At 70.1% G+C, this 42,447-nt stretch carries 35 protein-coding genes and 1 pseudogene (1 of these 36 running past the window's edge); 22 read left to right on the top strand and 14 right to left on the bottom strand.

Features of this window, described 5'->3' with window-relative positions; all coding sequences use genetic code 11:
* From ACFUPX_RS20590 to ACFUPX_RS20575, 4 genes and pseudogenes are all read left to right on the top strand, one after another.
* Positions 1 to 259 (top strand): annotated as a pseudogene (locus ACFUPX_RS20590) (DNA recombination/repair protein RecA); the annotation flags it as partial.
* 3 nt (positions 260 to 262) lie between these two features.
* Complete coding sequence (recX, locus tag ACFUPX_RS20585) at positions 263 to 1,012, top strand: recombination regulator RecX (protein WP_383324198.1); 750 nt, start codon at positions 263 to 265, stop codon at positions 1,010 to 1,012.
* A gap of 192 nt (positions 1,013 to 1,204) precedes the next feature.
* A complete protein-coding gene (locus ACFUPX_RS20580) occupies positions 1,205 to 1,882 on the top strand; it encodes an ArsR/SmtB family transcription factor (RefSeq protein WP_383324195.1) in 678 nt (225 codons plus the stop codon).
* Positions 1,879 to 4,419, top strand: coding sequence for an FtsX-like permease family protein (locus ACFUPX_RS20575; RefSeq protein WP_383324192.1), 2,541 nt, complete (start codon positions 1,879 to 1,881; stop codon positions 4,417 to 4,419). Before ACFUPX_RS20580 ends, ACFUPX_RS20575 begins: the two co-directional genes overlap by 4 nt.
* Before the next feature lie 72 nt (positions 4,420 to 4,491).
* Here the strand turns inward: ACFUPX_RS20575 and ACFUPX_RS20570 are convergent, their stop codons facing one another.
* The 8 genes from ACFUPX_RS20570 to ACFUPX_RS20535 all read right to left on the bottom strand — a co-directional run bounded on the left by ACFUPX_RS20570 (position 4,492) and on the right by ACFUPX_RS20535 (position 11,054).
* Positions 4,492 to 4,896 carry a rhodanese-like domain-containing protein gene (locus tag ACFUPX_RS20570; protein WP_383324189.1) on the bottom strand — a complete coding sequence of 135 codons (405 nt, stop codon included), beginning with the start codon at positions 4,894 to 4,896 and terminating at the stop codon, positions 4,492 to 4,494.
* The gene (locus ACFUPX_RS20565) at positions 4,893 to 5,447 is read right to left on the bottom strand and encodes a cysteine dioxygenase (RefSeq protein ID WP_383324186.1); all 555 of its coding nucleotides are present in this window, start codon (positions 5,445 to 5,447) and stop codon (positions 4,893 to 4,895) included. The genes ACFUPX_RS20570 and ACFUPX_RS20565 overlap by 4 nt, the downstream gene beginning before the upstream one ends.
* Positions 5,448 to 5,512: 65 nt before the next feature.
* A complete protein-coding gene (locus ACFUPX_RS20560; RefSeq protein ID WP_352018865.1) occupies positions 5,513 to 5,560 on the bottom strand; it encodes a hypothetical protein in 48 nt (15 codons plus the stop codon).
* An 82-nt stretch (positions 5,561 to 5,642) separates the two neighbouring features.
* Entirely contained in the window at positions 5,643 to 7,286 is a 1,644-nt protein-coding gene (locus ACFUPX_RS20555; RefSeq protein WP_383324183.1) for an FAD-dependent monooxygenase, read from the bottom strand.
* Between the two features lie 261 nt (positions 7,287 to 7,547).
* Positions 7,548 to 8,495 carry an amino acid ABC transporter permease gene (locus ACFUPX_RS20550; protein ID WP_383324180.1) on the bottom strand — a complete coding sequence of 316 codons (948 nt, stop codon included), beginning with the start codon at positions 8,493 to 8,495 and terminating at the stop codon, positions 7,548 to 7,550.
* Positions 8,492 to 9,139, bottom strand: a complete 648-nt coding sequence (locus ACFUPX_RS20545; RefSeq protein ID WP_383324177.1) for an amino acid ABC transporter permease — start codon at positions 9,137 to 9,139, stop codon at positions 8,492 to 8,494. Before ACFUPX_RS20545 ends, ACFUPX_RS20550 begins: the two co-directional genes overlap by 4 nt.
* A gap of 168 nt (positions 9,140 to 9,307) precedes the next feature.
* Positions 9,308 to 10,228, bottom strand: a complete 921-nt coding sequence (locus ACFUPX_RS20540; protein ID WP_383324174.1) for a glutamate ABC transporter substrate-binding protein — start codon at positions 10,226 to 10,228, stop codon at positions 9,308 to 9,310.
* Positions 10,229 to 10,274: 46 nt separating this feature from the next.
* Positions 10,275 to 11,054 (bottom strand): amino acid ABC transporter ATP-binding protein, encoded by a 780-nt coding sequence (locus ACFUPX_RS20535; protein WP_383324171.1) that lies wholly within the window; start codon positions 11,052 to 11,054, stop codon positions 10,275 to 10,277.
* A gap of 287 nt (positions 11,055 to 11,341) precedes the next feature.
* On the opposite strand from ACFUPX_RS20535, the gene ACFUPX_RS20530 reads away from it, so the two are divergent.
* Positions 11,342 to 12,031 carry a response regulator transcription factor gene (locus ACFUPX_RS20530; RefSeq protein ID WP_383324167.1) on the top strand — a complete coding sequence of 230 codons (690 nt, stop codon included), beginning with the start codon at positions 11,342 to 11,344 and terminating at the stop codon, positions 12,029 to 12,031.
* Between the two features lie 16 nt (positions 12,032 to 12,047).
* Positions 12,048 to 13,475, top strand: coding sequence for an ATP-binding protein (locus ACFUPX_RS20525; RefSeq protein ID WP_383324164.1), 1,428 nt, complete (start codon positions 12,048 to 12,050; stop codon positions 13,473 to 13,475).
* Positions 13,476 to 13,498: 23 nt separating this feature from the next.
* Here the strand turns inward: ACFUPX_RS20525 and ACFUPX_RS20520 are convergent, their stop codons facing one another.
* Positions 13,499 to 14,494: a TAXI family TRAP transporter solute-binding subunit gene (locus ACFUPX_RS20520; RefSeq protein WP_383324162.1), complete on the bottom strand. Its 996-nt coding sequence runs from the start codon at positions 14,492 to 14,494 to the stop codon at positions 13,499 to 13,501.
* 86 nt (positions 14,495 to 14,580) lie between these two features.
* On the opposite strand from ACFUPX_RS20520, the gene miaB reads away from it, so the two are divergent.
* The 3 genes from miaB to ACFUPX_RS20505 all read left to right on the top strand — a co-directional run bounded on the left by miaB (position 14,581) and on the right by ACFUPX_RS20505 (position 17,234).
* Positions 14,581 to 16,101, top strand: coding sequence for a tRNA (N6-isopentenyl adenosine(37)-C2)-methylthiotransferase MiaB (gene miaB / locus ACFUPX_RS20515; protein ID WP_383324159.1), 1,521 nt, complete (start codon positions 14,581 to 14,583; stop codon positions 16,099 to 16,101).
* A gap of 69 nt (positions 16,102 to 16,170) precedes the next feature.
* Positions 16,171 to 16,455 (top strand): hypothetical protein, encoded by a 285-nt coding sequence (locus tag ACFUPX_RS20510; protein ID WP_383324156.1) that lies wholly within the window; start codon positions 16,171 to 16,173, stop codon positions 16,453 to 16,455.
* Positions 16,456 to 16,475: 20 nt separating this feature from the next.
* Complete coding sequence (locus ACFUPX_RS20505; RefSeq protein ID WP_383324153.1) at positions 16,476 to 17,234, top strand: class III extradiol dioxygenase subunit B-like domain-containing protein; 759 nt, start codon at positions 16,476 to 16,478, stop codon at positions 17,232 to 17,234.
* Between the two features lie 206 nt (positions 17,235 to 17,440).
* Here the strand turns inward: ACFUPX_RS20505 and ACFUPX_RS20500 are convergent, their stop codons facing one another.
* Entirely contained in the window at positions 17,441 to 17,734 is a 294-nt protein-coding gene (locus ACFUPX_RS20500; RefSeq protein WP_383324150.1) for an antitoxin, read from the bottom strand.
* Between the two features lie 25 nt (positions 17,735 to 17,759).
* Positions 17,760 to 18,170: a hypothetical protein gene (locus tag ACFUPX_RS20495; protein WP_383324147.1), complete on the bottom strand. Its 411-nt coding sequence runs from the start codon at positions 18,168 to 18,170 to the stop codon at positions 17,760 to 17,762.
* A gap of 182 nt (positions 18,171 to 18,352) precedes the next feature.
* Here ACFUPX_RS20495 and miaA point away from each other — a divergent pair, with 182 nt between their 5' ends.
* From miaA to hflX, 6 genes are all read left to right on the top strand, one after another.
* Entirely contained in the window at positions 18,353 to 19,291 is a 939-nt protein-coding gene (gene miaA, locus ACFUPX_RS20490) for a tRNA (adenosine(37)-N6)-dimethylallyltransferase MiaA (protein ID WP_383324144.1), read from the top strand.
* A gap of 107 nt (positions 19,292 to 19,398) precedes the next feature.
* Positions 19,399 to 19,854, top strand: a complete 456-nt coding sequence (locus tag ACFUPX_RS20485) for a hypothetical protein (RefSeq protein WP_383324201.1) — start codon at positions 19,399 to 19,401, stop codon at positions 19,852 to 19,854.
* 75 nt (positions 19,855 to 19,929) lie between these two features.
* Positions 19,930 to 20,808 carry a diaminopimelate epimerase gene (gene dapF, locus ACFUPX_RS20480; RefSeq protein ID WP_383324141.1) on the top strand — a complete coding sequence of 293 codons (879 nt, stop codon included), beginning with the start codon at positions 19,930 to 19,932 and terminating at the stop codon, positions 20,806 to 20,808.
* A 142-nt stretch (positions 20,809 to 20,950) separates the two neighbouring features.
* The gene (locus tag ACFUPX_RS20475) at positions 20,951 to 23,101 is read left to right on the top strand and encodes a RelA/SpoT family protein (protein ID WP_383324138.1); all 2,151 of its coding nucleotides are present in this window, start codon (positions 20,951 to 20,953) and stop codon (positions 23,099 to 23,101) included.
* Between the two features lie 110 nt (positions 23,102 to 23,211).
* Positions 23,212 to 24,699 (top strand): M1 family metallopeptidase, encoded by a 1,488-nt coding sequence (locus tag ACFUPX_RS20470; RefSeq protein ID WP_383324134.1) that lies wholly within the window; start codon positions 23,212 to 23,214, stop codon positions 24,697 to 24,699.
* Positions 24,700 to 24,868: 169 nt separating this feature from the next.
* Positions 24,869 to 26,368 carry a GTPase HflX gene (hflX, locus tag ACFUPX_RS20465; protein WP_383324131.1) on the top strand — a complete coding sequence of 500 codons (1,500 nt, stop codon included), beginning with the start codon at positions 24,869 to 24,871 and terminating at the stop codon, positions 26,366 to 26,368.
* Positions 26,369 to 26,490: 122 nt separating this feature from the next.
* On the opposite strand, the gene ACFUPX_RS20460 is transcribed toward hflX, so the two are convergent.
* Both ACFUPX_RS20460 and ACFUPX_RS20455 read right to left on the bottom strand, forming a co-directional pair.
* A complete protein-coding gene (locus ACFUPX_RS20460; protein WP_383324128.1) occupies positions 26,491 to 27,708 on the bottom strand; it encodes a trypsin-like serine peptidase in 1,218 nt (405 codons plus the stop codon).
* Positions 27,709 to 27,922: 214 nt separating this feature from the next.
* Positions 27,923 to 29,167, bottom strand: coding sequence for a trypsin-like serine peptidase (locus ACFUPX_RS20455; RefSeq protein ID WP_383324125.1), 1,245 nt, complete (start codon positions 29,165 to 29,167; stop codon positions 27,923 to 27,925).
* 324 nt (positions 29,168 to 29,491) lie between these two features.
* Here ACFUPX_RS20455 and ACFUPX_RS20450 point away from each other — a divergent pair, with 324 nt between their 5' ends.
* From ACFUPX_RS20450 to ACFUPX_RS20430, 5 genes are all read left to right on the top strand, one after another.
* Positions 29,492 to 30,952: a diaminobutyrate--2-oxoglutarate transaminase family protein gene (locus ACFUPX_RS20450; RefSeq protein ID WP_383324122.1), complete on the top strand. Its 1,461-nt coding sequence runs from the start codon at positions 29,492 to 29,494 to the stop codon at positions 30,950 to 30,952.
* 97 nt (positions 30,953 to 31,049) lie between these two features.
* Positions 31,050 to 33,104: an IucA/IucC family protein gene (locus tag ACFUPX_RS20445; RefSeq protein WP_383324119.1), complete on the top strand. Its 2,055-nt coding sequence runs from the start codon at positions 31,050 to 31,052 to the stop codon at positions 33,102 to 33,104.
* 36 nt (positions 33,105 to 33,140) lie between these two features.
* A complete protein-coding gene (locus ACFUPX_RS20440) occupies positions 33,141 to 34,013 on the top strand; it encodes a GNAT family N-acetyltransferase (protein ID WP_383324116.1) in 873 nt (290 codons plus the stop codon).
* 118 nt (positions 34,014 to 34,131) lie between these two features.
* Positions 34,132 to 35,940 (top strand): IucA/IucC family protein, encoded by a 1,809-nt coding sequence (locus ACFUPX_RS20435; RefSeq protein ID WP_383324113.1) that lies wholly within the window; start codon positions 34,132 to 34,134, stop codon positions 35,938 to 35,940.
* A gap of 40 nt (positions 35,941 to 35,980) precedes the next feature.
* Positions 35,981 to 38,023, top strand: a complete 2,043-nt coding sequence (locus tag ACFUPX_RS20430) for an ATP-dependent DNA helicase (protein WP_383324110.1) — start codon at positions 35,981 to 35,983, stop codon at positions 38,021 to 38,023.
* A gap of 115 nt (positions 38,024 to 38,138) precedes the next feature.
* On the opposite strand, the gene lexA is transcribed toward ACFUPX_RS20430, so the two are convergent.
* Positions 38,139 to 38,921, bottom strand: a complete 783-nt coding sequence (gene lexA, locus ACFUPX_RS20425; RefSeq protein WP_249587324.1) for a transcriptional repressor LexA — start codon at positions 38,919 to 38,921, stop codon at positions 38,139 to 38,141.
* A 494-nt stretch (positions 38,922 to 39,415) separates the two neighbouring features.
* On the opposite strand from lexA, the gene nrdR reads away from it, so the two are divergent.
* The gene (gene nrdR / locus ACFUPX_RS20420; RefSeq protein WP_383324106.1) at positions 39,416 to 39,970 is read left to right on the top strand and encodes a transcriptional regulator NrdR; all 555 of its coding nucleotides are present in this window, start codon (positions 39,416 to 39,418) and stop codon (positions 39,968 to 39,970) included.
* Positions 39,971 to 40,104: 134 nt separating this feature from the next.
* Positions 40,105 to 42,447: the 5' portion of a vitamin B12-dependent ribonucleotide reductase gene (locus tag ACFUPX_RS20415; RefSeq protein ID WP_383324102.1), read on the top strand. It continues 555 nt past the right edge of the window; the window shows 2,343 of its 2,898 coding nt (coding positions 1-2,343); the start codon lies at positions 40,105 to 40,107; its stop codon lies off the right edge, out of view.

The following is a 42,447-nucleotide window of genomic DNA, read 5'->3' as shown; positions in this document are numbered from 1 at the left end:
CTGGTACACGTACGAGGGCGACCAGCTCGGCCAGGGCAAGGAGAACGCCCGCAACTTCCTCAAGGACAACCCCGACCTCGCCGACGAGATCGAGAGGAAGATCAAGGAGAAGCTGGGCGTCGGCGTGAAGCCGAAGACGGACGAGCCCGCTGCCGAGCCGGCCAAGGACGCGGGGGACGCGGCCGAGGACGTCGCCAAGACGGTGCCCGCACCGGCGACCAAGGCCACCAAGCCCAAGGCCGTCGCGGCCAAGAGCTAGCCCATGACGCGGCGAACCGACTGGGCGGACCAGATCACCCCCGAGTACCACACCGACCCCGCGGGCCCAGGCCTCGCGGACGGTGCGGATCAGGGCGGCGCCGACCAGGAGGGTGACGGCACCGGCTTCCGCGGCGACGGCGGACGGAGGGGCCGCCGACGGCGTGGCGGTTTCGGAGAAGGCCGAGGCGGCGGTTCACAGGACAGCGGTCCCCCTTCCTCGTCGCGGGCCGAGAAGAAGGAGGAGCCGCCGACGGACCCGGCTGAGCGGGCACGGGCGATCTGTCTGCGCCTGCTCACCGGGACCCCGCGCACGCGCAAACAGCTGGCGGACGCGCTGCGCAAGCGGGAGATCCCGGAGGACGTGGCCGAGGAAGTGCTGACGCGCTTCGAAGAGGTCGGCCTGATCAACGACGGCGCCTTCGCGGGCGCGTGGGTGGAGTCCCGGCACCACGGCCGGGGTCTTGCCCGACGTGCGCTCACGCAGGAGCTGCGGATGAAGGGCGTGGACGCGACGCTGATCGAAGAGGCCGTCGGGCAGCTCGACGCGGAGCAGGAGGAGGCGACGGCACGCGAGCTCGTCGCCCGCAAGCTCCGTGCGACGCGAGGCCTCGACCGCGACAAGCGACTGCGCCGCCTCGCGGGCATGCTCGCCCGCAAGGGCTACTCGGAAGGCCTGGCACTCCGGATCGTCCGGCAGGCGATCGAGGAAGAGTGCGAGGACGCGGGGGACTTGGGGTACGACGGGGGATGAGTTGACCTGGGCCCTCACGGGGGTGGGGCCCAGGTCGGGGCCGGGCAGCGCGGTGCGAACCGCAGCCCGGCCCTTCTGCGTTTCTCGGGTCTCCAACTCGCCCTCCGGGCCCGGGAGGTGGGGTTAACCCCCCACCGAAGACGCCGGTCCACCGCACTGCAAAGGAACCTGTGCACAGGCGACTGTGTACGCATGGCAAAGGAACCCGGCACGACCGACGGCGCCCCCGAGGAGCTGAGCGACCTCCGCGTCCTCAAGGCGCTCGCGCAGCCCCGGCGCCAGCAGATGCTGCAGCACCTCACCGCGCACGGCCCGGCCACCTCCGCGACGCTCGCCAGGGCGCTCGGCCTCAACACCGGGGCCACCAGCTACCACCTGCGCGAGCTCGCCCGCTACGGCTTCGTCGAGGAGACCCCGGGCACGGGACACGGACGTGAGCGCTGGTGGCGCGCGGTCCCCGGCGACCGGCGCTTCCCGCCGCGCAGCAAGCAGAACGCCGAGACACGGCTCGTCATGGACGAGCTGAACCACCTCTCGTACGCCGCCGACCTGGAGCTCTTCGAGCAGTTGCAGCGAGACGCGGGCGAGGCCGGTGCCGGTGCCGAACTCGGCGAGTGGGCCGACGCGTTTGCGTACTCGCGCGGCACGATCCGGCTGACGCTCCCCGAACTCCGCGCGTTCTTCGAGGAGTACATCGCCCTGCTCAACCGCTACAAGCGCCCTGACGACGAGACCCCGGCCGACGCCCGCACCGTGCTCACGCGGCTCCTGGCCTTCCCGGCGCCCGCGCCGACCGACGCGCCCTCCCGCGCTCCTCTGTCATCCCACTCCCGCTCCCACTCCACCTCCGAGCCCGAGGCGACATCATGATGCTGCGTTACGCACTGCAGACAGTCCGAGACCGCAAGGGCGGATTTCTCGGCGCCTTCCTGGCGTTGATGTGCGCCGCCGCGCTCATCACGGCCTGCGGCACCCTCCTGGAGACCGGCCTGCGAGGCACGATCCGGACCGAGCGCTACGCCGCGGCCCCCGTGGTCGTCTCCGCCGACCAGAACGTCCACCGGACCACCGTCAAGCACAAGAAGGGCAAGACCAAGGTCAAGCACAAGGCCAAGCCGATCGCCGAGCGCGCCTGGCTGTCGGACGGCATCGCCCACAAGCTCAAGAGTGTGCCGGGCGTCGGCAAGGTCGTGCCCGAACTCACCTTCCTCGCCGCGCCGCTGACCCCCGCCGGTGACCTCACCGACAAGCCCGCGTACGGCCACGCCTGGGAGTCGGCCGCACTGACCCCCTTCCGCCTCGTCGAGGGCAAGGCTCCGCGCGCCTCCGCCGACCTCGTCATCGACCGCGACCTCGCCGGACGGGCCCACCTCAAGACCGGCGACCGCCTCACCGTCCAGTCGACCCAGGCCCCGCGCTCCTACCGCATCACCGGTGTCGCGGCCCCCGCCGAAGGCGCCCTCGCCCACCAGACGTCCCTCTTCTTCTCCACGGGGGAGGCCCAGCGGCTCGCCGCCCACCCCGGCCAGGTCACCACACTCGGCGTCGTGCCGGCCAAGGGCACCGGGACGGACGACCTCAAGAAGGCGGTCAGAGCAGCACTCGCCGGTACGAAGGCACAGGTCAGCACCGGCGACGACCGAGGCCCCGTGGAGTTCCTCGACGCGGCGGGCGCCCGCGTCAAGCTGGTCAGCATGGGCGGTGCGATGGGCGGCACCTCCCTCCTTGTCGCCATCCTCGTGGTCGTCGGCACCTTCGCCCTCTCCGTGCAGCAGCGCCACCGCGAACTCGCCCTGCTCCGCGCCATCGCCGCCACCCCGAAACAGATCCGGGGGCTTCTCGGCAGGGAGGCTCTGATCGTCGGAGCCGCCGCGGGCATCATCGGCTCGCTCGCCGGGATCCCGCTCGGCGGCTGGCTGCACGGCAAGTTCGTGGACATGGGCGCCGTCCCCGCCACCCTGGAGCGGACGCTGAGCGTCTTCCCGTCCTTCGCCGCCGTGGCCGCGACGCTGCTCGGAGCCTGGGCGGCGGCCCGCCTCTCGGCCCGCCGCATCGCCCGTATCCGACCGGCCGAGGCCCTCGCCGAAGCGCGTGTCGAGCGGGCAAGGCCGGCGTGGAGCCGCGTCATCGCGGGCTTCGTCCTGCTCGCTGCGGGCGCCGTGCTGGTCGCCGTGCTCAGCGTGCTGCGCACCGAGCCCGCGTCGACTCCGGTGACGTTCCTGGCCGTCGTGGTCCTGTCCTCCGCCATCGCGCTCCTCGGCCCGCTCGTGGTCAGGGCGGCGGCCGCCGTACTCCGCGCACCGCTGCGGCTCTCAGGACCCGGCGGCCGCCTCGCGCACGCCAACCTCCGCGGCAACGCAGCCCGGATGGCGGCAGCCGTCACCCCGCTCGCCCTCCTGACCGGCATGACCTGCACCGTCCTGTTCGTCCAGCCCACCCTCGGCGACGCGGCCCGCGCACAGGCCCGCGAGGGCATCCATGCCGACTGGGTCCTGGCGGCGCAGGGGCCCGGCGTCCCCGCCCAGGCCGCACAGAAGCTGCGTACGACCGAAGGCGTCGAGGCCGCCACCGAGGTCGTCCGCACCACCGTGCGCGTAGGACTCGACAAGTACCCGGCGCAGGGCGTCAGTACGGCCGGACTCACCCGCACCTGGGACCCGGACGTCACCGCCGGAACCCTGAAGGGCTTCGGCAAGGACAGCGTCGCCGTCAGCGAACTGGCGGCGGACCAGCTCGACGTAAAGCCCGGCAGCACGCTGAAGCTCACGCTCGGCGACGGAACGAAGACCAGGCTCAAGGTCGGCGCCGTGTACGCGCGCGGCCTCGGGTTCGGAGATCTGACCATGGCCCACGACCTGGTCGCCCGCCACGTGGACAACCCGCTCGCCGCCACGGTCCTGATCAAGAGCGACCGTACACAGGAACAACTCGCGGCAGGCGTCGCGAAGTTCCCGGGCGTACGGGTTCTTGCCCCGGCTACCGCCGACAACCTCCAGGCCGAGCGCCAGCAGGCGAACGCCGAAGTGAACTACCTCGCCATGGGCCTCATCCTGGCCTTCACCGCGATCGCCGTCGTCAACACCCTCGCGATGTCCGTGTCCGAGCGCATCCGCGAGTTCGCGATGCTGCGCCTCGCGGGGGCGAGCCGACGCCAGGTCCTGCGCATGCTGCGCACCGAAGCCCTGTCCGTCCTGCTCATCGGCACGGCCCTCGGGAGCGGCATCGCGCTCGCCGTCCTGACCGCCTTCAGCGTCGGCATGACGGGCAGCGCCGCGCCTTCGATCACACCCTTGGTGTACGTCTCCGTGGTGGCCGTCGCGGCACTGCTCGCCCTCACCGCCACCGCGCTCCCGGGCCGGATCGCGCTGAAGCCGCGCCCCGTCACGGTGGCGACGGCCAGGGAGTAGCAGGAGTAAGCGGCAGCAGACAATGGTGGGCGCCCCTTACCGAACTCGGAAGGGGCGCTCACGCGCGCGTGCTCACCCCGCGACGGGAAGCCCGGCGGCCCTCCACGCCTGGAACCCGCCGATGAGGTCGGTCGCGTACCGAAGCCCCAACTGCCGCAGAGAGACGGCCGCGAGGCTCGACGCGTAACCCTCGTTGCAGATCACGACGACCCGCAGGTCGTGGCCGACGGCCTCCGCGGCACGGTGGCTGCCCTGCGGGTCCAGGCGCCACTCCAGCTCATTGCGCTCGACGACGAGGGCTCCGGGGATCAGACCGTCGCGCTCGCGCAGAGCCGCGTACCGGATGTCGACCAGGAGTCCCCCGGCGGCAGCGGTGTCGCGCGCCTCCTCCGGAGTGACTCGGTCGAGGTCGAGCCGCACCCGCTCGAGCAGCTCGTCGATGCCGACGGGACGTACATCTGCGGGCTGCTCACTCACTGCCAGTCCTCCGGGCGCTCCACGGATTCCAGCCGCAGGACCGCGCCCGTACGGCTGTAGCGGCGGATGCGGGGCAGCGGCGGGTAGTAGGCGTGCACGGAGATGGCGTGCTCGCCCGTGGACTCGTTCAGCACCTCATGTACGTGGTTCTGGCCGAACGCCCTGCCCTTGCCGGCCGTCAACTCCCTCTCGCGGTCCACTCCTGCGGACAGCTCCAGCGTCTTCCAGCCGTCGGTTGGCAGCCGGGCCGCGAGCGAGTTCTCCTTGAGGGTGCCGGCAGCGGTGAGGAAGGCACCGACCGACTCCGCGTGGTCGTGCCAGCCGGTTCCGGTGCCCGGCGGCCAGCCGATCAGCCAGGCCTCGCTGCCGCCGGGCCCTTCGAGCCGCACCCAGGTGCGCCCCTCGGGGTCGAGCGGGAGCGAGGCGATGAGCTCGGGGTCGGAGGCGCTGCGACGTACGAAATCGAGAAGCTCGGCGGCGGTGGGCGCCGACACCGCCGTGGAGGCATGCGTGGGGGAGACAGACGGAGAGGTGGAGGCAGAAGGAGACACAGGAACCGTCCTGGAAGTTCGCGGAAGCACGCGCCGCGCAGAGGGCGCGCAAGGGAAAGGCGAATTCAGAAGGACGGCCGACACACGCAGCCCGCATAGCGGACGAGGTCCATATGGACCCTCCGCCACAGGCGCACGTCGGTATCGGTCACGTTTCGGAGTAGACCATGACGCTGCGTGCCGGTCAACCCATGCTCACTGTGTGGTCGGCCTGCTCGCGACCGCCGTACTCTCCGCTTTCTCCGTGGTCTCCGCACGGTCCGCGCGCCGCTTGGGCGCCGCCCCGCCGAGAGCCGCCTCCGCCGCCGTATACAGCTCGGAGGGGCGCACCCCGCCGAGTGCGGTGACCAGATGACCGTCGGGGCGGATGAGCAGCACCGAGTGGGCGGGAGCCCCCGGATAGCTCTCCGCGACGAGGAGTTCCGCCGGGTGCGGCAGCGCCGTGACGGCGGCGGCGAGCCGGGGCATGACCCCGGCCGTCACCCAGTGCCGCCGCTCCCACACCACCGTGCCGGGAGCGACGAGGACGACGAGCAGCGGCCCCAGGCCCAGCCGGTCCCGCAACTGCACGAAGGAACCGTCGGGCGCCGTCACCGGCACATCGGCCACCGGAGCCCCCGGCTCCGTGCCCACCGCCACCTCGGACTCGGAGGGCGGGGGCGCCAGTGGTGACTCCGCGTACGACCTCGGTGCGCCGAGTGGCCCCCGGCCCACGTGGCCGTCGGTGAGAAGCATGTCGTGCCCGCGCGCCGACCCCGGCACGTACGAGCGCAGGCCTCCGCCGCCGCGCAGTATCGGCAGCGACTGGTCGGCGGCGCGCAGGCGTGCGGCGACACCGGCCCGGCGCTCGGCCTGGTAGCTGTCGAGCAGGGCGTCTTGCGCGCCGTGGTGCCAGGTAAGCGCCAGCTTCCAGGCGAGGTTGTCCACGTCCCGCAGTCCTTCGTCGAGTCCCTGCGTACCGAGCGCGCCGAGCAGATGCGCGGCGTCGCCCGCGAGGAAGGCACGGCCGACCCGCCACCGGCGGGCCAGGCGGTGGTGGACGGTGTGCACGCCCGTGTCGAGCAGTTCGTACGGCGGTGTGGAGCCCCCGCACCAGCCCGCGAGCGTCTCGCGGATGCGCACCACGAGGGCGTCGGGCGTCACGAGCTCGCCGCGTGGCGGCAGCAGCCAGTCGAGCCGCCACACCCCGCCGGAGAGCGGACGGCCCGTCACCTCGGCGCCTCCGTGGCGCCACGGAGGCATCCGATGCAACAACGCCTCACCGGGCCTGGGAAGTTCCGTGCGCAGCGCGGCCACGGCGTGTCGCTCCACGGCGGTGCGCCCCGGGAAGCGGATGTCGAGCAGCTTGCGCACCGTCGACCGCGGCCCGTCGCAGCCCACCAGATAACTTCCGCGCCACCAGGTGTCCTTGGGCCCGCGCGTGTGGGCGGTCAGCCCTCCCGCGTCCTGCTCCAGGGAGTCGAGCTTGCTCTCCACCGCGACCTTGACGAGGCGCTCCTCGGCGATGGCCGCGCGCAGGGCACCGGTCAGCACATGCTGGGCCACGTGCAGCGGGGCCGGCACCTCATCACTGAACGTGAGCTCCCGCATCAGCTGCTTGCGCCGCAGGGACCGCCAGCCGCCCCACCGCGCGCCGGTTTCCTGGTCACCGAACGAGTGACCGGTGAGCCGCTCCATGAGGGCCGCGGTGTCATCCCGCAGGATGACGGTCCGCGCGGCCCGCTGCTCGTCCTTGCCGGGCCCTTCGTCGAGCACGACGGTGGGTACGGAGTGCCGCGCGAGAGCCAGGGCGAGCGCGAGCCCCACGGGGCCCGCGCCCACGACGATCACCGGGTCCACGGTGCGTGGCCTCCCGCCGCGAGGGCCTGGGAGCGCTGGACGTACGTACAAGAACTGGCAGTTGGAGCCCGGTGCACGATCACAGAACGTATGCAACAGACTGCGTGCCTACCCGTCAAGCTGGACGCACGGTGGCGGAGCTCCCTCGGGGGCCGTTCGTGGGGAACGGGAGGCAGGAGACGCGTCAGGGCCCGCCGAGTGTTCTCGGCGGGCCCTGATGGACGAGCTCTCGGGCGGGTGCGCCCTGATGCTGAGGTCGCGTCAGTTCTTCTTCTCCGTGGGGCTGTCGCCCGGCGGCGTGTCCGCTGCCTCGGTGGCCCCCGCGGTGGGGCCGAGAGGGGCGGAGGGATCGAGCACGCCGGGCGCCTCGGCCGGTTCGGCGGCCGCGGCTACGGCGATGCCGGTCTTGGCGCGACGTCCGCGCTTCTCGATCCAGGTGGCCAGAGAGGAGAGGAGCAGGCAGAGACCGATGTAGATGACGCCGAAGACGGTGACCGTCTGGACGAACGGATAAACGCCGTTGACCGGAGTGTTGTTGGCGATCAGCCGGGCCGATTGCAGCAGCTCCGGGTAGAGGACGAAGAATCCGAGCGAGGTGTCCTTCAGCGTCACCACCAGCTGGCTGATGATGGTCGGCAGCATCGACCGGACCGCCTGCGGGAAGAGCACCGAGGTCATGACCTGGGTCTTGCGCAGACCGAGGGCGTAGGCGGCCTCCATCTGTCCCTTGGGCACCGCGTTGATGCCCGCACGGAGCACCTCGGCCTGGACGCATCCGTTGTAGATGGTCAGACCGATCACCAGCGCCCAGAACGGGGTCATGTCGCCGACGAGGCCGACCCAGAATGCGAAGATGGTGATGAGCAGCGGAATGGACCGGAAGAGGTCGATGAAGGCGACGGCGACCCAGCGGACCGGCTTGTGTTCCGAGAGCCGCGCCACACAGAGCACCACGGCGAACACCAGGGAGAAGACGCCTGCGAGGGCGAACACCTTCAGCGTGGCGACGAGGGCGTCCAGAATGTTCTGCTGGATTCCGGTGTAGTTGAAGATGTCCCACAGGGCACCGTCGAACTCGCCCTTGCTGTTCAGCCTCAGAAGGACCCAGACAATGCCGCCCAGGAGAGCCGCAGCGCCGACGATGCTGTAGATGATGTTACGGACGCGGGCTTTGGGGCCAGGGGCGTCGAAGAGGACGTTGGCACTCATCGGGCGACCTCCAGGCGGTGCTCAAGGAGTCGGAAGAGGCCATTGATCGCGTACGTGATGATCAGGTACGCGATGGTGATCCAGACGAAGATCATGATGATGTCGTAGCCCTCATTGCTCAGCGTCTTGGAGACGTTGAACAACTCGACGTTGTCGAAGGCACCCGCGATGGCGGTGTTCTTCGTCAGGGCGATGAAGATGCTGGACAGCGGCGGCACCACCGTGCGCGTGGCTTGGGGGAGGACGATGAGCCGCATCGTCTGGGTGAAGGTCAGCCCGATCGCCCGGGCCGCCTCTGCCTGCCCGAGCGGCACGGTGTTGATGCCTGAGCGGACCGCCTCGGCCACGAATGCGGAGGTGTAGAAACCGCAGGCGAACGTGGCGAGAAGGAAGGAGTCCAGGTCGGGGTTGAGCACCTTGGGCACGACGAAGAAGGCCACAAGGAAAAGCAGGGTCAGCGGGGTGTTGCGCAGCAGCGTGACCCAGAGAGTTCCAAATATTCGCAACGGCGGTACGGGTGATACCCGGAACCCGGCGATGATGACCCCGGCCACCACAGCCACGAGCGCGCTGGATGCGGTCAGCTTCAGAGTCCCGAAAAACCCTTCGCGGAAGAGCGACAGGTTGTCGAGCAGTACGTCCATGAATTCTCCGCGAGGTCTTTCGCGACGGGTCGCAGGTAATCGCGACGGGCCCAGGCCGTCAGGGCCGCGGGCGGTGGCAGGGTTTCGCGACGGGTCCGGCAGCGATGCGCGCAGCGAACGTCCCGCTCCGTACCGCGGGTGAGCGCGGACGGAGCGGGGCGTGCCGGATTACTTCGGGTCGGTGAAGGCCGGCGGGTCCTTGTAGTCGGAGCCGGACTTGCCGAGGGTGGCCTCGTAGGCCTTCTTGTAGTCGCCGCTCTCCTGGTGCGCCTTGATGGCGTCCGCGACGGCCGTCTGCAGGGCCGCGTCACCCTTCTTGAGGCCGACACCGTAGGGCTCGTCCGAGAACGGCTTGCCGACGACCTTGAGCTTGCCCTCGTTCTGCGCCGCGTAGCCCATCAGGATCGCGTCGTCCGTGGTGACGGCGTCGACCTGGTTGTTCAGGAGCTGGGCGACGCACTCCGAGTACTTGGAGAGCTCGGTGACCTTGGCGCCGTACTTCGGCTTCTTGATGTTCTGCAGCGGCGTGGAGCCGACGATGGAACAGACCTTCTTGTCGCGGACCGTCTCCGGACCCTTGACGTCCTTCTCGTCCTTGCGGACGAGGAGCGAGGCACCGGCGTGGAAGTACGGGCCCGCGAAGTCGATCTGCTTCTTGCGCTCCGGGTTGATCGTGTACGTGCCGATCATCAGGTCGACGTCACCCTTGGAGACCGCGGTCTCACGCGCACCGGAGTCGACCGTCTTCCACTCGATCTGCTTCGTCGAGAAGCCGAGATCAGCCGCGATCATCTTGGCGATCTCGATGTCGAAGCCGGAGTACTCCTTGGTCGACTGGTCCTGGAAGCCCAGGTACGGCTGGTCGGCCTTGGCGCCGATGACGATCTTGCCGCGCTTCTTGGCGGCCTTGAAGACGCCCGAGTCGACCGAGACGTCCTTCTTGACCTCGTAGCTGAGGGCCTTGGAACCGGAGGTGTCCGGGCCCTCCGGCTTGTCGCCGGCGGAGCCCTCCTTGCCGCCGCAGGCCGTGGCGGCGAGCGAGAGCGCGGCGATCGCCGCTGCTGCGGCGGCGGACTTACGGAGCTTCATGGTGAACATCCTTTGTTTCGACTGGCGTTGAGACGACGTGGGAGCCTCAGTGTTTAAGGATCTTCGACAGGAAGTCCTTGGCCCGGTCGCTGCGCGGGTTGCTGAAGAACTGGTCCGGCACGGCCTCTTCGACGATCTTGCCGTCGGCCATGAAGACGACGCGGTTGGCCGCGGATCGTGCGAAGCCCATCTCGTGGGTGACCACGACCATGGTCATGCCGTCACGCGCGAGCTGCTGCATGACCTCGAGGACCTCGTTGATCATCTCCGGGTCGAGCGCCGACGTGGGCTCGTCGAAGAGCATCACCTTGGGGTCCATCGCCAACGCGCGGGCGATCGCGACGCGTTGCTGCTGGCCACCGGAGAGCTGCGCGGGGTACTTGTCGGCCTGCGAGGCGACACCCACGCGGTCCAGGAGGCCGCGTGCCTTGGTCTCTGCTTCCGCCTTGGACGTCTTGCGCACCTTGGTCTGGCCCAGCATCACGTTCTCGAGCACGGTCTTGTGCGCGAAAAGGTTGAAGGACTGGAAGACCATGCCCACGTCCGCACGGAGACGGGCGAGTGCCTTGCCCTCCTGGGGCAGCGGCTTGCCGTCGATCGAGATCTCTCCCGACTCGACGGTCTCCAGGCGGTTGATGGCGCGGCACAGTGTCGACTTGCCCGACCCGGAGGGGCCGATTACGACGACGACCTCACCGCGGGTGATGGTCAGGTCGATGTCCTGGAGGACGTGCAGAGCGCCGAAGTGCTTGTTGACGTTCTTCAGCACGACCAGGTCGTCCGCCCCGGGCGGTATGGCGTCCTTGGTCACCGATACTTCGGTCACGGCTTGTTGCTCCATCCTCCTCGGTTGGGAGGACAGTAATAACCCAGTGCGACCAGCGTCATTACATCTGAGGGGAAATTGAGCATAACGATCCGGCCGCAACCGGACACTCCGTGTGAAGGGGACTCCCCGCCGCGTACCGGCTCCATAACGGAACGTGTCCGTGACCCGAACCCTCTTGACGCGGTCCTTATCTATCGGAGTGGATGCCTTGGTGCCTGTGCACGCGCGCATACCGGCCATCGGCGAGCGCGAACGGAACGACCGATGAACCGGAGGGGGCCCGTATGAGACTGCTCCTCGTCGAGGACGACGATCACGTGGCCGCCGCCCTGTCGGCGGTCCTGGCCAGGCACGGCTTCGACGTCGTGCACGCCCGCAGCGGCGAGGAAGCGCTACAGGCCCTGCTGCCCGGGAAGACGGCGCCCTTCGGAGTCGTTCTTCTCGATCTGGGGCTGCCCGATCAGGACGGCTACGAGGTGTGCGGAAAGATCCGCAAGCGCGGCTCGACGCCCGTGATCATGGTGACCGCGCGCGCAGATGTGCGCTCCCGGATCCACGGCCTGAATCTCGGGGCCGATGACTACGTGGTCAAGCCGTACGACACCGGGGAGCTGATCGCCCGCATCCACGCGGTCATCCGGCGCCCCCCGTCCGGCGCCGACGCGGGCCCCGCGGACAGCGAACTGCGCCTCGGTTCCGTACGCATCGAACTGCCCACCCGCCAGGTCAGCGTGGACGGTTCGACGGTCCAGCTGACCCGCAAGGAGTTCGACCTGCTCGCACTCCTCGCGCAGCGGCCCGGCGTGGTGTTCCGCCGGGAGCAGATCATCAGCGAGGTGTGGCGCACCAGCTGGGAGGGGACGGGACGCACGCTCGAGGTGCATGTCGCCTCCCTGCGCTCCAAGTTGCACATGCCGGCCCTGATCGAGACCGTGCGGGGCGTGGGCTACCGGCTCGTCGCCCCGGCCGCGTAGCGAGTAGCGAGGTCAGGTGCGCTCTCGCCTCCTCCCGCTGCTCATCGTCCTTATGGCGGGTGTGCTCCTCGCCCTCGGCTTCCCGCTCGCGGTGAGCGTGGCCGCGGCGCAGCAGCAGAAGGTCGTCGTCGACCGGATCGACGACACGGTGCGCTTCGCGGCGCTCGCGCAGTTCGTCACGAAACGTCCCACGGGATCACGGCTGCGGGACAAGGACGAACGGCGCGAAACCCTCCAGACCGAACTCGACTACTACCACGAGGTCTACGGGATCAAGGCAGGCGTCTTCTTCAGGGACCGTGAGCCCATGGCTCACGCCCCGGAAAGCTGGTTCCTGCCCCCCCGGGGCGTCGAGGTGCGGGAGGCCTTCGAAGAGGCCCTCAGGTCCCGTGGAAGCCACGATCCGCGCCAGGTGTGGCCCTGGCAGCGCGGCCGGCTCGTCGTCGCCTCTCCGGTCATCAGGGACGGGGACGTCATCGCCGTCGTCGTCACCGAGTCGCCCACCGGGCGCATGCGCTCGAAGACCTTGCAGGGATGGCTCCTCATCGGAGCAGGCGAGTCGGCGGCGATGCTCCTGGCCGTCGGCGCCGCGCTGCGCCTCACCGGGTGGGTGCTGCGCCCGGTACGGGTCCTCGACGCGACCACGCACGACATAGCGACCGGACGCCTGAAGTCACGGGTGGCGGCCGCGGGCGGGCCGCCGGAACTCCGACGACTGGCACGGTCGTTCAACGAGATGGCCGACAACGTCCAGGACGTCCTTGAGCAGCAGCGGGCCTTCGTCGCCGACGCCTCGCACCAGCTGCGCAACCCGCTCTCCGCCCTGCTGCTCCGCATCGAGCTGCTCGCCCTCGAACTGCCCGAGGGCAACGAGGAGATCGCCTCCGTGCGCACCGAGGGCAAGCGCCTCGCCCAGGTCCTCGACGACCTCCTGGGCCTCGCGCTGGCCGAGCACGCCGCGGCCGACCTGCAGCTCACCGACATCGGCGCCCTGGTGGCCGAACGGGTCGGCGCCTGGCGGCCGCTCGCCGACGAGCACGGGGTGCGGCTGACGGGCACCTGCCCGGCGACCACCGGCTGGGCCGACCCGGTCGCGCTGTCCAGCGCCCTGGACGCGGTGATCGACAACGCCCTCAAGTTCACGCCCGAGGGCGAGGAGGTCCGCGTGGAGGTCTCCTGCAGCGGCGAACTGACGACCGTAGTGATCACGGACGGCGGCCCCGGCCTCACGGAGGACGAACTCGCCCGCATCGGCGACCGCTTCTGGCGCAGCAACCGCCATCAGAACGTGAAGGGTTCGGGCCTGGGCCTGTCCATCTCGCGTGCCCTGCTCACCACGGGCGGCGGCTCCATCGCGTACGAGCGGCACGAACCGCACGGACTGCGGGTGACCGTCAGCGTCCCGCGTGGCGAGCCCCGTCCTCCCGGCCTGACGAGGGCCTGACGGCATCGGGCGCTGCCTGACGGCTACGGCTTGACCGACTGGTAGTAGCGGCGCGCACCCTCGTGCAGAGCGAGCGGATCCGTGTAGAGGGCCGTCCGCAGGTCCACCAGCTGGGCCGCGTGCACCTTGTCGCCGATGTGGTCGCGGCTGTCGATCACCGTGCGGGTCAGGCCCTCGGTCAGCTTCGGGTCCGCCCGGTCCGTGGTCACCAGGAGGTTCGCCACGGCCAGCGTCGGTACGGCGTCGTTCTGCTGAGCGGCCGGATAGGCGTCCGCGGGCATGACGGCAGCCCGGTAGTAGTGGGAGGCTCCGCCCTGCTCGTGCAGCGCGTCCACGAGGGTGCCGAGCTCCACGAGACGGATGTCGAACTTCTTGGAGAACTCGCGCACCGTGGTGGTCGGCAGACCGCCCGACCAGAAGAAGGCGTCGATGTCACCCTTCTTAAGAAGGTCGGGCGCCGTGTCGATACCGGCGTCCACCGGCGTGAGGTCCTTGCCGGAATCGAGACCGGCGGCCTTGAGCACCCGGTTCGCTATCAGGCGCACGCCCGAGCGCGGCTGTCCCACGGCCACCTTCTTGCCCCGCAGGTCCTGCGCCCTGTCGATGTCCGACGAGCGCCGGACGACGAGCTGGACGTAGTCGTCGTACAGCCGCGCACACCCCCGCAGCCGGTCCGCGCCCGCGCGCCCCTCCAGGCGGTACTTCTCGACGGCGTCGGCGGCCGCGATGGTGAAATCGGCCTTCCCCGTGGCCACCCGCTCGACGTTCTGCTGCGACCCCTCGCTGTTGAGCAGCTCCACGTCGACCTTGGGCATGTCATGGGAGATCGCGGTTCGCAGGAGCTTGCCGTACCGCTCGTACACCGCGTTCTTCACGCCCGTACTGAACGTCATCCGGCCCCCGGGGGAGTCGTCGCCCACCGGAACGAGCCACCACATCAACAGCCCGAAGACCACGAGGGCGGCCGCCGCACCCTGGAGTGCGCGGCGCCTGCTGATGTGGGGGAGAGCCTCGAGCATGCGCGCGATCCTGCCAGGCCACTCGCTGGGATGGCCAGGGCCGAGCTCCCGGCGGGGTCACTTCCCCGACCGCCTACCCTTGTCACATGAGCAGCGGCGACCGGGGACAGGCAGTGGGCGTTAAAGGAACGTACGAGGTACGCACTTACGGGTGCCAGATGAACGTCCACGATTCGGAGCGCCTCTCCGGACTCCTTGAGGGCGCCGGCTACGAACGCGCGCCCGAGGGCTCGGACGGCGACGCCGACGTGGTCGTCTTCAACACGTGCGCCGTCCGGGAGAACGCCGACAACAAGCTGTACGGCAATCTGGGCCGTCTGGCGCCGATGAAGACCAAGCGGCCCGGCATGCAGATCGCCGTCGGCGGCTGCCTGGCCCAGAAGGACCGCGAGACCATCGTCAAGAAGGCGCCCTGGGTGGACGTCGTCTTCGGCACCCACAACATCGGCAAGCTGCCGGTGCTCCTGGAGCGTGCCCGCGTCCAGGAAGAGGCGCAGGTCGAGATCGCCGAGTCCCTGGAGGCGTTCCCCTCGACGCTGCCCACGCGCCGCGAGAGCGCGTACGCGGCCTGGGTCTCCATCTCCGTGGGCTGCAACAACACCTGCACGTTCTGCATCGTGCCCGCCCTGCGCGGCAAGGAGAAGGACCGCAGGACCGGCGACATCCTCGCCGAGATCGAGGCGCTCGTTGCCGAGGGCGTCTCCGAGATCACCCTGCTCGGCCAGAACGTGAACGCGTACGGCTCGGACATCGGTGACCGCGAGGCCTTCAGCAAGCTCCTGCGGGCCTGCGGGAAGATCGAGGGCCTGGAGCGCGTGCGCTTCACCTCCCCGCACCCGCGCGACTTCACGGACGACGTGATCGCCGCCATGGCGGAGACCCCGAACGTGATGCCGCAGCTGCACATGCCGCTCCAGTCCGGCTCGGACCCGATCCTGAAGGCGATGCGCCGCTCGTACCGCCAGGACCGCTTCCTCGGGATCATCGAGAAGGTCCGCGCCGCCATGCCCGAGGCCGCGATCACCACCGACATCATCGTCGGCTTCCCCGGGGAGACCGAGGAGGACTTCGAGCAGACGATGCACGTGATCCGCGAGGCCCGCTTCGCCAACGCCTTCACCTTCCAGTACTCCAAGCGCCCCGGTACGCCCGCGGCGACCATGGAGGGGCAGATCCCCAAGGAGGTCGTGCAGGCGCGCTACATGCGTCTTGCCGCCCTCCAGGAGGAGATCTCCTGGAACGAGAACAAGAAGCAGGTCGGCAGGACCATGGAGCTGATGGTCGCCGAGGGCGAGGGCCGCAAGGACGGCGCCACCCACCGCCTCTCGGGGCGCGCCCCCGACAACCGCCTGGTCCACTTCACCAAGCCGGAGACCGAGGTCCGCCCCGGCGACGTCGTGACGGTGGAGATCACGTACGCGGCTCCGCACCACCTGCTCGCCGAGGGCGCCGTCCTGAACGTGCGCCCCACGCGCGCGGGTGACGCCTGGGAGAAGCGCAACACCGAGGCGGCGGCCAAGCCCGCCGGCGTGATGCTCGGCCTCCCGAAGGTGGGCGCCCCCGAGCCGCTGCCCGTGGCCACCGTCAGCGGCTGCGCCGTCGACTGACCGCTTGCCCCCGGGGGGTCTGGGGGGCAACCGGACAAGGCGAGCGACAGGCACACGGGGGACGGGCTGATGGCGCGCTGGGCGCTGATGATGGAGAACCCTCCGGGACCGGGGGCGTGGCATCTCTTCGAGCTGATGGCCACGGTGGACGGCACGCACGAGGAGGCGGTGGAGCGGTTCGCGGAGTTCGTCCGCCTGTACCGCCCCAAGCACCCGCGCTATCCCGTACGGATGAGGCGTTACCGCACGTCCGACGGCTGGATGGTGATCGGCGACGGTTCGTCCGGCGGGTCCTTCCCGTACCGCTTCTCGATCTCCGAGCTCGAGTGGGACTCGGGCCCGATCACCTACTAGCGCGCGTTACGCTGCCGATCATGCTTGTCGCCGCAGCCGCCTGCCCCTGCCCGCCCCTGCTCGTCCCCGACGTCGCCGCGGGCGCCGCCCCGGAACTGGACGCCGCGCGTGCCGCGTGCACGGACGCCATCGGGGTGCTCGCCGCCTCGCGGCCCGACCGGCTCGTCGTGGTCGGCCCGGCCGAGCGGAAGGGGCGTGGACCGCATCCGCAGGGCGCGCGGGGGTCGTTCCGCGGCTTCGGCGTGGATCTCGATGTACGCCTTGGACGATCCGGCGGCGAAGACGGCACGGACGGCTCCTCGGAGGATGCGGAGGATGCGGAGGATGCGTCGGAGGGCCGGCTTCCGACCTCCCTCGCCGTCGCGGCCTGGCTGCTCGACCGTACGGAGTGGTCTGCCGCGCCGCTGGAAGGTCTCGGCGTGGGGGAACCTCTGGCGGCCGAGCGGTGTATTCAAGTCGGAGGGGAAATCGCGGCGCGGGCCGACCGGGTGGCCCTGCTGGTGATGGGCGATGCCAGCGCGTGCCGCACGCTGAAGGCGCCGGGATATCTCGACGAGCGCGCGGTCGGATTCGACGCGGAGATCGCCCGCGCGCTGGGGGCGGCGGACGTGGCGGCGCTCAAGGCGCTGGACGAGGAGCTGGCGTACGAACTGAAAGTGGCGGGCCGGGCGCCGTGGCAGGTGCTCGCGGGCGCGGCCGAAGGCGCGGGCCTGAGCGGAGAGCTGCTCTACGAGGACGCTCCGTACGGCGTGGGCTATCTGGTGGCGGCCTGGTCGTAGCGGTCTGGTCGCAGCCGGTCTGGTCGCAGCGGCCTGACGGGCTGGGCAGGCCCGAGGGGCTTTGAGCGGGGCTGGTGGTCCGAGAGGCTCCGGCGAGGCTGATGTCGCGCGCCCGGCTGCCGAGGTACGGCGACGGCCGCGGAGCTGGTGGTGCTCCGCGGCCGTCCGCCGGTGTCGTTCAGCCGGTGCTTCGAGCAGCCGGTGGTTCAGGGAGCCGGAGGAGGTGGGGGAGGGGCGGTGCCGCCGCCCGTGCCCTTGCCCTCGTCGGGGCCCTCGTCGGGGACCTCGTCGGGCGTGCCAGCGATGCGGTCCACGGCATCTTTCGCCTTGCCCGTCCCCGTCTGGATCTTGTCGCTGTACTTGCCCTTGGTCTTGTCGTCGACCACCTTCGCGGCCTTGTCGAGACCCTGGTCGATCTTGTCCCCGTGCTGCTGCGCGAGGCCCGCGACCTTGTCCTTCGCCGGGGCGAGCTTGTCCTTCAGGCTCTGCAGGAAGCCCATCGGTTACCTTCCCTCGCTGGGAGAGTCACTTGCGGGCGCCCTCGTCGGCTTCGTCGTTGTCGGCGGCCTTCTCCGCGGACTGCTGCTTCGGGATGTCCACGTTCTCCGCGGCAGCCTCTTCGGTGCTCTCCGCCGAGTCCTCGGCCTCGTCTTCGGCCTTGGCGTCAGTCTCGGCCTCAGCCTTGCCCTCCGCCTTCGTGACGGCCTCGGCCTCGCCCTCGGCTGCAGCCTCGGCCTTCTCCTCGACGGCAGCAGCTTCGACCTTGGCGTCTTCCTTGCCGGTCTCGTCGGCCTTCTCGGTCGTACCGGACTCGGCTGCGGGGGAGTCCCCGGCGGCCTCCGGCTTTTCGGCCGTCAGGGTGCCGACTGCCGCCTCGGTCGTTGACGCCTCTTCCGTGTCCTTGGACTTCCGGCGGAACCGTGCAAAAACGCCCATATCTACTCCATACGGTACTCGTGTGGGCGAAATCCCGCGCCGCCCGGTGCGCCCTGTTGCGCCGCCCGGGTCGCCGATATTCGAAACCGGCGGCCGGAACCTCGCAACAGGCAACGACCCCGGGCCTGTGGCGTCACGTAGCTCGTTCGGGAAGTGGTCCCGGAATTTGCGAGACTGGGGCGGTGAGTAGAGCAGCTCCCGCACCGCGGGTCATCGCCGTCGTCGGGCCGACCGCGGCAGGAAAGTCCGATCTGGGCGTTTTCCTCGCCCAGCGTCTCGGCGGCGAAGTCGTCAACTCCGACTCCATGCAGCTCTACAGAGGGATGGATATCGGAACCGCCAAGCTGACGCTCGAAGAGCGTGACGGAGTGCCGCACCACCTCCTGGACATCTGGGACGTGACGGAGGCGGCGAGCGTCGCCGAGTACCAGAAGCTCGCGCGAGCGGAGATCGACCGCCTTCTCGCCGACGGACGCTGGCCGATCCTGGTCGGTGGCTCCGGGCTCTATGTCAGGGGCGCCGTCGACCACCTGGAGTTCCCCGGCACCGATCCCGCGGTCCGGGCCCGCATCGAGGAAGAGCTCGCGCTCCACGGCTCCGGCGCGCTCCATGCCCGCCTCGCCGCCGCCGACCCCGGAGCGGCCCAGGCCATCCTGCCCAGCAACGGCCGCCGGATCGTCCGCGCCCTCGAGGTCATCGAAATCACCGGCAAGCCCTTCACCGCCAACCTTCCCGGCCATGACTCCGTCTACGACACCGTCCAGATCGGTGTGGACGTCGGGCGCCCCGAACTCGACGAACGCATCGCCACGCGCGTGGACCGCATGTGGGACGCGGGCCTCGTCGACGAGGTGCGTGCGCTGGAGGCCGTCGGTCTGCGCGAGGGGCGTACGGCGTCGCGCGCACTCGGATACCAGCAGGTGCTCGCGGCGCTCGCGGGGGAGTGCACCGACGACGAGGCGCGCGCGGAGACCGTGCGCGCGACCAAGCGCTTCGCGCGCCGTCAGGACTCGTGGTTCCGCCGCGATCCCCGGGTGCACTGGCTCAGTGGTGCCATGGCCGATCGGGGGGAACTCCGAGGACGGGCAATGGCGTTGGTCGAACGAGCGGTCACAGCCTGATCACGTGATGGCATCGGGACGCTCCGGCGGTCATCCCGGCCCCTGGCGCCGTGCCATCATCGACCATCGATCGACCAGTGGAGTCCGGAGTGGGAGGGCGGATGGCGATGGAGGCCGGCCCTCGTGACACCGCGCATGGCGGCGGCGAGCTGACCCCGGACGGCCCTGACGGGGCGCCGGACGGCGTGATCGACGACGGTCCCGGCGTGGACCAGATGGCCACGGCCGAGGTCGAGGTCGAACTGCGCCCGCAGCGCCGTCTGCGCATCTGGCAGCTCGCACCGATCGTCATCCTGGCCGCGGCCGGATCCCTGATGTTCGCCTTCCCGCTGGCCTTCGACTTCGGTGACGGCGGCGCCGTCGTCGCCATGCTCGGGCTCCTGATCAGCTCCTGCGCCGCGGGCTGGGGCATGATGGCCGCGCGCCGCGTGGGGCACACCTGGCCGGGGCTGCCCGAGCGGGGTTCCGGAAGCCGCCCGGACTGGCGGATCGTGTCCGCGTACGCCCTGGTCTTCCTGGCCGTCGCCTTCCTCGCGGTGTGGCGCGTCGCCCGCCTTCGCTGACGGCGTCGTACGAGGTCAGGGCCCTGACGGGCACCGTACGGACTGAGTGTCGTAGCTACCCCGTACGATCGAGGAATGAGCACGCGGATCGCCTTCCTCAAGGGGCACGGCACCGAGAACGACTTCGTGATCGTCCCGGACCCCGACAACACCGTCGAGCTGCCCCCGGCCGCCGTGGCCGCCCTGTGCGACCGCCGCGCGGGCATCGGGGGCGACGGCCTGCTGCATGTCGTACGGTCCGCGGCACACCCGGAGGTGCGCCATCTGGCCGCCGAGGCCGAATGGTTCATGGACTACCGCAACGGCGACGGCTCGATCGCCGAGATGTGCGGCAACGGCGTGCGCGTCTTCGCCCGCTATCTGCAGCGCGCGGGACTGGCCGGCGAGGGTGATCTGGCCATCGCCACCCGTGGCGGCGTGAAGACCGTGCACATCGCCAAGGCGGCGGCCGGCGGGGACATCACCGTAGGCATGGGCAAGGCGCTCCTCCCCGAAGGGGACGTCACCGTGTCCGTGGCCGACCGGCACTGGCCCGCACGCAACGTGAACATGGGTAACCCGCACGCGGTCGCCTTCGTGGACGACCTGGCCGACGCGGGCCGCCTGTACGACCCGCCGCCCTTCAGCCCCGCCTCGGCCTACCCGGAGGGCGTGAACGTCGAGTTCGTCGTCGACCGGGGCCCGCGCCACGTCGCCATGCGTGTGCACGAGCGAGGCTCGGGCGAGACCCGCTCGTGCGGCACGGGCGCGTGCGCCGTCGCCGTCGCGGCGGCCCGCAGGGACGGGGCGGACCCCGCCACGACCGGTTCGCCGGTCACGTACACCGTCGATCTGCCTGGTGGGAGCCTGGTGATCACCGAGCGGCCCGACGGCGAGATCGAGATGACGGGTCCCGCGGTGATCGTCGCCGAAGGCGAGATCGACGCGGAATGGCTCGAAACTGTAAACCCGTGAACTGTCGCTCGAATGGGTGATCCGTTTCACGCTCGGCGAGAGGCGGTCAGCGGCGCGTGATGGGCTCGGTAGCATCAAGCACCGGCCCGGACGGAGCACGCCGTCGTCCGCTCACCGCCGGTCGGAGCAGCCGGAGGTGCCCATGAGTGCGGAGGCCACAAACCCCGCGATGTCTGGCCCCGTGACGCCCGGCGCGCAGCGCAGGCGCGGCCGTCCACGGCTCGACCTGCGCAGGCTCGGCCGCGCGGCCCTGCTGGGACCGGGCGCCCGGGACCGGCTGCCGGACGCGATCGGCCATGTGGCGGAAGCCCATCGCGCCCACTACCCGGACGCGGATCTGGAGCCGCTGCGGCGCGCGTGGGTCCTCGCGGAGTCCTCCCACCGCGGCCAGATGCGCAAGAGCGGTGAGCCGTACATCACACATCCGCTCGCGGTGACCCTGATCCTCGCCCAGCTGGGCGCCGAGAGCACGACCCTGACCGCGTCCCTGCTGCACGACACCGTCGAGGACACGGACGTGACGCTCGATCAGGTGCGCACGGAGTTCGGCGACGACGTCTGCTATCTGGTCGACGGCGTCACGAAGCTGGAGAAGGTCGACTACGGAGCGGCGGCGGAGCCCGAGACCTTCCGCAAGATGCTCGTGGCCACCGGCAACGACGTACGCGTCATGTCGATCAAGCTGGCCGACCGCCTGCACAACATGCGCACGCTCGGCGTCATGCGCCCCGAGAAACAGGCACGGATCGCCAAGGTGACGCGGGACGTGCTCATCCCGCTCGCCGAGCGCCTGGGCGTGCAGGCGCTCAAGACCGAGCTGGAGGACCTCGTCTTCGCGATCCTCCACCCGGAGGAGTACGCAGAGGTCCAAGAGCTGATCGCGGCCAACGCCATGGGCGGCGGGGACCCGCTGGAAGCGACGGCGGACGACGTCCGCGCGGTGCTGCGCGAGGCGGGCATCACGGCCGAAGTCCTCATCAGGCCACGGCACTTCGTCTCCGTCCACCGGGTGCACCGCAAACGCGGCGAGATGCGCGCGGCGGACTTCGGGCGGCTCCTGGTCCTGGTGAACGAGGACGCGGACTGCTACGGCGTCCTAGGAGAGCTGCACACGTGCTTCACGCCGGTGGTCTCGGAGTTCAAGGACTTCATCGCCGTACCGAAGTTCAACCTCTACCAGTCGCTGCACACGGCCGTGGCCCGCCCGGACGGAGAGGTCGCCGAAGTCCTCATCCGTACGCACCAGATGCACAAGGTGGCCGAGGCCGGCGTGGTCGCCCTGCACAATCCCTACGCTCCTCCTTCGGAGGAGCAGTCCGGCGCCGGTCCGGACGCCCCCTCCGACGACGCCGTCGACGGCGAGCGCGCCGACCCGACCCGACCCGGCTGGCTCTCCCGCCTGCTCGACTGGCAGGAAGCGGCCCCCGACCCGGACACGTTCTGGTCCACGCTCCGCGAAGACCTCGCCCAGGACCGCGAGATCGCCGTCTTCCGCCCCGACGGTGGCACGCTCGGACTGCCCGCGGGCGCCAGCTGCGTGGACGCCGCCTACGCCCAGTACGGCGAGGATGCCCACGCCTGCATCGGCGCACGTGTCAACGGCCGCCTGGCGACGCTGAGCACGGTCCTGCTGGACGGTGACACGGTTCAGCTGCTCATGGGGCAGGACGCGGCGTCAGGGCCCTCCAGCGAGTGGCTCGACCACGCGCGCACGCCCGGTGCCCGGATCGCCATCCGGCGCTGGCTCACGACCCACCCCACGCCCGCTTCGGCTCCCGCGGCCTCGGCGCCGGAGAAGCCCACGCCCCCGCCGCAGACCTCCGACTTCCCGCGCCCCGCGGCGGCCAACGCCGTCGTGGACAGGGAAGGCGCGAGCGTGCGGCTCGCCGGCTGTTGTACGCCGGTGCCGCCCGACGAGGTGACCGCCTTCGCCGTGCGCGGCGGCGTCGTCACCGTGCACCGCGTCGAGTGCCCCGCCGTCGGGCGCATGAAGGAGGTGGGGCGCGCGGAGGTGGGCGTGCGCTGGGGAGACAGCGCCGAGTGCCGGGTCACGCTGATCGCCGAGTCCTTCGGGCGGGCGCATCTGCTGGCCGACCTCACCGAAGCCATCGCCCTGGAGGGTGTCGAGGTCATGTCGGCGACCGTCGAGCCGCCGAGCCAGCAGCGCGTGCGCCACACGTACACGCTGCAACTCCCGGACGCGGCCCACCTTCCCGGGCTGATGCGCGCGATGCGTGCGGTGCCCGGTGTCTACGACGTCAGCCGTGCCCAGCATCCTGCGGCGACTTCGTAGGAGCCGGTCACGGGCGTCGGCGTCGACCAAGCCGCCTACTGGCGACTCGTTCGAGTGGCACGGCGCGCGCCGAGGCAGGCGCGGAAGGCCCGCGCTGATAGCGGTAGTTCATGCTGCTCACCCCCCGGGTCAAGGCCTCGCGGCCGAAGACTCTTCGCATCGCGACCGCGCTCCTGGCCGCGGCCACCTCCGCCACCCTGCTCGCCGCGAGCGCGCCGTCACCGGCCAGACCGCTCGGCATCGGCGACCGGCTCTTCCCGCACCTGGGCAATCCCGGGTACGACGTCATGTCGTACGACATCGCCTTCACCTACCACGGCGACAACAAGAAGCCGCTCGACGCCGTGACGGTGATCGAGGCCCGCGCGAGTGCGCCGCTGCAGCGGATCAACCTCGACTTCGCCCACGGCAAGGTCCGCTCCGTCGACGTCAACGGCGCCCCGGCCCGCTTCGAGTCCACCGGTGAGGACCTGGTCGTCACGCCGTCGCGGCCGCTCGACCGGGACGAGCAGATGCGGATCACCGTCCGGCACACCAGTGACCCCAGGCCCACCAAGGACCGGGACGGCGGCTGGGTGCCCACGTCCGACGGGCTCGCCATGGCCAACCAGGCCGACGCCGGGCACCGCGTCTTCCCGTCCAACGACCACCCCTCCGACAAAGCGCAGTTCACCTTCCGCGTCACCACCCCGAAGGGGCTCACCGCCGTCGCCAACGGCCTGCCCGTGGCCACGGCGCACACCGGGTCCACCACGACCCGGCTCTTCCGCACCCGCCACCCCATGGCGACGGAACTGGCGCAGGTGTCCATCGGCCGCTCCACCGTGGTGCACCGCTCCGGGCCGCACGGCCTCCCCGTACGCGATGTGGTGCCCACCAAGGACCGCAAGGCGATGGAGCGCTGGCTGAAGAAGACGCCGGACCAGATCGGCTGGATGGAGGAGAAGGTCGGCCGCTACCCCTTCGAGACGTACGGCCTGCTGATCGCGCAGGCGCAGACCGGCTTCGAACTCGAGACGCAGACCCTCTCCCTCTTCGAGAGGGAGCTGTTCAAGCGGCCCGAGTTCCCCGAGTGGTACGTGGACTCGATCATGGTCCACGAATTGGCGCACCAGTGGTTCGGGGACAGCGTGAGCCCGGCCTCGTGGTCCGATCTCTGGCTCAACGAAGGACACGCGACCTGGTACGAGGCACTCTTCGCCGAGGAGAAGTCGAAGAAGCCCGTCCAGAAGCGGATGCGTGAGGCCTACCGGCAGTCGGACGGCTGGCGTGCGGCGGGCGGACCGCCGGCCTCCCCGAAGGGGCCCGCGCCGGGCCAGAAGATCAGCATCTTCCGGCCGGTCGTGTACGACGGCAGCGCCCTGGTGCTCTACGCGCTGCGCCAGGAGATCGGGCACCGGAACTTCGACCGCCTGGAGCGGGACTGGGTGCACACCTACCGGGACGGGAACGCGACGACCGCGGACTTCGTACGGCTCGCTTCGGCGACCTCCGGGCGCGATCTGAGCGGATTCTTCGACGCCTGGCTGTACGGCGCGAAGACGCCGCCGATGCCGGGGCATCCGGACTGGCGTAAGGCGGCTCCCACAGGGAAATAACCCACGTGACGAGACGGGCCGTTCCGTGCAACCATCTTCAGGTCGGCGCCGCTGCGGGTCCGGGTGAACCCCTCGGGGTGATCTCAGGGTCGCTGCCGGTCGGCCCGGGGAATCACGGGGCGGCCCCGAGCGTTACGACTATGACGAATCCCATCGACGTAAGGATCCAATGACCTCCTCTTCTTCCCCTTCCCAGGACGCGCAGAGCCTCGCGCAGAACTATCCCGAAGGTCTTCGGGCCGATGCCCTGATGGAAGAGGACGTCGCCTGGAGCCACGGACACGACGGAGAGCGGGACGGCGAACAGCTCGATCGCTCCGAGCGCGCGGCCCTGCGCCGCGTCGCCGGCCTCTCCACCGAGCTCGAGGACGTCACCGAAGTCGAGTACCGACAGCTCCGTCTGGAGCGAGTGGTCCTCGTCGGCGTATGGACCTCGGGCACAGTGCAGGACGCGGAGAACTCGGTCGCCGAGCTGGCCGCCCTCGCCGAGACGGCGGGCGCGCTCGTGCTCGACGGCGTCATCCAGCGCCGCGACAAGCCCGACCCGGCGACGTACATCGGATCCGGCAAGGCCCTGGAGCTGCGTGACATCGTCCTCGAGACCGGGGCCGACACCGTCGTGTGTGACGGTGAGCTGAGCCCTGGCCAGCTGATTCACCTCGAGGACGTCGTCAAGGTCAAGGTGGTCGACAGGACCGCCCTGATCCTCGACATCTTCGCTCAGCACGCCAAGTCCCGAGAGGGCAAGGCGCAGGTCGCCCTCGCCCAGATGCAGTACATGCTCCCGCGCCTGCGTGGCTGGGGTCAGTCGCTCTCCCGTCAGATGGGCGGCGGCGGATCCAGCGGTGGCGGCGGCATGGCGACGCGTGGTCCCGGTGAGACCAAGATCGAGACGGACCGCCGTCGGATCCGCGAGAAGATGGCGAAGATGCGCCGGGAGATCGCGGAGATGAAGACCGGCCGCGAGATCAAGCGCCAGGAGCGCAAGCGCAACAAGGTGCCCTCGGTCGCGATCGCCGGTTACACGAACGCGGGCAAGTCCTCCCTGCTCAACCGACTCACGGGCGCGGGCGTCCTGGTGGAGAACTCGCTGTTCGCCACCCTCGACCCGACCGTGCGCCGGGCCGAGACGCCGAGCGGCCGGATCTACACCCTGGCCGACACCGTCGGGTTCGTACGGCATCTGCCGCACCACCTCGTCGAGGCGTTCCGCTCCACGATGGAAGAGGTCGGCGAGTCCGACCTGATCCTGCACGTGGTGGACGGTTCGCACCCGGTGCCGGAGGAGCAGCTGGCCGCCGTGCGCGAGGTGATCCGCGAGGTGGGCGCGACCGACGTGCCCGAGATCGTGATCGTCAACAAGGCGGACGCCGCCGATCCGCTGGTCCTCCAGCGGCTGCTGCGCAACGAGAAGCACGCGATCGCGGTCTCCGCGCGCACGGGCGCGGGCATCGAAGAGCTGCTCGCGCTGATCGACGCCGAACTGCCGAGGCCCGAGGTCGAGATCGAGGCCCTCGTGCCGTACACGCAGGGTCAGCTCATCTCGCGGGCCCATGCCGAGGGCGAGGTGCTCTCCGAGGAGCACACCGCCGACGGCACGCTGCTCAAGGCGCGGGTGCACGAGGAACTGGCGGCGGATCTCGCGCCGTACGTGCCGGTCGCGGGCTGAGCGCAGCCGTAGTTCACGCAGTCGGACCTTGATCGGTCCGCATGGCTGAGGCCCGCCCTCTCTTGCAGGGGGCGGGCCTCAGCCGCGTCAGGTGCGAGGTGCGGGGGTCGCCCGCCGTGCGGCTACTTGGAGCCGTACTTCTCGCTCATCATGTCGTAGACCTGCTCGGCGCCCTTGCCCAGCTGCGGTCCCGCCAGCCAGGTGTTCTCGGCCGGGCCGATCGAGGTGTTCGAGACCAGCCGGGTCTTGTCGCCCACCATGCGGAACCAGCCGCCGCCGGACGAACCACCGGTCATGGTGCAGCCGATGCGGTACATCGTCGGCTGGGCGGAGGTCAGCGAGAGACGGCCCGGCTTGTCGATGCACTTGTGCATGATCTGGCCGTCGAACGGGGGAGCGGCGGGGTATCCCCAGGCGCCCATCGAGCTCACGCTCTGCGTCGACGGAGCCGAGAAGTCGACCTCAAGGGCGTTGCCGACCGTCTCCTCGAGGGACTTGGAGCCCTGCTCCGGCTTCACGTGCATCACGGCGTAGTCGTACGGCGCACCCGCACCGCCCGAAGAGGCGCCCTGGTCGATCCACTCGGCGGAGGTCGAGACCCAGTCGGCCCAGTACTGGCCGTAGGGGGCGACTTCCTGCGGGGCGGCGTTGCTCAGCTCGGCCTCGGACTTGCCGAGGTCGTTATAGGCCGGCACGAAGGTGATGTTGCGGTACCAGCCGCCCTCGGCGCCCGCGTGCACGCAGTGGCCCGCGGTCCACACGAGGTTGGACTTGCCCGGGTTGCGCGGGTCCTTCACGACCGTGCCGGAGCAGACCATCGAGCCGCCGGGAGCGTCGAAGAAGATCTTGCCGACCGGGGCGGCGTTCTCGTGGTACGGCGTCTTCTCACGCTTGGCCTGGACCGGCGACGGCTCGGGATCGGTCGCGCCCTGGTCGGACGGGGCGTCCTTCGCGGCGATCGTCTTGTTCGGGTCCTTGGCCTTCTTCATCCGCTCGGGCTTCCAGAGCCCTTCGATGACCGGGTTGACGAAGTCCTTGGCCTCGCGGAGCCACTCCTTGTCGAAGTTCTTCCAGCCGCCGCTCTTCCACTTGTCCGGGTCGATGCCGTGGTCCTTCAGCTTCTCGGCGAGGTCGCCGGGCAGCTTGGCATCGGAGCCGGTGTCGGCGTCGGAACCCTTGTCCGCCCCCTGGGCGGTGCCGGAATCGGCCTTGTCACTTGCCTTGTCGTCGCTCGGACCACAGGCCGTGGCGGTGAGTGCCAGAGTCGCGGCGAGCCCGGTGGCGGCGAGTGCGAGACGTCGCCCGCGACTGCGCGCGAAGGGCGCACGAGTGGAACGCATGGTGCTGTAACCCCCGAATTGAACCCGAATTGAACGTGTGATTGCTGCAATTGCGATGATTGCCATGTACTTGTCATGTGTCGGCGTAGAAGCTCCACGAGCGTCCGGCCGAACGCAACACCCCACTATGCCTGGGTGATTGGGGACGAATGACGGCGGGGTCGTGAAGGTTTGCGGCGACCCCGCCGTCGTGCATCAGGCCACTACCGGCCGGCTACTTGTCGGCGAACTTCTTGCTGACCGCGCCGTAGATGCCCTTGGCTTCCTTGCCCAGACGCGGACCGGCAAGCCAGCCTGCCGTCACCGGGCCGATGGAGGTGTTGGACACCAGGGCGGGCTCGCCGCCCGAGCCCTTGGCGACCCAGCCGCCGCCGGACGAACCGCCGGTCATCGTGCAGCCGATGCGGTACATCGTCGGGTCGGGCTTGCTGATCGAGAGCCGGCCCGGCTTGTCGGCGCACTGGAACGCCTTCTGGCCGTCGAACGGCGGAGCGGCCGGGTAGCCGGTCGCCGTCATGTCGGAGATCTGGGGCACCGCCGGGGCGTTGAAGTCCACCGGAAGCGCCGAACCGACCTGCTCCTCAAGGGACTGGCCCTCGCTGCCCTTTTCGGGCGTCACGTGGATCACCGCGAAGTCGTACGGCGCGCCCGTGCCGCCCGTCGGGCCGCCCTTCTCGATCCACTGGTCGGAGGTCTGCGCCCAGTCGCCCCACCAGACGCCGTGCGGAGCGACCTCTTCCTTGGGGGCGTTCTCCAACTCGGCGGCCGACTTGCCGACGTTGTTGTACGAGGGGACGAAGGCGATGTTGCGGTACCAGCCGCCCTTGGCGCCCGCGTGCACGCAGTGGCCCGCGGTCCACACCATGTTGGACTTGCCCGGGTGGGCCGGGTCCTTGACGACGGTGGCGGAGCAGACCATCGAGCCGTCGGGACCGTCGAAGAACAGCTTGCCCGACTCGGGAACGCTGGCGTCGTACGGCGTCTTCACGGCCGCCGCTTCCACCGGCTCGGGGGTCGGGTCGGTGACGCCCTGGTCACCGGAGATGTCATTGTCGTCGACACCGCGGTCGGGGTTCTTGTCCGCGTCCCGCATGCGGTCCGAGTCCCACAGGCCCTCGATGATCGGGTTGACGAAGTCGCCGGCCTCGCGGAGCCAGTCTTCCCGGTTGAAGTCCTTCCAGGCGCCGCCCTTCCACTTGTCCAGGTCGATGCCGTGCTCCTTGAGCCGGTCCTGGATGTCCTGCGGAATCTTGACGTTGTCGTTGTCGTTGCCGTCATTGCCGTCGTCGGCGGGCTGGGAGGCGGACGGCTCGTCGCCCGCGTTGTCGTCGCTGGGGCCACAGGCCGTCGCGGTCAGCACGAGCGCCGCGCCGATGGCGACAGCGGCCGCCACAGGGGAGGTTCTGCCGCGCGCGCTCCTCCCACGACGGGCGGTCTTGTGCGGGCGTATGGATCGCATAGAGAGATTCCCCCTGGGCTTCGAGATCGTTCACGTGCCGGACACCGCGTGCCGCACGGTGCGTTGAGCGCCGTACCTGCTGGCGCACACCCTGCTGCGGATGAACGGCACCTCACACTATGCCGGTGCCATACGGGACTGCCGACGGAACGGCAACGGTTCCGTCACGGCAAGGATCTTCCGCTGACCCGTGTTCCTCCGCAGTCCCCGTCGTTGGTACGTACGGGGGACTGGCGGCCTGCGTTCATCTCCCCTGCCAACTCGTCGGCGCGTAAGCCCAGATCGAGTGGGAAGCGCCCATTCCCAGCGGGAGGACCAACAGTCGTGGCCGTGACCGAGCCGGCGCCCGCGGCGGTTTCCGCGGCGCACGAGGGGATCCTGCGACGCCAGTCGGCGCGCGAGTCGGCGGCGCGCACCTATGCGCGCGCCCTGCCGATCGTGCCGGTGCGGGCGCGCGGCCTGACGATCGAGGGCGCCGACGGGCAGCGCTACCTCGACTGCCTCTCGGGTGCGGGGACCCTGGCCCTCGGGCACAACCATCCGGTGGTGCTCGAAGCGATCAGGAAGGTCCTCGACTCGGGGGCACCGCTGCACGTCCTCGACCTGGCCACACCGGTCAAGGACGCCTTCACCACCGAGCTGTTCCGCACCCTGCCCCGCGAACTCGCGGACCGTGGGCGGATCCAGTTCTGCGGCCCCGCCGGCACGGACGCGGTGGAGGCCGCGCTCAAACTCGTCCGTACGGCCACCGGGCGCGAGGGCATGGTCGCCTTCACCGGCGCCTACCACGGCATGACGGCGGGGGCGCTCGAAGTGTCCGGTGGCGCACGGGACGTACGCGTCGCGCGCCTGCCCTATCCGCAGGACTACCGCTGCCCGTTCGGCATCGGCGGTGCGGAGGGCGCCGAACTCGCGGCCCGCTGGACCGAGAGCCTCCTCGACGACCCCAAGTCGGGCGTGCCGCGGCCTGCCGGGATGATCCTCGAACCGGTGCAGGGCGAGGGCGGCGTGATCCCCGCCCCCGACGACTGGCTGCGCCGGATGCGCGAGATCACCGCCGCACGCTCGATCCCCCTCATCGCGGACGAGGTCCAGACCGGCGTCGGGCGCACCGGCACCTTCTGGGCCGTCGAGCACAGCGGCGTCGTGCCGGACGTGATGGTGCTCTCCAAGGCCATCGGCGGCAGCCTCCCCCTGGCCGTCGTGATCTACCGCGACGACCTCGACGTCTGGTCGCCGGGCGCCCACGCGGGCACCTTCCGCGGCAACCAGCTCGCCATGGCGGCAGGCGCGGCCACCCTTGCGTACGTCCGCGAGAACGGCCTCGCGGAACGCGCGGGAGTCCTTGGCACCCGCATGCTCACCCAGCTGCGATCCCTGGCCGCCGAGCATCCCTGCATCGGGGACGTCCGGGGCAGAGGGCTGATGATCGGCGTCGAACTCGTGGACCCGGCCTGTTCGGGGGGTGCGGGCAGTCTGGGGGACAGCGGCGGCCCCGGCGGTCCGGGGGGTGGCACCGGCACCCCGGGTGGCGCTTCTGCTGTGCGCTCCCTGCCTGCCGGACTCCTGGACCGCTCCCTACGGCCGCTACCCCCAGCGCCCGAACTCGCTGCCGCGGTACAACGGGAATGTCTGAGCCGCGGACTCATCGTCGAGCTGGGCGGACGGCACTCCAGCGTCGTACGCCTCCTTCCTCCTCTCACCATCACGGACGAGCAGGCGGCCGCGATCCTGGACCGCCTCGCCGACGCGATCTCCGCGGCCGAGCGTCAGCACCACGGATAGCCCGCCGGTACCCGGTCGTCCCGCGGACGGCCACGAGACATCAGCTCAGCTCCAGCCCGTCGCCCCGGAGCCCGAACGACCTCACAAGGAACCCCTCTTGAACGCCACCCCCGCATCCGACGGCCCACCCCACCCCTACGTCCCAGGCGCGTGCGGCACGCAATCCTCCCTGGTGGCGGAGCCCGGTACGGTCCCCCGGCAGAAGGGAGGCCGCCGGGCCGATCCGCTGGGAGGAGCGACCGCCGACCTTCTGGAGCACCCCGATGCGCACACCGCCGCGCAGGTGGCGGCCATCGAGAACCTCCTGCGCTGCTGGGTGCGCGAGAACGGCTTCCCGGCCCCCGAGCACGGCGCCCTGCGCATCCCGCTGGACGCCAGTGGCACCGCTCTGCTCGTCCCCGTGCACTACTGGTCGGCCACCGGCTGGCACCGGTTCGGCCTCCCGTACCTGGAGGACGGCCCCCGGAGCGCACCCCCGGCCGACGCCGTCACCGTCGCCGCCCTCCTGGGCCGCGAGACAGGCCACCGGAGCGGAACCGCCGAGCCGGACGAACGGGCCGAGGGGTGGTCCGAGTGGTGGTCCGAGAGGTGGACGGACGGGCAAGGAGAGGCCGACGCACAGGGTGACCCCGAGCGCACCGGTTCCGGCACAGGTACAGGCTCCGGAACCGACTCCGGCACCGGCGGTGAGCGGGTCGAAGGAGGGGACTTGGTCGGCCGCGTCGCCGACTCGGTGCGGCGCACCGCCACCTTCATCGCTGACCGCCGGAACAACCCCGGCGACGACCCCGACCTCTTCCTCGCCGCCGAGCAGTCCCTGCTTCTCGGCCATCCCCTGCACCCCACGCCGAAGAGCCGCGAGGGGCTCTCCGACACCGAATCCCGGCTCTACTCACCGGAGTTGCGTGGCGCCTTCGCGCTGCACTGGCTCGCCGTGGACCCCTCCGTGCTCGCCGCGGACTCGGCCTGGACCGAGCGTGGCCGCACCCTCCCGGCCGAGCAGCTCACCGCCCGCCTCGCGGGCCCGGACCTGCCGCTGCCGGAAGGCCGCGCCGCCCTGCCCCTGCACCCGTGGCAGATGCGTGAGCTCAGGCACCGCCCCGCGACCGCCGCACTCCTGGAAGCCGGACTCCTCCAGGACCTCGGCCCCCACGGCGCACCGTGGTACCCGACCTCCTCCGTGCGCACCCTCTACCGCTCCGGCGCCGCAGCCATGCTGAAGCTCTCGCTCGGCCTGCGCATCACCAACTCCCGTCGTGAGAATCTCCGCAAGGAACTCCACCGCGGCGTCGAGGTCCACCGGCTGCTGCGCAGCGGCCTCGCCGAGCGGTGGCAGGCAGCCCACCCGGGCTTCGACGTGATCCGAGACCCGGCCTGGCTCGCCGTGACCGGCCCCGATGGCGCGCCCGTCCCCGGACTCGACGTCATGATCCGGCACAACCCCTTCGGCCCCGGCGACGACGTCACCTGCATCGCCGGACTCGTCTCGCCCAGGCCCTCACCGCAGTCCACCGGGCACGACCGCGCCCCGATGCGCTCCCGGCTCGGCGAGATCGTCACCCGCCTCGCCGGCCGGACGGGCCGCCCCCGGGGAGCCGTCGCCACGGAGTGGTTCCTGCGCTACCTGGAGAACGTCGTACGACCCGTGCTCTGGCTGGACAGTGAGGCAGGTGTCGCCCTGGAGGCGCACCAGCAGAACACGCTCCTGGTGCTCGACTCCGACGGCTGGCCCGTGGGCGGCCGCTACCGCGACAACCAGGGCTACTACTTCCGTGAGTCCCGCCGCGCCGAGCTCGACCGAAGGCTCCCGGGGATCGGCGAGCACAGCGACACGTTCGTGTCCGACGAGGTGGCGGACGAGCGGTTCGCCTACTACCTCGGCATCAACAACGTCCTCGGCCTCATCGGGGCGCTCGGTGCCCAACGCCTGGCCGACGAGAAGCTGTTGCTCGCGGGGTTCCGCCGCTTCCTCGGCGACGTCGTCTCCGGTCCCGCTCCTCTGCGCTCGCCGCTGCCCGCCCTGCTTCTCGACTCACCCGTGCTGCGGTGCAAGGCCAATCTCCTGACCAGGCTCCGCGGGCTCGACGAGCTCGTGGGCCCGGTCGACACCCAGTCCGTCTACGTCTCCATCGCCAACCCCCTTCATTCCTGAGGAACATGACCGACCTTTCCTGAGAGGAGCGACGCCGTGCCTCCGCCTCCCCCCGATGCGAGCACCGACGCCGGAACCGAGACCACCCCCGAGTCCGCCACCGAGTCCTCCAGCGCCGACAGGGCAGACGTCCAGGACACTCTGGACCTGCGCCTCCCGGACGAACTCATCGCGCTGTTCGGCGCGACGAGCGGCCCGACGAGCGGCGCGAGGAGTGGCGCGGCCGACGCGCAGACCGACGCACACGGTGAGCGACCCGCGCACGCCGGACACATCGGTTCCGTCACGCCGCGCCCGCCAGGCCGTGCCCCGGCACCGTCGGCCGCCTCGTCGGCCGACGATCTGCTCGACAACGTCGCCGACTGGGGCCCCGCGACGACCTCTGCCGGTGTCTTCCAGCTCGTGCCCGTACGTATCGAACGCGATCTCCCCCTCATCAGCCGGTGGATGAACGACCCCGCCGTGGCGGCCTTCTGGGACCTGGCCGGACCCGATGACGTCACCCAGGCGCACCTGCGTGACCAGATCGACGGCGACGGACGCAGCGTCCCTTGCCTCGGTGTTCTGGACGACACTCCGATGAGCTACTGGGAGGTCTACCGCGCGGACCTCGACGCCCTGGCCCGCCACTATCCGGCCCGCCCGCACGACACCGGTCTTCACCTCCTCATCGGCGGTGTCGCCGACCGCGGCCGGGGGCTCGGCACCTCTCTGCTGAGAGCCGTCGCCGACCTTGTGCTCGATCACCGCGCCGCATGCGCACGCGTCATCGCAGAACCCGCCCTACGCAACACCCCTTCCGTCTCCGCGTTTCTCAGCGCCGGCTTCCGCTTCGCCGCCGAAGTGGATCTCCCTGACAAGCGCGCGGCGCTCATGGTCCGTGACCGGGCCCTGCGCGCAGTGCTCTGACCCGCTCACTCTTGGTACACCGCTCGACCTGATCCGGTTCCCTCCCGGAGGAGTCCCCGTGCCGAATCCTTCCGATCAATCCGATCCGTCCGGTCCGTCCGGTCCGTCCGTCCCCCCGATGCCCCGCGATCCGTCCGCTCTCTACGATCCGCCGGAACTGACCCCCGACAGATGGGCGAGCGGCGGGCGCCGGCTCCTCGCCAAAATGGTCGGTGAGTTCGCCTATGAGGAGATCATCAGGCCCGTCCCCGCCGGACCGGACGACGCGGACACCTACAGCCTCGGACTCGATGGCGACGACGATCGGCTCCTCTTCCGCGCCCGCCGCGGCTCGTACGGCAGTTGGTACGTCGACCCCGACAGCCTGGCGCTGGCCGAGGGCGCAGGGCCGCCGCTCCCCTTCAGCGACCCCCTCCGCTTCCTCACCCGAGCCCGCCGCACCCTGGGAATCGACGGCGCCACGCTCGGCCACCTCATCCGCGAGCTGACCGTCACGCTCTCCGCCGACGCCCGGCTCGACCAGACGGCCCTCACCGCGGCGCAGCTCGCCGACCTCGGCTACGCGGAACTCGAAGGGCACCAGACCGGCCACCCCTGGCTCGTCCTCAACAAGGGCCGCATCGGCTTCTCCGCGAGCGACACCGCCCGCTGGGCGCCCGAGGCCCGACTCACCGCGCGGCTTCCCTGGATCGCGGTCCACACCGACCTCGCCGACTACCGCGGTGTCCACGGCCTGGACACCGCGGAGAAGCTCTACACACGTGAGCTCACCGCCGCCTCGAGGGACTCCTTCGCGGACATACTCAGGGCACGCGGCCTCGACCCGGACGCCTACCTCTACCTGCCGGTGCATCCGTGGCAGTGGGACGACGTCGTCCTGCCGCTCTTCGCCCCTTCCGTCGCCGCGGGCGCGATCGTGCCGCTCCCCACCGACGGCGATCTGCGACTGCCCCAGCAATCCATCCGTACGTTCCTGAACGTGTCCCGTCCCGACCGGCACACCGTCAAGCTGCCGCTGTCCGTCCTCAACACCCTGGTGTGGCGCGGACTCCCGACCGAGCGCACCCTGGCCGCCCCCGCAGTCACCGCCTGGATGCACGCGCTGCGCGACGCCGACCCCTTCCTGCGCGACGAATGCCGGGTGATCCTGCTCGGCGAGGTCGCGTCGGTGACCGTCGCGCATCCGTTGTACGACGGTCTTCCCGAGGTCCCCTACCAATACAAAGAACTGCTCGGCGCGATCTGGCGCGAACCGATCACCCGGTACCTGGCTCCCGATGAGCGTGCCCGCACCCTTGCTTCCTTGTTACACACCGACCCGGACGGCAAGGCCTTCGTCGCCGAGCTGGTCCAGCGCTCGCGCCTGGCCCCCGAGGTCTGGCTGCGGCACCTCTTCGGCGCTCTGCTGCCTCCGCTCCTGCAGTTCCTGTACCGGTACGGCACGGTGTTCTCCCCTCACGGGGAGAACGCCATCGTCGTCTTCGACGACAAGGACGTGCCCGTCCGGCTCGCGGTGAAGGACTTCGTCGACGACGTCAACGTCAGCGCCGAGGCCCTCCCGGAGCACGCGTCGATGCCGGAGGACGTCCGCGACGTACTGCTCACCGAACGCGCGGACTTCCTCACGCAGTTCATCCATTCCGGGCTCTTCGTGGGTGTCTTCCGCTATCTCGCCCCGCTGTGCCACGAGCAGCTGGGCATCCCGGAGACCGACTTCTGGTCGCTCGTCCGGGCCGAGATCCTCCGCCATCAGGCGCGCGCCCCCCAGCTCAAGGAGCGGTACGAGATGTTCGACCTGCTGACCCCGCGCATCGAGCGGCTCTGCCTCAACCGGAACCGGCTCCATCTCGACGGATACCGGGACCGCCCCGAGCGCCCGCACGCTGCCGTGCACGGCAGCGTGCCCAACCCTCTCCACCGGCCTTGATCGAGGGATTGTCAGTGGAGACCCGTAGGGTAGTCGCGCTATGACAAAGCCCTCCCTTCCCGAGCTCCTGCACGCCGCCGTCACCGCCGTCGGCGGCACGGAGCGCCCTGGCCAGGTGACGATGGCCGAGACCGTCGCCGAGGCGATCGACGACGGTTCCCACCTGCTGATCCAGGCCGGTACCGGCACGGGCAAGTCCCTCGGCTATCTGGTGCCCGCCCTCGCGCACGGCGAGCGCGTGGTGGTCGCGACGGCCACGCTGGCGCTGCAGCGCCAGCTCGTGGAGCGTGACCTGCCACGGACGGTGGACGCGCTGCATCCGCTGCTGCGCCGCCGCCCCCAGTTCGCCATGCTCAAGGGCCGTTCGAACTACTTGTGCCTGCACCGGCTCCACGAGGGAGTGCCGCAGGAAGAGGAGGAGGGCCCCGCGCTCTTCGACCAGTTCGAGGCCGCGGCCCCCACCAGCAAGCTCGGCCAGGACCTGCTGCGGATGCGCGACTGGGCGGACGAGACCGAGACCGGCGACCGGGACGCCCTCACCCCCGGAGTCTCCGACCGCGCGTGGTCCCAGGTGTCCGTCTCGTCCAGGGAGTGCCTGGGTGCGACGAAGTGCGCGTACGGAGCGGAGTGCTTCGCCGAGGCGGCGCGCGAGCGGGCCAAGCTCTCCGAGGTCGTGGTCACCAATCACGCGCTCCTCGCGATCGATGCCATCGAGGGTGCTCCGGTTCTTCCCCAGCACGAAGTGCTGATCGTGGACGAGGCCCATGAGCTGGTGTCCCGGGTCACCGGCGTCGCGACCGGAGAGCTCACCCCGGGCCAGGTGAACCGCGCTGTCCGCCGAGCGGCCAAGCTCGTCAACGAGAAGGCGGCCGATCAGCTCCAGTCCGCGTCCGAAGGCTTCGAGCGGGTGATGGAGCTGGCGCTCCCCGGCCGTATCGAGGAGGTCCCGGAGGACCTCGGGTACGCACTGTTGGCCCTGCGTGACGCCGCCCGCACGGTCATCTCGGCGCTCGGCTCCACCCGTGACAAGTCGGTCCAGGACGAGGACGCCGTACGCAAGCAGGCCCTCGCATCCGTCGAGTCGGTCCACGACGTGGCGGAGCGCATCGCGAACGGTTCCGAGTGGGACGTCGTCTGGTACGAGCGCCATGACCGCTTCGGGGCCTCCCTGCGGGTGGCGCCCATGTCCGTCTCGGGCCTGCTCCGCGAGAAGCTCTTCAGCGATCGCTCGGTGGTCCTCACGTCGGCCACCCTCAAGCTCGGCGGCGACTTCAACGGAGTGGGCGCTTCCCTGGGGCTGGCGCCCGAGGGCACCGAGTCCGAAGACGCCCCGGCGTGGAAGGGCCTCGATGTCGGCTCGCCCTTCGACTACCGCAAACAGGGGATCCTGTACGTCGCCCAGCACCTGGCCCGGCCGGGCCGTGAGGGCACACGCAGCGACATGATCGAAGAGCTGGCCGAACTGATCGAGGCGGCGGGCGGCCGCACGCTCGGATTGTTCTCGTCCATGCGGGCCGCTCAGAACGCCGCCGAGGAGCTCCGTGGCCGGCTCGACATGCCCATCCTGCTGCAGGGCGAGGAGACGCTGGGCGAGCTGATCAAGAACTTCGCGGCGGACCCGCAGACCTGTCTGTTCGGGACGCTTTCGCTGTGGCAGGGCGTCGATGTGCCGGGCGCCAGCTGCCAGTTGGTGGTCATGGACAAGATCCCCTTCCCGCGCCCCGACGACCCGCTGATGAGCGCACGCCAGAAGGCGGTGGACGACAACGGCGGCAATGGGTTCATGGCCATCGCCGCGACGCACGCGGCGCTCCTGATGGCGCAGGGCGCGGGGCGGCTCGTGCGGGCCTCCGAGGACCGTGGGGTGGTCGCCATCCTGGATCCGCGGCTCGCGACAGCGCGCTACGGCAGCTATCTGCGGTCCTCGCTGCCCGACTTCTGGTACACGACGGACCGCAATCAGGTGCGCCGCTCCTTGTCCGCGATCGACGCGGTGGCCAAGGCGGATCCCCAGGCCAACCCCATGCCCGATCCCAAGGCGAATCCCCGGACGGACGGCGAGGACGAGGCCGCCGTGGAGTAGCGGACCGGCCCCGGCGCCCCCGGGGCTGCTCTCCGACGGGCCCGGATGCCTCCGGACGCAGCAGGGCCCCGGAACCGGCGCAGTTGGTTCCGGGGCCCGGTCAGGAGCGGAGGGCTCACACCCGCCGCAGCACCGCCACCACCTTGCCGAGAATCGTCGCCTCGTCACCGGGGATGGGCTGATACGCGGAGTTGTGAGGCAGCAGCCACACGTGTCCGTCCTCGCGCTTGAACCGCTTGACCGTCGCCTCGCCGTCGAGCATGGCGGCGACGATGTCGCCGTTCTCCGCGACGGGCTGGCGGCGGACCGTCACCCAGTCGCCGTCGCAGATCGCGGCCTCGATCATCGAGTCGCCGACGACCTTGAGGACGAACAGCTCACCGTCGCCGACGAGCTGCCGGGGGAGCGGGAAGACGTCCTCCACCGATTCCTCGGCGAGGATCGGGCCACCGGCCGCGATGCGGCCGACCAGCGGGACGTACGAAGCGGCGGGCTTGCCGGCCGTGTCCGTGGGCTGGCTGCTCGGCTGGTCCGAGCCGCGGACCTCGTACGCACGCGGGCGGTGCGGGTCGCGGCGCAGGAAGCCCTTGCGCTCCAGTGCCATCAGCTGATGGGCCACCGACGAGGTGCTGGAGAGGCCCACCGCCTGCCCGATCTCCCGCATCGACGGCGGGTATCCCCGCCGCTGTACCGAGTCCCTGATGACCTCGATGACCCGGCGCTGCCGGTCGGTGAGGCCCGAGCTGTCGGCGCGGATCCCAGGAGGTCGGCCCGGTAGGGAGCGTGTGGGCTTGGGGCCCTCCTGGTTCGTGCTTGCGTCATTCATGGCATGCACCGGCTCGAGTCGGCTCTGGCGGTCCTGGGCAGTGATGGTGGCGCTGTCTGCGGTGGTGGTCACGTCTGTCGGCCCCTCTCGAGATGTTCTCCCTAGTTAGCCAACGGTAGTTGCTTTCGAAAGGTTGCGCCAAACACACGTTCGAGTGAAAAATCGCAGAATGCCTGCCGCGATCATGCGTCTGGGTGTATGGCTAACGTTCGAGCCGAATGGCATTTCGGTTCATTACGGTACGCTTCACCGCCGGGGCTGGAGCCCCCTCAGTGGGGCTCCCATACTGCCACTTGTTGCTCGGTCAACCTGGCACCGCCCCCTTCTCGTGCGGCGCGCGAGGCGGGCTCGTATCGTTCGCGGCGGGCCGCGGGTACGCGACACGCGATGGGGCCGGATTTACGCCCAAACCCCAGATCTAGTGGTTGGATTGCATCCGCAGCCCAGAAGTTGTGGTCCCCGGTCCTTTCGGGCCCCGGTCATCGCCTATGCTTGGGGCTGCTTCGAGGGCCTCACGGGCCTGTTGAGGCCTATGAGTCGTGTCGTGAAGGAGGGTTGGGAGTTCCATGCACTGCCCCTTCTGCAGGCACCCCGACAGTCGCGTGGTCGACAGTCGCACCACCGATGACGGCACGTCGATCCGCAGGCGCCGTCAGTGTCCCGACTGCTCCCGTCGTTTTACGACCGTGGAGACGTGTTCGCTGATGGTGGTCAAGCGCTCCGGCGTGACCGAGCCTTTCAGCCGTACGAAGGTGATCAACGGCGTACGCAAGGCGTGCCAGGGGCGGCCGGTGACCGAGGACGCCCTCGCCCAGCTCGGCCAGCGGGTCGAAGAGGCGGTGCGGGCCACCGGGAGCGCCGAACTGACCACGCACGACGTGGGTCTGGCCATACTCGGTCCGCTGCAGGAGCTGGACCTCGTGGCCTACCTGCGCTTCGCGTCCGTGTACCGGGCGTTCGATTCACTTGAGGATTTCGAGGCTGCCATCGGGGAGCTGAGGGACCAGCGGGAAAAGCGGCTCGACGACGAGCCGCACGGCGCCGGCGGCGAGCCCGGCGCGAAGGACTGCGGGCCCGGAGGGACTGTCGAAGTCCCGGTGCCCGCCACTGCCGCCGACTGACCGGCTGAACGGCCGACGGCGGCACACACAGACCTGTTGCGGATGCCTTCGCGGGTTCCGCGGCACCAGACAACATCGTGTCACGGGAACATCGTGGCACTTCAGGGCGTTTTAGCCTGATACAGGGAGGCGGCATGACCGAGACGACGAGCGGCCCGGCACGAGGTTCCCGCGCCAAGGGATCCAAGGCCAACAAGGGTCTGCGTATCGAGCGCATCCATACGACGCCCGGCGTGCATCCGTACGACGAGGTGGTCTGGGATCGCCGAGACGTCGTCATGACCAATTGGCGCGACGGCTCGATCAACTTCGAGCAGCGTGGCGTCGAGTTCCCCGACTTCTGGTCGGTGAACGCGGTCAACATCGTCACCAGCAAGTACTTCCGCGGGGCCGTTGGCACCCCGCAGCGCGAGACCGGCCTCAAGCAGCTGATCGACCGCATCGTGAAGACGTACCGGAAGGCTGGCGAGGACTACAGCTACTTCGCCTCGCCCGCCGACGCCGAGATCTTCGAGCACGAGCTGGCGTACGCCCTCCTGCACCAGATCTTCAGCTTCAACTCGCCGGTCTGGTTCAACGTCGGCACGCCCCAGCCGCAGCAGGTCTCCGCCTGCTTCATCCTGGCCGTGGACGACTCCATGGACTCGATCCTGGACTGGTACAAGGAAGAGGGGATGATCTTCAAGGGCGGCTCCGGCGCCGGCCTGAACCTCTCCCGTATCCGCTCCTCCAAGGAACTGCTGTCCTCGGGCGGCAACGCCTCGGGACCGGTCTCCTTCATGCGCGGTGCCGACGCGTCCGCAGGAACGATCAAGTCGGGTGGCGCCACGCGCCGCGCGGCCAAGATGGTCATCCTCGACGTCGACCACCCCGACATCGAGGGCTTCATCGAGACCAAGGTGAAGGAAGAGGAGAAGATCCGCGCCCTGCGCGACGCGGGCTTCGACATGGACCTGGGCGGCGACGACATCACGTCCGTCCAGTACCAGAACGCCAACAACTCGGTCCGTGTGAACGACACGTTCATGAAGGCGGTCGAGGAGGGCGGCAAGTTCGGCCTCACGTCCCGCATGACGGGCGACGTCATCGAGGAGGTCGACGCCAAGTCGCTCTTCCGCAAGATGGCCGAGGCCGCCTGGGCCTGCGCCGACCCCGGCATCCAGTACGACGACACCATCAACGCCTGGCACACCTGCCCGGAGTCCGGCCGGATCAACGGCTCGAACCCGTGCAGCGAGTACATGCACCTGGACAACACGTCCTGCAACCTCGCCTCGCTGAACCTGATGAAGTTCCTCAAGGACGACGGCCTGGGCACGCAGTCCTTTGACGCCGAGCGCTTCTCCAAGGTCGTCGAGCTGGTCATCACCGCGATGGACATCTCGATCTGCTTCGCGGACTTCCCGACGCAGAAGATCGGTGAGAACACCCGCGCCTTCCGCCAGCTGGGCATCGGCTACGCCAACCTCGGCGCCCTGCTGATGGCGACCGGCCACGCGTACGACTCCGACGGCGGACGCTCCCTGGCCAGCGCCATCACCTCCCTGATGACGGGGCGGTCGTACAAGCGCTCCGCCGAGCTCGCCGCGGTCGTCGGTCCCTACGACGGCTACGCCAAGAACGCCACGCCGCACAAGCGCGTCATGAAGCAGCACTCCGACGCCAACGCCACGGCGCCCCGCGTCGACGACCTGGACACGCCGGTCTGGGCCGCCGCCACGGAGGCCTGGCAGGACGTGCTCCGCCTGGGTGAGAAGAACGGTTTCCGTAACTCTCAGGCGTCGGTCATCGCCCCGACCGGCACCATCGGTCTCGCGATGTCCTGCGACACCACCGGCCTCGAGCCCGACCTCGCCCTGGTCAAGTTCAAGAAGCTCGTCGGCGGCGGCTCGATGCAGATCGTCAACGGCACCGTGCCGCAGGCCCTGCGTCGCCTGGGCTACCAGGAGGAGCAGATCGAGGCGATCGTCGCCCACATCGCCGAGAACGGCAATGTGATCGACGCTCCGGGTCTCAAGACCAAGCACTACGAGGTCTTCGACTGCGCGATGGGTGAGCGTTCCATCTCCGCGATGGGCCACGTCCGGATGATGGCGGCCATCCAGCCGTGGATCTCCGGCGCGCTCTCCAAGACGGTCAACCTCCCCGAGACGGCCACCGTCGAGGACGTCGAAGAGGTCTACTACGAGGCCTGGAAGATGGGCGTCAAGGCGCTCGCCATCTACCGCGACAACTGCAAGGTCGGCCAGCCCCTCTCCGCCAAGAAGAAGGGCGACGGGAACGCCGAGGTCACCGAGAAGGCCGAGGACACGATCCGTGCCGCGGTCGAGAAGGTGGTCGAGTACCGCCCCGTCCGCAAGCGCCTTCCCAAGGGCCGCCCGGGGATCACCACCTCCTTCACCGTGGGTGGCGCCGAGGGCTACATGACCGCGAACTCCTACCCGGACGACGGTCTCGGCGAGGTCTTCCTGAAGATG

Origin of the sequence: Streptomyces sp. NPDC057302, assembly GCF_042667685.1 — a bacterium.
Taxonomy (GTDB): domain Bacteria; phylum Actinomycetota; class Actinomycetes; order Streptomycetales; family Streptomycetaceae; genus Streptomyces.
Note: the sequence above shows the minus strand (reverse complement) of the source record. Positions and strands in the feature narration are given on the sequence as shown.

Bases quoted from the DNA above. Each gene is read 5' to 3' on its own strand.
- ACFUPX_RS20575 (WP_383324192.1), top strand. From the start codon at position 1,879: ATGATGCTGCGTTACGCACTGCAGACAGTCCGAGACCGCAAGGGCGGA.
- ACFUPX_RS20545 (WP_383324177.1), bottom strand. From the start codon at position 9,139: ATGGACGTACTGCTCGACAACCTGTCGCTCTTCCGCGAAGGGTTTTTC.
- ACFUPX_RS20455 (WP_383324125.1), bottom strand. From the start codon at position 29,167: ATGCGATCCATACGCCCGCACAAGACCGCCCGTCGTGGGAGGAGCGCG.
- ACFUPX_RS20520 (WP_383324162.1), bottom strand. From the start codon at position 14,494: ATGCTCGAGGCTCTCCCCCACATCAGCAGGCGCCGCGCACTCCAGGGT.
- ACFUPX_RS20580 (WP_383324195.1), top strand. From the start codon at position 1,205: ATGGCAAAGGAACCCGGCACGACCGACGGCGCCCCCGAGGAGCTGAGC.
- ACFUPX_RS20485 (WP_383324201.1), top strand. From the start codon at position 19,399: ATGGAGGCCGGCCCTCGTGACACCGCGCATGGCGGCGGCGAGCTGACC.
- nrdR (WP_383324106.1), top strand. From the start codon at position 39,416: ATGCACTGCCCCTTCTGCAGGCACCCCGACAGTCGCGTGGTCGACAGT.
- ACFUPX_RS20505 (WP_383324153.1), top strand. From the start codon at position 16,476: ATGCTTGTCGCCGCAGCCGCCTGCCCCTGCCCGCCCCTGCTCGTCCCC.
- ACFUPX_RS20475 (WP_383324138.1), top strand. From the start codon at position 20,951: ATGAGTGCGGAGGCCACAAACCCCGCGATGTCTGGCCCCGTGACGCCC.
- ACFUPX_RS20460 (WP_383324128.1), bottom strand. From the start codon at position 27,708: ATGCGTTCCACTCGTGCGCCCTTCGCGCGCAGTCGCGGGCGACGTCTC.
- miaB (WP_383324159.1), top strand. From the start codon at position 14,581: ATGAGCAGCGGCGACCGGGGACAGGCAGTGGGCGTTAAAGGAACGTAC.
- ACFUPX_RS20470 (WP_383324134.1), top strand. From the start codon at position 23,212: ATGCTGCTCACCCCCCGGGTCAAGGCCTCGCGGCCGAAGACTCTTCGC.
- ACFUPX_RS20510 (WP_383324156.1), top strand. From the start codon at position 16,171: ATGGCGCGCTGGGCGCTGATGATGGAGAACCCTCCGGGACCGGGGGCG.
- ACFUPX_RS20435 (WP_383324113.1), top strand. From the start codon at position 34,132: ATGCCCCGCGATCCGTCCGCTCTCTACGATCCGCCGGAACTGACCCCC.
- recX (WP_383324198.1), top strand. From the start codon at position 263: ATGACGCGGCGAACCGACTGGGCGGACCAGATCACCCCCGAGTACCAC.
- ACFUPX_RS20500 (WP_383324150.1), bottom strand. From the start codon at position 17,734: ATGGGCTTCCTGCAGAGCCTGAAGGACAAGCTCGCCCCGGCGAAGGAC.
- dapF (WP_383324141.1), top strand. From the start codon at position 19,930: ATGAGCACGCGGATCGCCTTCCTCAAGGGGCACGGCACCGAGAACGAC.
- ACFUPX_RS20495 (WP_383324147.1), bottom strand. From the start codon at position 18,170: ATGGGCGTTTTTGCACGGTTCCGCCGGAAGTCCAAGGACACGGAAGAG.
- ACFUPX_RS20540 (WP_383324174.1), bottom strand. From the start codon at position 10,228: ATGAAGCTCCGTAAGTCCGCCGCCGCAGCAGCGGCGATCGCCGCGCTC.
- ACFUPX_RS20430 (WP_383324110.1), top strand. From the start codon at position 35,981: ATGACAAAGCCCTCCCTTCCCGAGCTCCTGCACGCCGCCGTCACCGCC.
- hflX (WP_383324131.1), top strand. From the start codon at position 24,869: ATGACCTCCTCTTCTTCCCCTTCCCAGGACGCGCAGAGCCTCGCGCAG.
- ACFUPX_RS20550 (WP_383324180.1), bottom strand. From the start codon at position 8,495: ATGAGTGCCAACGTCCTCTTCGACGCCCCTGGCCCCAAAGCCCGCGTC.
- ACFUPX_RS20530 (WP_383324167.1), top strand. From the start codon at position 11,342: ATGAGACTGCTCCTCGTCGAGGACGACGATCACGTGGCCGCCGCCCTG.